We start from the raw sequence: 51,605 nt of genomic DNA on the forward strand, positions 1-51,605 counted from the left end.
GCGAACGACAGGACCACGCCCAGCCCCATCAGCATGAGAAAGGCCGCGAGAAACCAACGGTCGATGGTCCACCACCAGTTTGCCACCGGGCTGCGATCGGTGCGGCTCACCATGTCACTTGCTCCCCATCATTTCGGTACCGGCGAGCGAACGCACCGCCTCGCGGAAGGCATCGCCGCGCACCTCAAAATTTCTGAACTGGTCGAAACTCGCACAGGCTGGCGAAAACAGAACCACAGCCTCCGGCGCGGGATCGCCCGCCGCATCGCGCGCCGCGTGGTCTACGGCTTTGTCTATCGTACCCGAAATCTCGAACGCCGTCGCCTCCCCGATGGTGGCTGCGAAAGCCGGTGCCGCCTCGCCAATGAGGTAGGCCTTGGCGATCCGCGGGAAGAAACTCTTCAGCGTCTCGATCCCGCCCTCCTTGGGCAGGCCGCCGGCGATCCAGTAGATGCGCTCAAAACTCGCCAATGCTCGTTCTGCTGCGTCGGAATTGGTGGCTTTCGAGTCATTGACGAAGAGGACCCGCCCCCGGCGCGCCACCTGCTCCATCCGGTGGGCGAGCCCCGGGAAACTGTTGAAACCGGCCTGGATATCGTCCGCCGTCAGGCCGCACTCGATACAGGTCGCGAGGGCCGCCAGCGCGTTCTGAGCGTTGTGTGCGCCACGCAGAGAACCGATGCCTTCAAGCGTCGCCAGTTTCTCCGCAACGCCATCGACAGCCCGCATGAGATCGAAACCCTTCAGATAAAACCCATCGGAAAGCGATGATGTCGCCGAGATGCGCTGAAGCTTCCGCCCATTTTTTTCAAGCCGGTTGGCGATGTGCCGGCAGTCGGGATCGTCGACACCGATAATCGCCAGCCTGCTCTTGGCCACCAGGCGTTCCTTGATACCAGCGTAATTCTCGAAGGAGCCGTGCCGGTCCAGATGGTCGGGCGAAAGATTGAGCAGAATGCCGACCGAAGGATCAAGCGTGGGAGCAAGATCGATCTGATAGGAAGAACATTCCACCACATGGTATCGATCAGCAGCAGGAGGTTCGAGCGTCATCACGGCCCGGCCGATATTGCCACCCATCTGCGTGTCGCGTCCCGCACTTTTGAGAATGTGGGCGATCAGAGCCGTTGTCGTGCTCTTGCCGTTGGTGCCAGTGATGGCAACAAACGGTGCCTCAGATGCATGGGCCCGGCGCTCGCGTGCGAAAAGCTCCACGTCGCCGATGATTTCCACTCCCGCTGCCCGCGCGAGATCCACGCTCCAGTGCGGACGCGGATGGGTCAGAGGTACGCCCGGCGATAGAACCAGGGCCTCCTGTCCGCTCCAGTCGATGTTCCGCAGGTCTTCTGTCGGCACGCCTTCGCCCGCCGCGCGCGCCACGCTGCCGGGGTTGTCGTCAAAAGCCGTCACCCGCGCCCCGCCGGCCATCAGCGCGTGGGCGGTGGCGATACCCGAACCGCCGAGCCCGAAAAGGGCGATGGTTTTGTCCTTGAAAACCGTGGCCGGAATCATTGGCGACCCCTAACGCAGCTTGAGAGTGGAAAGCCCGATCAGGGCGAGCAGCACCGCGATGATCCAGAACCGGATCACCACCTGGCTTTCCGTCCAGCCGAGCTTTTCGAAATGGTGATGGATCGGTGCCATCAGGAACACGCGTTTGCCGGTCATCTTGAAGACCGCCACCTGGATGATCACAGACAGGATTTCAACCACGAACAGCCCGCCGATAATGGCGAGCACGATCTCGTGCTTGGTCGCCACCGCCACCGAGCCGATCAGGCCACCCAGTGCCAGTGATCCGGTGTCTCCCATGAAGATCGCCGCCGGCGGCGCGTTGAACCACAGGAAGCCGAGCCCCGCGCCGATCACAGCACCCAGGATCACCGCCAGCTCACCGGTGCCCGGCACGAAATGGATCTGCAGATAGTTGGCGAAAATGGCGTTACCGGAGAGGTAGGCGATCACGCCGAACGAAGCCGCCGCCACCATCACCGGCACGGTGGCAAGCCCGTCGAGCCCGTCCGTCAGGTTCACCGCATTGCCCGCTCCCACGATCACAAAGGCCGCGAACGGGATGAAGAAAATGCCCAGATTGAGCAGAAAATCCTTGAAGAACGGAAAGGTCAGCGAGGAGGAAAATGGCGCCTGCCCCGCCTGCATGATGGTCCATGCGGCAAGCCCCGCGATCAGGAACTCCGCCGAAAGCCGTGCCTTTCCCGAAAAACCCCGGTGAGACTGCTTCGTCACCTTGAGGTAATCGTCATAGAAACCGATCGCGCCAAAACCCACCGTCACCATCAGCACCACCCAGACATAGACGCTGGAAAGGTTTGCCCACAGCGCGCACGAACCCAGAATGCCCGACAGCATCATGAGCCCGCCCATGGTGGGCGTGCCAGCCTTCTTGAAATGGGTCTGCGGTCCGTCGGCACGGATCGGCTGTCCCTTGCCCTGCCGCACTCTTAGCGAGGCGATGATCATTGGCCCGAACAGAAACACGATCAGCGCCGAGGTGATCAGCGCTCCGCCGGTGCGGAAAGTGATGTAACGGAATACGTTGAAGACCGAAACTTCATCGGCCAGTTCAACGAGCATCATGAGCATGGATCAGTCCCCCGTCGCCGCGCCCGGATAGGTGTTGATAAAGGCGTCGACCAGTTTGTTGAAGCCGATGCTCTTCGAAGATTTGATCATCACGGCGTCGCCCGGCTTCACCGCGTTGATCACAAGATCGCGCAATTCGTCTGTCGTCTCGCGGTATTCGACCGGCAGCCCGTCCGGCAGCGCCTCTGCCAGCGCCTTCATCTCGCGGCCGGCAAGAAACACGCAGTCCGTTCCCGCCCCGGTGACAAGGTCGGCCAGCCCGGCATGCAGTTTTGGCGCATGCGCGCCAAGCTCAGCCATGTCGCCGAGAATGGCGATGCGCCGCCCTCCCTCGCCCACTTCCGCGCGCTGCAGCAGATCGAACGCGGCACCCATCGAGGCAGGATTGGCGTTGAAGCTCTCGTCAATCAGCGTGAATGTTCCGCCGGGAAGCGTCAGCCGCCGCCGCGCGCCGCGCCCGGCTTCCGATCCGAAGGAGCCGAGCGCCATCGCCGCCTTCTGCACATCCGCGCGCGCCAGGTGCACGGCGCCCAGCGTCGCAAGCGCATTTTGAACCATATGCCGCCCCGGTGCACCGAGACGCACTTCCGTTTCCTCGCCTTCGATCTTGATGGCAAAGGTGGAGGAGTGCGCGCCGCATTCGGCATGCATCAACCGTATATCGGAGCGCGCATTCTCGCCAAAGCCGGCGATGGTTTTCACCCCTGCTTCCTCCGCAATCGCCGAAAGCAGCTTCCAGCGTTTGTCGTCGCGATTGATCAGCGCAGCACCGCCCTTCACGACACCTTCGAAAATCTCGCCCTTGGCGCGCGCGATCTCGTCGACGCTCTTGAAGAAACCCAGATGCGCCGCCGCTACCAGCGTGACAACGGCGATATGCGGACGAACCATCTTCACCAGAGGGCGAATTTCGTCCGGGTGGTTCATGCCGATCTCGAAGATCGCAAAATCGCAATCGGCCGGCATTCTGGCGAGCGTCAGGGGCACACCCCAATGGTTGTTGAAAGAGCGGTCCGCCGCATGAACGCTCCCGCAGGCCGAAAAGGCCTGCCGCATCATGTTCTTGGTAGACGTCTTGCCGACCGAACCGGTCACCGCCACGATCTTGGCGCGGCTGCGCAGGCGCGCGGCACGGCCCAGATCTTCCATGGCCGTCTGCACGTCCGGCACCACGAGCTTCGGCACGGCCAACCGCCCGAGCGCAGGCAGCTTCGCCTCGGAGACCACCAGCACCGAAGCCCCTGCCGCCATGGCGGCGGTGGCAAAATCATGCCCATCGAACCTCTCCCCCTGAATGGCGAAGAACGCGTCGCCCGGCTGCAGCGTCCGCGTGTCGATGGAAATTCCGGTTATTGCCGTTGCCGGCTGGCCGAGCGGCCTGCCACCCGTTGCCTGCACCAGCGCATCATGTGTCCACAACACGCTCATCCGGCCCGCTCCGCGAGTGCGGCCCGCACTTCCTCATGATCCGAGAAATGATGCTTTTGGCCGGCGATCTCCTGACCGGTTTCGTGACCCTTGCCGGCGACAATCAGCGTATCGCCCTCTTCAAGCATCGAAACCGCGGACCGGATCGCTTCATGTCGGTCCCCGATCTCACGTGCACCCGGCGCCGCAGCCATTATGGCCGACCGGATCGTAGCCGGGTCTTCCGAACGCGGATTGTCGTCGGTAACGATCGCCACATCCGCCAGTCGCGCCGCGATCTCGCCCATGATCGGTCGTTTTCCCGTGTCGCGGTCACCGCCGCAGCCGAAAACGACGATAACCCGCCCTGTCGTGAACGGACGCACCGATTTCAGCACGTTCTCCAGCCCATCCGGCTTGTGCGCATAATCCACATAGACCTGAGCGCCGTTTTCTGCCGTCCCCACGAGTTCGAGGCGGCCCGAGGCCCCCTTGAGCTTTTCCAGAGCCGCAAACGCCGTCTCGACCGCCGTACCGGTGCTGATTGCCAACCCGGCCGCAACCAGTGCATTGGCCACCTGGAAATCGCCGGCAAGCGGCAGGTCGACTTCGTAAATGACGCCCTCGACATCCACCTCCGCCCGCTGACGGTGGCGCTCGTGCTCCACTCGCTTCAGCGTCAGGAATGCCCCCTGCCGGCCCACCGTACGTACGTCAAGACCGGCCGACCGCGCGGCAGCCACCGTTGGCTCGGTCCATGGATCGTCGGCAAAGACCACCGCAGGCGTTCCCCTCGGCATGAGTGTATCGAACAGCCGGAGCTTGGCCCTGTGATACTCCTCAACCGTTGGATGATAATCCATGTGATCGCGGCCCAGATTGGTAAAACCACCAGCCGAGAGCCGCACCCCATCGAGACGGCGCTGATCGAGGCCATGGCTTGAAGCCTCCATGGAGGCATGGCTCACACCTTCACCCGCCAGTTCATCGAGTAGCCGATGCAGGGCGATTGGATCGGGTGTCGTCAGTTCGCCATATTCGTCCCGTCCCGGCGCCACCACGCCCGTCGTGCCGATGCTCGCGGCCGGCAGTCCTGAGTGTTCCCATATCTGACGCGTGAAAGAGGCAACAGAGGTTTTGCCACTGGTTCCGGTCACCGCAACCATCGTAGCGGGCTGGCGCGGAAAAAGCTGCGCCGCACACAGGGCAAGCGCGCGCCGGGGATCGTCTGTTTCAATGACCGGCACTCCGGGCTCGGAAGAAAGCGCTCCGGGAGCGGCAATGACGGCAATTGCACCCTTGCGGGCAGCTTCCTCGGCAAAGACTGCCCCATTGGCCTTTGTTCCTGCCAGGGCGAAAAAAAGGTTCCCCGCCTCGACTTTTCGCGAATCCGCCGAAATCCCCGAGATTTCCGCTTCCGCAGACAACAATCCCTGTAGAGGAAGAATTTCCGCCAATTCACTGAACTTCATGAGGCCCCGGTACTTTCAATTGCGTTTGTTTTCTCGGCACATGGCCGTCTCACTGCGCCGACTCACTGCTGCGAAATCAGCAAGGCATCACTTTCTTGACCGAATTCAGGCTTGACGCCAAGCAGCGGCGCGGAACGGCGGATGATGTTGCGCACCATCGGCGCAGCGTTCAGACCGGCAGTCGCGCCAATCCCCTCCCGCTCAGGCTTGGGTTCATCCACAAAAACCAGCACGATATATTCGGGGTCATCGACCGGGAAACCGGCGATAAATGCATTGAAGCGGACATTCTTGGAGTAGCGGCCGTTGACGACCTTTTCCGCCGTACCTGTTTTGCCGCCCACATAATAGCCTTCGACCTCAGCCCGCCGGCCGGATCCCTTTTCGGAGTTGAGGCGGAAAAGATACCGCATCTGGGCGCTTGTCTTGGGCGAAATCACCTGCTCTGCGATTTCGTTTGCCTCCGCCTCCGAGCGCGGCAGAAACGTTGGCGGGATAAGCTTGCCACCGTTCAGCATGGCCGCGGCCGCCACCGCGGTTTGCAGCGGCGTCGTGGCGACACCATGACCATAGGAGATCGTGATCGAGTTGATCTTCTTCCACTCCTTCGGTTCTGTCGGCAAGGCAACTTCAGGCAGCTCCGTGGACATCCGCCCCAGAAGACCGATCTTCTCAAGAAACGCCCTGTGCCCCTCGATACCCACCACATCGGCCATCTTTGCTGTGCCGATATTGGAAGAGTAGATGAAGATTTCGGGCACGCTCAGGACGCGGCGTTTTCCATGAAAATCGTTGATCGTGAAACCACCGATACGGATGGGCCGTGTCGCATCGAAACTGTCGTTGATGCTCACCAGACCAGAATCCAGCCCCATCGCGGTGGTGAAGATCTTGAAGGTCGAGCCCATCTCGAACACGCCGGCCGACATGCGGTTCAACCTGTCTTTGTCGAGCGCGTTCACCGGGTTGTTGGGATCGTAATCGGGCACGGATGCCATCCCCACCACTTCACCGGTATTGGCGTTCAACACCACGGCACCGGCTGCAATCGCCTGATACCGGTCAAGTGCCTGAACCAGTTCATCGCGGATGATGTGCTGTACACGCAGGTCGATCGACAGCTTGACGGGCTCCAGATGCCCTTCCACCGCAAGCCCCGTGGCCTGCAGGTCTGCAAGGCCCTGATCATCGACGAATTTTTCGATACCCGCGATGCCTTTATTGTCGATGTTCACGAGCCCAAGGATATGCGATGCGGTCGGTCCGCCCGGATAGAAACGCCGCTTTTCCGTGCGAAAACCAAGCCCTGGCACTCCCAGGGCCAGAATATCCGCCTGCTGGCGCGGCGAGAGCTGACGGCGCAGCCACACGAAGCCCGCATCGCTGTCTAGTCTCCGGTAGGTCTGCTGATAGTTGAGGTCGGGAAGAACCGTGGACAGTTTTTCGATCGCCTCGTCGATGTCCACAATACGCCGCGGTTCGGCGAACAGCGAGGCTGTCTTGATGTCCGTCGCGAGCACTTCACCATTGCGATCCACCAGGTCTGGACGCGAGGCGGTCACGCGGGCTGCCGGAACGCTTGGCTCGGGCTCATCCTGCAGGGCGAGATGAACCAGCCGCCCGCCGAGCGCCGCATAGATACCGAACATGACGGCCATCGCCATCACCACCCGGTTCTGGGCCCGCCCCCCACGGGATTTGGCGGTTCCATCCATCACGATCGTTGCAGCCCCCCGGCGAACGGCCGAGGATGCCAGGTCGTCCGCATATCCGCTCGAGCTCATCATGGCTGCACCGCCCCGGTTGTCGTCTGGTCAGGTTCGCCTCCGGCCTCCGCCATGCCGCCGACGAGCCCTTCAATGGTCAGGGATTTTTCCGGAAGGTCGGAGAATTCGGCGATTTGCGGCGCCTCCACGGGCTGCAACCCAAGTTCGTCCTTGTATGTCTCGGCCAGTCGCTGCAGGCGAGCAGGCTGGGTCAGAAGGCTCCAGTCGGCCTTGAGGAGATCGATTGAATCCTCCTCCAGCTCTGCCTGACGCTCGATCTTGCGCAGTTCCTCATATTTGGCTTCAGCATCGTGCTTGGTCTTGTAGGTAAACGCCGCCGCCGCCATCATGACCGTGATCAGCACAATATCGCTCGTGCGAAACATCTTTGCCTCTACCTCTCACCAGCACGCGTCGGTCGCGGAAAGCGCGAAAGACCGACAATGTCGAAATCAACCTCTCCGGCTTGTGCCTCACTGCGCACTGCCAGTCTGAGGCGCGCCGAGCGAGCCCTCGGGTTTTGCTCAGTCTCTTCCCGCGTCGGCGCAACGGGCTTGGCCGGTTTGTGAAATGTGGGAGCGGCGTCATGCACCTCAGGCAGATGGCGGGAGCCGCCCTGCCCCCCGGCGCGCTCAACCATGAAGCGTTTCACGATCCGGTCTTCCAGAGAATGAAATGTCACCACGACCAGCCGCCCGCCGAGTTTCAGAACCCGCTCGGCCGCAAAAAGCGCCCGTGCCAGTTCACCGAGCTCGTCATTGACGTAGATACGCAACCCCTGAAAGACGCGCGTTGCAGGATGAATTTTCTCCTGCGGTCGACGGCCAACGATCTTTTCGACGGCACGCGCCAGATCCAGCGTTGTCTCGAAAGGCTTTTCGGCCCGGAGCCGCTCCAGGCCCCGTGCGATACGCCCCGCCTGACGCTCCTCGCCCAAAATTCCGAAGATGCGCGCCAGATCGCCCGCCTTCATCGTGTTGACCACATCGGCCGCGCTCAAACCCGAGCGCTCCATGCGCATGTCGAGTGGTCCATCCTTCTGGAAGGAGAATCCGCGCACCGCCTGATCGATCTGCATGGAGGAAACGCCGATATCGAGCACAACACCGTCGACCTGGCCATCGACAACCTCATCGAGCCTCGAAAACCGGTTCTCCACCAGTCTAAGACGTCCGTCCCATTTCTCCACAAGTGCCTGACCTGCTTGGATGGCTGTCGGGTCACGATCGATCGCCGTGACCGATGCACCGTCTTCAAGCAGCGCGGTTGTGTATCCGCCAGCACCGAAAGTCCCGTCGATGAAATGCTGGCCATCGAGAGGCTGAAGAGCTTCGAGAACTTCGCGCAAAAGAACCGGAATGTGGCGGACCGGTCCGCCACCGGCCGGGCTTTCGCCGCCGGGGCCCGCCATCATTCCGACTGTCCGGCAGCACGGGCCGATGTGGCCGCCTGCCGAAGCTTGAGAAGCCGTTCGCGCACCGCTTGCCCATGGGCCTTCAGCCGCTCCGGCTCCCAGATCTGAAAGAAATGCCCGCGCCCAACGAAGGCTACATCCTTCGTGATGCCGGTGTGCTCGCGAATGAAATCCGTCACGGTGATGCGTCCATCTTGATCGAGTTTCAGGAACGCGCCATCGCCATGCACGAAAAATGACATGTCGTCCGCGGTCTGCAGAAAAGGGTCTTCCTGCGCGATCCTCTCCTCGTAGCGATCGAGCAGATCGAGACCGCCCACATCCATCGCAGGAATGTCGAGCGCCCGAAGCCCGTAGAGTTCGGTAAAACCACGCTTTTGAACGACGGAGCGAAAATGCGCCGGCACCGAGACCCGACCCTTGGAGTCGATCTTGTTTACTGCATTCGACAGAAACCGGTCCATGACGCGTTGTGGCCAAAAGGCCCATGCCCCTCTGCATCTCTTCAGCCGCGCTCAGATGCGGCTCTCCGAACATTTGCCCGCCCCCCTGCAAGGGTGAATCCCAGCTGCCACGCCGCCCTGAAAAAGAGGTCGACATGGGAGGAACCCGTACTCCAACTGCAACGAAACGCTGATTTGTTATATGGGGTACCATGGGCCAGTATGGGCGTCAACGGGATTAAGCTTCACAAATGCCGCAATGACAGGCGTTTTGGACATGCATCGGGCCATCGTCATTTATCGTGCATTAAGGCTAACAAAAGGTTAGGAAGAGCTTCGCGCCGCCCGGCCCGCACCCACCCGTCATGACCGCGAGGAGCCCAATGTCCGACAGCCAGAACACGCGCGCTGCAAGCCTCTCACACCTTCATTCGGGCAGCCTTCTAAAAGGCGACCCGCTCTCCACGCCGATCGTCATGAGTTCGGTGTTTCATTTGCCCGGCGACCCGGCAGGCGCGCGTCAATATGGCCGGTTCGACAATCCCACCTGGGAAGCGGTGGAGGCTGCCTTCGCCCATCTGGAGGATGCCGAAGCAATCGCGTTCCCCTCCGGCATGGCCGCCATCTCGTCGGTTTTTTTGGCCCTGCTTTCAGCTGGAGACCGGGTGCTCCTGCCCTCGGATGGCTACTACACACCCCGCGTCCTGCTTGAGAAGCATCTGAACCGGCTTGGCATCCGGTACGACACCCGACCGACCGCATCGTTTCTCGAAGGCGGGTTTGCCGGATACCGGATGGTACTCGTCGAAACACCTTCCAACCCGGGGCTTGATGTCTGCGATATCAAGGCGGTGGCAGAGGCCGCCCATGCGGCAGGCGCAATCGTTGTCGCCGACAACACAACCATGACGCCCTATGGCCAGCGCCCGCTGGATCTCGGCGTCGATCTTGTGCTTGCCGCCGACACCAAGGCCCCCAACGGACATTCCGACGTGCTTTTCGGCCATGTCGCAAGCCGCGACGCGGCGATGATCGAAACGATCCGCGAGTGGCGCAAACTTGCCGGTGTCATCCCCGGCCCCTTCGAAGCATGGCTGGTCCTGCGCGGGCTTGAAACGCTCGAGGTGCGTTTTGACCGCATGTGCTCATCCGCCGAGACCATTGCAACGCGTCTAGCCGATCATCCGGCGGTCCGGTCGGTACGCTACCCTGGCCTGAAGAGTGACCCCTCGCACGCACTTGCCAAAACCCGGATGCTCCGTTTCGGTTCGCTCGTCGGACTGACGCTCGACTCGAAAGAGCAGGCAGAGCGCTTCATCAACACCTGTCCGCTCATCGAGGCGACCACCTCGTTCGGCGGCGTTCACACCTCGGCCGAACGGCGCGCGCGATGGGGTGATGATGTGGCCGAAGGGTTCGTTCGTCTGTCGGTCGGATGCGAGCCGACAGAAGCTCTCTGGAAGGCGATCGACGCTGCATTGAAAACGGCGTGAAACTGTTCGGAATTTTCTGAAAAGGAGCCGAAATCCGTCGAATTCCGGAAAAATCGGCAAATTCCGGAAAACGGTGCCAGCCGGTCTGTAAGCCGGGTTCTGTATGGCTGCAACGCCCGAAAACGATGCAACGTGACGGCCATTCCTCTGGGTCCGATGTTGCCATCGGCCTCAAGCAACCTACCCGAACGGCTGGGCCGGAAACGCCCTGAGGGTCGCCCCTCGCGCCATTCCTATTCGGTCTTGCTCCCGGTGGGGTTTACCATGCCGTCTTCGTTACCGTCGACGCGGTGGGCTCTTACCCCACCCTTTCACCCTGACCCCGCCAGTTTTTCGGTTCTCGGCAAATAGCTGAAAAACAACCGAAAAACAGGCGGGGCGGTCTGCTTTCTGTGGCACTTTCCCTGGGGTTGCCCCCGCCGGATGTTATCCGGCACCGTTTTTCCGTGGAGCCCGGACTTTCCTCGCAAACAGCCTTTCGGCTCTCGTTCGCGCGGCCGTCCGACCGGCTGGCAGGACGTATAAAGGGTTTCGTGCGACAAAACGCAACTCAAAACAGACACCTGCGCGCACGAAACCCCGTATTCCCGGAACTAATGCCCGAGAATCCGCTTCACCTTCGAGCAATACCGCGAAGAAATCGGGTTCATGCGCTTTGCGCCATGGCCCGCATTGTATTTGAGAATCGTACCGCAGGTCGTTCCGCCACCAAGCTTGTGGGCCTTGGCGAGATACTTCATGCCGTACTTGATGTTGGTGTCGGGATTGTAGAGCCCCTTGGCCGAGCCGCGATAGCCCATCATGCGAGCCGTGGCCGGTTTGATCTGCATAAGGCCGATTTCGCCGGCCGCACCACGTGCATTGGCACGGAAGTTACTCTCGACCCGAACCACCGCATTGGCCAGTGAAACCGGTACACCGTACGCCGAAGCGTATTGTGCGATAATCGTCTGATAGGAACCGCCCTTACCGCTCGAACGGACGGTCGATTTCACGGAGGTCTTCTTCCTGGCGGACTTTGTAGCCGCTTTCTTGGTGGCCTTTGCTGGCTTGACGGACGCGGTGGTGGTCATATCGACCTTGCTCGCCTGGGAACCTTTTCCACCACGAATGATTGTCCGAAGCAGATTGGGAGCATCTTCGCCTTTGGCTGCTTTCTCCGTACTCTTTTTGGCAGATTGCTGAGCAATCACCTGTGCGTAATTCGCCTTCTCACCAGCATGAGACAAAGAAGTTGCAGCGCCGACAGCGATCGCTGCCGCGAGTAAGGTTGTGATTTTCATTTCGACCCGTAACTCTGAGCCGCGGCATTTTGCGCGGCAGGTTTTCCTTTTCACGAGGCCGGGACCAGGTCCCACGACCTCAACACGGGTCGGTGTGTTGCAGGCGAAGGGGAAACAAAAAAGGCGCTTCAATTCAAAAAATATGAATCGATGAAATTTTGCGCCAGTCTTGGGAGTGAGTGATCGTCAGGGAGAAGAATCAATCACAGTTGAATTATACAACAATTTCCGCAGAATTATGCATGTTGTCGCATCGGCCAGGCCACTAACTTCTAAAGGCCTGAAATGTCTTTGAAATTCTCGGACGACCGTTTGTGTCTGCCCATCGTAAACACCGTTGACCTCGATGTTGTACCCATAACGCTTCAGCAATCTCTGGAGCGCCTGAACAGCTGGCCCGTCATCCTCCGGGCCAAGGACGCGTCCACCTGAAACCGGTGATATTGCGACAAATTGGCCAAGTCCCGCCCGAGCCAGACGCTCCCAGGGGAACCGTTCTCCCGGATCCACCTTGCGGCCTGGGGCGATGTCGGAGTGGGCAAGCACTCGATTTTGCGAGATGCCGTGACGCCTGCAGATATCCCGCCCGAGTTTCAGAACGGCATCGACCTGAATCTCCGGGAATTCAGGCAATCCCTTGGGGTGCCCGGCGTTGGCAATCTCTATGCCGATGGACCAGGAATTCACGTCATCGCGCCCCTGCCAGGTGCCGCGACCCGCATGCCATGCACGGTCAGCCTCGCGGACCATCTGCACGATGCGTCCATCCTCATGAACGAGATAATGACACGAAACCTCGCTCTCCGGAGCGCAAAGCCAGTCCTGCGCGCTCTGGCCCGTCTCCATTCCGGTGTAATGAAGGATGAGAGCATCGGGAGTGTAGCCATTCCGCCGCTCGCCAAAATTAGGGGACGGGCAAATCTCCGCCCCTTTGAAATCCGGCTCAAATGAGGCTTCTTTCAGGACGTCCACACTCAAGCGCGCACCTGCGCTTTCTCAATACTCTCATAGGCCGCATTGATCGCGGCAAGACGGGTGTTCGCGATGGCCAGAAATTCTTCGGGAACGCCACGGGCGATAAGCCTGTCCGGGTGGTTCTCCGCGACCAGTTTCCGATAATGGCGCTTGATCTCATTGAACGGCGCGCCCTGCTCGACCCCCAGCACAAGATAGGGATTGCCGTCTCCCTTGATCGCATGCCGTGAAAGGATCTGTTCGAAATGGTCTTCGCCAATTTCGAAGATCTCTGCGACGCGTTGCAGAAACGCCGCCTCCCGTTCGTGTATCACACCATCGGCCTTTGCAATGTGGAACAGCGCATCGAGAATGTCCTCAAGAACCATGCAGTTGGGTCCGCCATAGCCGCACAGATTCGCCATCTGATGAGCGTAAGCCTCAAAGCCTGCCACATCCTGCTGGGCAAGGCTGTAAAGACGCGCAACATTGGCCTGCTCATTGCGCGGAACAGAAAATATCTCGTGAAACGCCTGCACCTCGTCCTGCGTGACGATACCATCTGCCTTGGCCATTTTGGCTGAAAGAGCAATGATCGCGACTGAAAAGGCGACGCGCCGGCGCAATTGCGGATCGCCTTCGAACACCGTTCGGATTGCCTCGACCATCGCCGACAGCGCATTGCCCGGCGCGCGTGTGATAAAATCTGTTATACGGTCCCAAAACGTCATGTCGGTTTTGTAACCGCAAACGCTCGGGATTTCGAGGCGCAGTTTGGCGCAAGCAAAACCGGATGGTACCTTCGCACCATCCGGTCTCTGGTTCAGGCACTCAATACGCAGCCTGACGGGTCATGTTCCTTTTGGCTGACCCTTGTTGGCTGGCCTTGGAGGCTGGCCTTTATTGGCTCGTCGTATCCTGATCCTGCATCGGCTCAGCTTCCGGAGCAGCAGCCGGCGGATCCATCGGGGTCGCATCCTGCTGCTCGGGCTCGATGCTCTGGGTGGTCGTGTTGTCGCCTTCGCTGCAGGCAGCAAGTCCAAGAAGGGCGAGGCCCGAAACGGTGGCGGCTAGGAACTTTTTCATATCCACTCTCCATACAAAGCGCATCTCAAAAGCGCGTCGCCGCGCTCACAACAGGGAAATGCGCACGCCGGCATGGAGTTTCGTCACGTTGAGTGACCATCCGTAACGATGTGAGATTGTGGCCATATCGACAGGGCCTGCCTCTAAAGGCTGGTCGCACTGCGAGCGGCCTGATCGTATTGCCCGGAGAGCGCATGCATCACGGCCGCGATGCCAGACAGCGCCTCCTCATCGAGTTTGAGCCGCTTGGTGCTGGCAACAAGCAGAGCCTCGCGAACCTCATGGTAGCGCTCACAGGCCGCCGCTCCTTCCGCAGTAGCCTTGACGGTCTTTTCCTTGCCCCTGCGCCCGGTCTTGACCAGGCCGAGCGCCGCTAGTTTCTTGATGGCATAGGAAGCGACGTGCACATCTTCGATGTTGAACATCATGCACAGTTCCGAAAGCGTCTTTTCCCGATTTCGATGATTGACGGCGTGCAGGATCTGTACGGCAGTGGGCTGAAGCCCGGGAACGCCCGCAGCCGCCATGCACCGCACCATCCAGCGCTCGAAAGAATGGCTCATCACGGTCATCGCAAATTCGATCTCCGACAGCGCCGGCATGGCACCGGCGGCCAGATGGGCCGCAGAGACAACCGGTCCGACTTTCCTATCCGCGTTCGACATTATCACCTCGCGAGCATGGTTTGCGGCAGCCATAGCGCCAGTTGCGGGAACAGGACGATCAACACCACGGCGACGATCATCATGAGGAAGAACGGCAGTGTCATGCCGGCGACCCTGAGAATGTTGTGACCGGTCAGCCCCTGAATGACGAACAGGTTGAACCCCACCGGCGGTGTGATCTGGCTCATCTCGACCACGATCACGAGATAGATGCCGAACCAGATGATGTCGAGCCCCGCAGCCTCGACCATCGGCAGAATCACCGAAGCTGTCAGCACAACAATGGAAATGCCATCCAGAAAACAGCCCAGAACGATAAAGAATAGCGTTAGCGCAGCAAGCAATGCATAGGGCGAATAGCCCTGCCCGGCGATGAACTGAGCCAGCGCCCGTGGAATGCCCGTGTAGCCCATGGCCACCGTCAAAACCGATGCGCCAGCCAGAATGAGCACGATCATGCAGGAGGTGCGTGAGGCGTTCCGCAGGGCATCGGAAAAGGTCGCGCGATTGAGCGTACCGGTGAACCACGAGAGTGCGAGCGAGAGGACCACCCCTACGACTGCCGCCTCCGTGGGAGAAGCGAAGCCGCCATATATGGAACCGATAACGCCGATAATCAGCGCGAGGATCGGAAACAGACGACGAGTCTGCCAGATGCGCTGGAGATAGGGAACGCGCGGATCGGCTTCAGGCATACGCCTGCGATTGATCAGCGACCAGGCCGCCGTATAGCCCATGAAGAGCGCTGCCAGCATCAGGCCGGGAATGACCCCGGCAATAAAAAGCCGCGCAATGGACTGCTCGGTCGCCGCCCCATAGACGATCAGGATGATTGACGGCGGGATGAGCAGGCCGAGCGTGCCGGAACCGGCAAGAGAGCCGATGGCCATGCGTTCGTCATAGCCACGCTTCTTGAGTTCGGGCAGTGACATGCGCCCGATGGTGGCCGTGGTGGCGGCAGACGAACCGGACACGGCGGCGAAGATGGCGCAGCCAAGAATGTTGACATGCAGAAGCCGCCCGGGCAGGCGCCGCATCCATGGCGCTAGTCCCGCGAACATGTCTTCTGCAAGCCGCGTGCGGAAAAGGATTTCTCCCATCCAGATAAACATGGGAAGAGCGGCAAGGTCCCAGGAATTGATGGAGCCCCAGACTGTGGTGGCCATCACCGCCCCTGGTGGCACGGGGACCATGAGAAAGATTGCCGCAAGACCGGCAATCATGAGCGCCAGGGCTACCCATAGGCCTGCCGCTAGCAGAACGAGAAGCAGGCCGCCAAGCGTCAGGGAAATGGTGAGAAGATCCATCACACTTCCTCCGCCGCGCCATCTTCATTTCCCAGATAGGAGGGGGACTTGCCGGTAAGAGCAGCGAAGAGGTCGTCGAGCAAGGCAATGGCAAAAATGCCAACTCCAAGGGCCATCATCGCCTGCGGGATCCAAAGCGGAATGGCGATGATACCGTAGGACAGCTCATTGAAGCGGTAGCTGTCAAAGGCGAGTCTTGATGCATAGTAGAAGAAGAATCCCGAGAGCGCAGCGCCAATGACAAGTACGAACACCTCGGCCAGCCGCCGCACTCGATCGGGCATGGCCGTCAATCCCAGTGTCACGCGGATCTGCGCACCGCCGCGCAGTGAGCCGGCAAGCGCCATGAATGATGCGCCCACAAGCAGAAAGCCCGCGATCTCTGCCAGCGACGGCACGAGAAATCCGAAGGGCGGCAGGCCGAAAAGGCCTATCACGGCGTCGATCACACGCCCGAACACCTGCGCGAACACCAAAAGAGCGATCACGCCGAGAGCAGCCATGGCCAGCCATTCGGCCGCACCATAGAGCCCGTTTATTGTCTTTCTCATTGTTGTCGTCTCCGCTTCGACGGTCAGATTGCGGTTGCACGCGGCAACGCGTCTACAGGCAGCGGGGTGCTCCGCCGCCTGCAGCGCCTGTCAAAGCGTTCAGTTCTTGTAGGCTTCGAGTATGGCCTTGCCTTCATCGCCGGCATTATCGGCCCACTCAGCAGACATTTCAGCGCCGATGGCGGCCAGCCCTTCCTTGAGCTCGGCACTGGGCGCAGTCACGGTGATGCCGTTGTCTTTCAGGACCTGGGTCTTTTCCATGGTCTCCTTGACGGAAGCCTCCCAGCCCCGGGTCTCCGCAGTGGCGGCCGCCTCAAGCACGGCTGCCTGCTGTTCCTCCGGCAAAGCGTCGAATGCGGCCTTGTTTACGAAAACCATGTTACGCGGCAGCCAAGCCTGCGCGTCGGAATAATGTGAGAGAAAATCCCAGACCTTGGAGTTGGCGCCGGTAGATGGCGACGTGATCATGGCCTCGACACGTCCGGTGGCGAAGGCCGTTGGCAGGTCCGGCACCTCGACCTGGGTCGGCAACGCGCCGGCAAGCTGCGCCAGACGCTCAGTGGCGGCATTGTATGCGCGCATCTTCAGGCCCTTGAGGTCATCGACAGATGAAATCTCCTTCTTGGTGTAGATTCCTTGCGGCGGCCACGGCACCGAGAAGAGCAATTGCAATCCCTGCTCCTCAAGCTTGGCCGCAAGCTGATCTTTCGATGCGTCATAAAGCTTCTTCGCGTCATCATAGCTGGTTGCCAGGAAGGGAATGGAGTCCACTTCATAAACCGGGTCTTCGTTGGAAAGACGCGAGCCAAGGATCTCACCAATCTGGACGAGCCCTTGACGCACCGCGTTCTTGATGTCCGGATGCTTGAAGAGTGACCCGTTTGAATGCACGGTTATCTCGAGCCCTCCGTCGGTGGCGGCTTTCACATCTTCAGCGAACTGAGTGATATTCTGGGTGTGGAAGTTGGTGTCGCCATAGGGCACCGGCATATCCCACTTTGTCTGCGCCGACGCAGATGTGGCAAAGCCGAGCGCGGCTGCGGCCAGAACGAACTTGACGGAATGATGCATGTTGATCTCCCATTTCTATAATGCAACGGAGGCGTTCCCTCACCTTCTTCGCTGCGACTTAAGAAGCGTGGCACATTCAGATAATATGTCAATAAATTATTGACGTTTTATCCGAGACATGGTTCTCCTTCCGGCAAGGATAATGCGAAGGAACCGATGATGACAGCAGGCAAATGGGATTTTTGGATCGACCGCGGCGGCACGTTCACCGACGTTATCGGCCGCGCCCCTGATGGCGGCCTGTTCGCCCGCAAGCTGCTTTCTGAAAACCCGGAAGCCTATGCCGATGCCGGCATACAGGGCATTCGCGATCATCTCGGCATAAAAAAGGGCGAGGCCATGCCCTCGCATCTGATCGGCGATGTGAAAATGGGCACGACCGTCGCCACCAACGCTCTTCTGGAACGCAAGGGCGATCGAGTGGCGCTTCTCATCACCAAGGGCTTCCGGGATGCGTTGAAGATCGCCTATCAGGCGCGGCCCGACATCTTCGCCAAGGAAATCATCCTTCCCGAGCAGCTCTATGAACGCGTGATCGAGGTGCCGGAACGCCGCCGGGTCGACGGCACGGTGGAAACGGAGCTCGACCTAGACGCCGTGAAAGACGAGATTGAGGCGGCGAAGGACGATGGCATCGACGCGGTGGCCATCGTCTTCATGCATGCCTGGAAATATCCGGAGCATGAAAAAGCCGCTGCAAGCCTTTGCCGCGACTCCGGTTTCTCGCAGGTCTCCGTCAGCCACGAGACATCACCCCTGATCAAGCTTGTGGGGCGCGGCGATACCACGGTCGTGGATGCCTATCTCTCGCCGATCCTGTCGCGCTATGTGAGCCGCGTGGCGGCTGAACTTGGCGTTGACGAGAACGGCAATGGTCCCAGCCTCAAATTCATGATGTCGTCGGGTGGCCTGACGGCAGCCGACAAATTTCAGGGCAAGGACGCGATCCTGTCCGGCCCCGCCGGCGGCGTGGTCGGCATGGTGGAGACGGCGCGGCTTGCCGGCTTCGACAAGGTGATCGGCTTCGATATGGGCGGCACCTCGACGGACGTAGCCCATTATGACGGCGAATATGAACGTGCCTTCGACACGGAAGTCGCCGGCGTGCGCATTCGCGCGCCGATGATGCGCATTCACACCGTGGCCGCCGGTGGCGGTTCGGTACTGCATTTCGAGGACAATCGGCTCAAGGTCGGCCCGGACTCGGCAGGCGCCAACCCCGGTCCTGCCTGCTATCGCCGTGGCGGGCCGCTGGCAGTGACCGATGCCAACGTGATGCTGGGCAAACTACAGCCCGACTTCTTCCCGGCCATTTTCGGCCCCGAGCAGAACCAACCGCTCGACGTGGACGCCGTGCGTGCGCGTTTTACCGAGCTTGCCGAAAAGCTCGGCGATGGCCGCCCCGCGGAAGCCGTGGCCGAAGGGTTTGTCACCATTGCCGTCGAAAACATGGCCAATGCGGTGAAGAAGATCTCCGTGCAGCGCGGCTATGATGTCACCGGCTATCTCCTCAACTGCTTCGGCGGCGCTGGCGGCCAGCATGCCTGCCTCGTGGCCGACGCACTCGGCATGGAAGCGGTGCTGATCCACCCGATGTCGGGCCTGCTTTCAGCTTATGGTATCGGGCTTGCGACGGTCTTCGCCTCGCGCCAGCAGGCCCTGATGAAGCCTTTTTCGGAAAGTTCTCTCGACGCCATCGACGCGCTTTCGGCGTCGCTGCGTGAAGAGGTGCGCGCAGAGCTCGCCGATCAGGGCATTACCGGCGACAAGATCGCCTGGGCCATCAGGCTTGAAATCCGCTACGAAGGCACCGATACAACGTTGCCTGTCGCCTTCGACGGGACGCTGGAAAACGCCAGGGCTGCATTCGAAGCCGCACACAAGGCGCAATTCGGCTTCGTCTATGACGACAAGCCAATGGTGGTGGAAGCCGTCAGTGTCGAGGGGCTGGACGCCGGCGACGGCCGTCCTGTCGAGCAGAAAAAGGCGACCACCGAGGCAATGCCGCAGCCCGGCGAGACGCGAGCCATCTTCTGCGACGGCGCATGGCACGATGCCGGCATCTACCGCCGCGAGACGCTGTCGCGCGGCGCGAAGGTCAACGGCCCTGCCCTCATCATCGAGGCCAATCAGACGGTTGTCGTGGAGCCCGGCTGGCAGGCCGAAATCACTGCGCTCGATCATATCCTCATGCGCCGCGTGGAGAAAAAGGCCCGCATGGCGGCACTCGGCACCGAAGCCGATCCAGTGATGCTGGAGGTCTTCAACAACCTCTTCATGTCGATTGCCGAACAGATGGGCGTGACGCTGCAGAACACCGCCTATTCGGTGAACATCAAGGAGCGGCTCGACTTCTCCTGCGCGGTCTTCGACCAGAACGGCGCGCTGGTGGCCAACGCCCCGCATATGCCGGTGCATCTGGGCTCCATGGACCGCTCGGTGGAAACCGTCATCCGGCTGAACAAGGGCAATATCCGCCCCGGCGACGTGTTCGCTCTGAACGCGCCTTACAATGGCGGCACGCATCTGCCCGATATCACGGTGGTCACGCCCGTGTTCGACGACAAGGGCAAGAACATCCTGTTCTACACTGCCTCGCGCGGCCACCATGCCGATGTCGGCGGCACCGCCCCTGGCTCCATGACGCCGCTGGCGACCACCGTGGACGAGGAAGGCGTGCTGTTCGACAATTTCAGGCTGGTCGACGGTGGCAGGTTCCGGGAACAGGAGCTGCATACGCTTCTGACCGACCACCCCTACCCGGCGCGCAATCCGCACCAGAACATTGCCGATCTGAAAGCGCAGATCGCCGCCAACGAAAAGGGCGTGGCGGAACTGCGCAAGATGATCGACCAGTTCGGCCTTGACGTGGTGCAGGCCTATATGGGTCACGTGCAGGACAATGCGGCAGAAGCCGTGCGCCGCGTGCTCGAACGCCTGCCGGATGCTTCGGAATATGAATATCCGACCGACACCGGCCAGGTGATCAGGGTGAAGATAACCGTCGACCGCGAAAAGCGTGAGGCAACGGTGGATTTTACCGGCACGTCGGCTGTCCAGAAAAACAATTTCAACGCGCCCGAACCGGTCACCCGTGCAGCCGTGCTGTATGCCTTCCGCGTGATGGTGGAAGGTCAGATCCCGATGAATGCGGGCTGCCTCAGACCCATCAACATCATGATCCCGGAAGGTTGCATGCTGCGACCCTCCTACCCGGCGGCGGTTGTGGCAGGCAATGTGGAGACGTCCCAGCACGTCACCAATGCGCTATTCGGCGCGATGAAGGCCATCGCCAACAGCCAGGGCACGATGAACAATCTGACCTTCGGCAACGAAGAATATCAGTATTACGAGACCATCTGCTCCGGCGCGCCGGCAGGCCGCATGAATGACGGGCGCGGCTTCGATGGTGCGTCGGGCGTTCATGTCCACATGACCAATTCGCGTCTGACGGATCCGGAAATCCTCGAACTGCGCTTCCCGGTTCTGCTTGAGGACTTCCACATCCGCGAAGGCTCGGGCGGCAAGGGCAAGTGGAGCGCCGGCGACGGCACGCGCCGCACGATCCGCTTCCTGGAAACCATGGAGTGCGCCATCCTCTCCTCCCACCGCAGCCGACCGCCGCGCGGTGTGGAAGGCGGCGGCGACGGCGAGATGGGCAAGACCGAGGTGCGCCGCAAGAATGGTCACGTCGAAACGCTCAAGGGCTGCGACCAGACGGTGATCGAGGCCGGTGAAGCGGTGATCGTCACCACGCCAACCGCCGGCGGGTTCGGCAAGGCGTAAAGCACTCGGAACTGCGGGCGGGGAGCACACTTCTCCGCCCGTATCGTCACAAGAGTCCCGGTTCACGGCAGTCCGCCTTTGGACAGGCTGTGCGCAGATCCTACATCCCGCCTTTAACAGCACCGTCACACTCGGTCATTCAGCGTTCACGCGCCTGTCATGGAAGCGCAGTAGCCCCTCAGAGAAAGATTGAGGGGAGAGACCCATGACAGATCTTTCAGCCGGCACCGGCCTTTCCACACGCCGCCATCTCGGCAAGGCGGTTTATCAGAACCGGGCCACGACACGCGAAGGACTTTCCGAGCGGCTGTTCGCCCTTCTCTTCTCCGGCCTGGTTTACCCGCAAATCTGGGAAGACCCGGAAGTGGACATGGCGGCGATGGAACTCGACGAAAGCCACCGGATCGTCACCATCGCATCGGGCGGCTGCAATGTTTTGGCCTATCTTACGCGTCAGCCCGCAAGGATTGACGCTGTGGATCTGAACGCCGCTCACGTGGCGCTGAACCGGCTGAAGCTCACCGCCTTCAAGACATTGCCGGGTCACAGCGATCTGCTGCGCTTTTTCGGCACCACCAACCAGCGCTCAAACAGGCAGGCCTATGAGCGCTTCATCGCACCCGCACTCGATACCCGGTCGCGCCGACACTGGGAGAAACGCGGACCGCTCGGTCGCCGTCGCATCGACGCCTTTTCCAAGAACTTTTACCGCAAGGGCCTGCTCGGCTTTTTCATAGCCACCGGTCACACGGTTGCAAGGCTCTATGGCGTAAACCCCGCTGACATCATGAAATCGCACTCGATCCGCGAGCAGAGGATCTTTTTCGACGAGCAATTGCGCCCGCTTTTCGATCGCAGACTTGTGCGCTGGGCGACATCACGCAAAGCCTCCCTATTCGGCCTGGGCATTCCGCCTGCACAGTATGATTCACTCATTACCGCCGGCAACGGCACCATGGCAGACGTGCTCTCGAGCCGCCTTGAAAAACTCGCCTGCCATTTTCCGCTCAAGGAAAACTATTTCGCATGGCAGGCTTTTGCACGCCACTACCCCGCACAGGACGAGGCCGCCCTGCCCGCCTATCTGGAACGCCGCAACTTTGAGACAATCCGCGCAGCAGCAGGCAATGTGACCGTGCATCACGCCAACCTGATGGATGTGCTGGGTAAAAAGCCGGCACAGAGCGTGGACCGCTATGTGTTGCTCGACGCCCAGGACTGGATGAACGATGATCAGCTCAACGCACTCTGGAGCGAAATCACGCGGACCGCGGCACCGGGCGCACGCGTCATCTTCCGCACGGCCGCAGCGCCGAGCCTGCTGCCCGGGCGCGTGCACGACAATATCCTGAACCAGTGGCACTACGAGAAAATCCGCTCACGCGAACTTTCAGCCAATGACCGTTCGGCGATCTATGGTGGCTTCCACCTTTATGTGAAAGCGGCCTGAACATGGCCATGCCGGAGACCGCTGGCCACGCGAGCCTGATGGACGGCGTTTACCGCCGCCAGCGTCACATCTACGACCTGACGCGCAAATATTATCTGCTTGGGCGTGATGGACTGATCACCGGGCTAAACGTGCCGGAGGGCGGCGCAGTGCTGGAGCTCGGTTGCGGCACCGGACGCAATCTGGCGCTCGTTTCGGACCATTATCCGAAGGCGCGGCTCTTCGGCCTCGACATCTCGCAGGAGATGCTGGTCACCGCAAGGCGTCGCATGGAGCGCGATGGGATCGATGCCCGGCTGGCTCAGGCCGACGCATCGTCTTTCGATGCCGAAGCGCTGTTCGGGCAAACCCGGTTCGACCGGGTTTTCATTTCCTATTCGCTGTCGATGATCCCGCCATGGCGCGAGACCATTGCAGCCGGCCTCGACTGCGTCGCGCCGGGTGGCTCGCTGCACATCGTGGATTTCGGCCGGCAGGAGCGGCTGCCCGGCTGGTTCCGCGCAGGACTGCGGCGCTGGCTTTCAGCATTCCACGTGACGCCGCGTGATTCACTGCGTGAAGCACTGGAATCGGAATGCGAGAAACGGGGCGCAAGCCTGCGTTTCGATTCGTCTTTTCGCGGTTACGCCGCGCAGGCGATTGTGGAAATGCCTGCGGTGCATGACACCCCGTTGCGTTGACGTGGTGCGTGGTTCGACAAGCTCACCATGAAGGAAGTGAGTTTCGCAAAACTGTTCACCAATTGATCGTAGGTTCGATCCCTACCGCCAGAGCCAAAATCACAAAACAAATCAAAGACTTACGAGACACATCAGCGAGGTGGCTCAGGGGGTGCTTGGCTTTAGTAAGCACATAGTAAGCAGACACCTAGCTCCTACCATTCTATTCGCTTACCTTTGTCGGCAAGAAATTCAGTGATTTTGAGGCTGCGATGACAAGTGACGGCAGCGATAAGCCGAAAACCTCAATAGATGTAAGCGTCGGCAAAGAGATTGATGCCGCACTTGGAGACGTGATCCGAGGTTTGCTACAGAAGCCGTCCGAGGCCGTTGGCGACCTTGTTGCCGATGGGATCGGTATCCTTGGGGACCGGGTAAGAAGAAAGCGCGAGCTTAACGCAAAGCTTGGGATGGAAGAAGTTCGCAAGCGTTTGGACGCGGATGGGGTGGATATGAAGGACATCACCCCGCCGAAAGAGGAAGAGCTTCACCTTCTCATGAACGGCATGTCATTGGCCGATGACGAAAGCATTCGGGAATTGTGGTCGGGCCTTTTCGCGAAAGCACTTGAACCCAATTCAGAGACCGAGGCGGAACGCCCTTTTATCAGTGTCTTGGACAGCCTTTCTCCACTAGATGCAAAAATTATTGATCTTCTATCCTTCATTCAAAGAACCGAAAACGAGTTGCAAGCCAAGTCAATCAAGTTTTCTCCGCGTGACTTTAGGAAGGTTACGGATGAGGAGAAAGCGCAGGCCGAACGCGCTCAAAAGGAAAACGCAGCTTTGCAGAAAGCGGCAGTATCGTCAATTCGTCAGAAGGCAGAGGAATACAGCCTATCCGAGCCAAGTGCGCCCGGCTGGTCCGATAACCTTATGCGGCAAGGCGTAATTGAAAGAACACCCATCCATCGGTTCGGGCACCTTTCAGCGTTTGGGCCGACCATTCGCGATGAACGAGATTTGGCTAACGCTTTAGGTGAGTTTCACAAGACGTTGCGCGAAATGGAGGAAGTATCGAAGCGGCAAGCATCGCCGCCAGAACGCCTTTTTTCACAACATGCTTTCGGCCCTCGGCTAAACCTAGAGGTCCAATTGACCGCTTTTGGCAAACGATTTGCATCGGCATGTGGCCTCATTTGACGATCTTAACCGCGCCCAACTTGGGCGCAAGATCATGGATCTGATTTGCCTTTATTTTCATGGCAATGGGAGGCTTTTTGAGGGAATGGGCGGGAAGCGGATAAACCCTAAAATCATAACTGTTAATCAAATGCACGACAGGCCTGTAGCCAGTTCCATCCCTCATGGTGAGCTTGTCGAACCACGCACAACGCTGCCACCTTCAAACAGAACATCGCCAAAATTGGCGTTCCCCCTATTCCATCTCGCCCGGAAGTTTCGCCAGAGCCTCGATCAGCGCCTGTGGCTTGTAGCCGAGGCGTGAGGGCGTGAGGCCCATGCGCACAACCACCATGCGCAGCGAGGGGATGACCGTGATGGTCTGGCCATCATGGCCGAGCATCCAGAATGCATCAGAAGGCAGGTCGAAACCCTCGTCTTCCGGTACGCCGCGCGGTGTGTTGGCGCGCGGGCCGTGCAGCCAGACATGACGGCCATATTCACCGCCCGAAGCCTCGGTGGGGGTGCGCATCCACCGCACCCAGCCTTCGGGCAGAATGCGTTCGCCCTTCCACACGCCATCCTGAAGGAGAAGCTGGCCGAACTTCGCCCAGTCACGCGCAGATGCATAAAGGTTTGAGGACCCGACATAAGTGCCACGCGTATCGGTCTCGAAGACGGCGCTGTCCATGCCGAGCGGACCGAACAGGGCCTCATAGGGCCAGGCCAGCGCATCCTGGGGCGCGCTGAACGTGTCCTGCCACACACGCGACAGGAGAACGCTCGTGCCACTCGAATAGTTGAAAACCTCGCCGACCGGGCTTTCAAGCTTCTGGTCAGCCGCGAAGGCCGGCATGTCCGAGGCGAGATAGAGCATGCGCGTGACATCGCTCACATCGCCATAATCCTCGTTGAAGTAGAGACCGCTCTCCATGGCGAGAAGATCGGCAACGGTGATCTGCGATCGTTCGTCATCCGCCCATTCGGGGAACAGATTGCTGTCCTCGACAGACAGGCGGCCAGCCTTGACGCGGGTGCCGATGAGGACGGCGGTAACGGTTTTGGTCATGGACCAGCCGATCAGGGGCTGCGTGTAATGGGCGACGTCCTCGCCAAAGCGCTCACCAATGATGCGGCCATCCTGCACGACGACCACGGCGCGCATGCCGGGGCCGGTGAGCGCGGGATCACCAAGCAGTTTGGCCACCAGCTCATGCCCCTTTACGTCGATGCGCGGGCCATCCGGCCACAGATCCCTCCCCTGAGGCGAAGGCTCCTGCCTGTCGAAACGGGCGCCCAGTGCCGCATCCACATCACCATCGGGCACGGCGGCGCAGCCGGTCGCACCGCGATAGACGGCAAGCCCCCCGCCAAAAACACCGAAGAGGCCAGTGTGAACCGTGGCATCGGACGGCTCGACACGCACGCGCATGAGCTTCAGGAGCGGGTGACCCGGCGCCTGAACATCCTGCTCAAGCACGGTCTGCGGGTCGCGCCCCGCTACAAAGACATTCGAGCAGATAATTTTGGCCGCGTAATTGGAACCAACGCGGATAAGAGCGGGGGGAGCAAGATACAGCCACAAAGCCCCCCCGATGAGCACGATCAAAATGAGGCTGAGAAGCCACTTGAAAAGCCTGAAAATCAGCCGCATTCCCACATCCAATCCTGCATTTCGTATCGCTGCCCGGCTTGCCGTGGTGACTGGGCCACCATCTTCGCCTATTTCTGTCAGCAACGTTCAATTTCGCTGATTCGCACCCGGGGGAGCCTCTGCTCATCATGCGTCGATTGATGATCGCCAGTCTATCCGCCTTGCTCGTTGGCTGCTCCACGGTCGACTATGATTTTTCCGACGTGACTCCCAAGGTCCAGGCACCCGCTTCAACCAGCCATGGCCTGCGGTTTGCCGACACCGACCCGCACGAATGGAAAGGCCGGGCACCCTGGCACTATGCGATCCATGGTACGGACGTGGCCAAGTATCAGGCTGAAATTGACTGGAAGAAGGTGGCGCGTAACAACATCTCTTTCGCTTTCATCAAGGCGACAGAAGGCGGCGACCGGGTGGACGACTTTTTCGCGCGCAACTGGCGCGAAGCCAAGGCCGCGGGTGTTCCACGCGGAGCTTATCACTTCTTCTATTTCTGCCGACCGGCCATCGAGCAAGCGCAGTGGTTCATCCGCAATGTACCGCGCGACGCCTCGGCACTGCCGCCAGTGCTCGACATGGAATGGAACCCCTTTTCACCTACCTGCACGATCCGCCCACCGGCTGAGAAGGTGCGCGCGGAGATGCGCGTTTTCCTCAATGCGGTAGAACGGCACTACGGCAAACGCCCCATCATCTACACATCGATCGATTTCTTTGACGACAACGGCCTGAGCAGTTTCAAGGGCTATCCCTTCTGGTTACGCTCGGTGGCCGGTCATCCGGATGACAAATATTCGAACCATCCTTGGGTCTTCTGGCAGTATACGGGCACCGGCGTGATCCCGGGCATTGAGGGGAAGGCCGATATCAACGTGTTCAACGGCAATGCCAGAGCCTGGAAGAACTGGCTCAAGGCCAATGCCGACTGACAACGCGAAACGCCATCGTTGGGCGTTTTCAAGGAGAGTAGACATGCGCAGAAAATCCATTTTGCTCGGAGTGCTCTTTGCCTTCGGCATCGCCGGCAGCGCCCTGGCGCAGCAGTGCGGCGGCGATTTCAACGCCTGGCGAGAAGCCGTACGTGAAGACGCGGCCGCGGACGGTGTGGGCGAGCGTGGCCTCTCCGCGCTGAACGGTGCGAGCATCGACCAGAAAGTTCTGGAGCGCGACCGGGCACAGGGCGTGTTCAACCAGACCTTTGCCGAATTCGCCGGCCGCATGATCAATGATTACCGGCTGAAGAACGGCGCGGCCAATCTGCAGAAATATGCAGACATCTTTGCACGGGCAGAGAACGAGTTCGGCGTCCCGGGGCCGGTGATCGCCTCCTTCTGGGCGCTGGAGACGGATTTCGGCGCCGTTCAGGGCGATTTCTCGACCCTCAACGCGCTCGCCACGCTGGCGCATGACTGCCGCCGTCCGGAAATCTTCCGCCCGCAGCTGATCGCGCTGCTGCACCTGATCGATCAGGGATGGGTGCAGGCCAACGTGACCGGCGCGTGGGCCGGCGAGATCGGCCAGATGCAGATGCTGCCATCCGACTATTACACAAAGGGCGTCGATGGCGACGGCGATGGCAAGGTTGACCTCAAGGGCAGCTCTCCCGACGCAATCCTGACGGCAGCGAAAAACCTTCAGTCGCTCGGCTGGAAACCCGGCGAGCCGTGGATGGAAGAGGTGCGCGTGCCCGATCAGATGCCCTGGGAGCAGACTGGCCGCGTGACCAAGCTACCGCGCTCGGAATGGGCGGCGATGGGCGTGACCTATCGCGATGGCAGCCCGCTGCCCTCTGACGGGATGCCGACGGCCGTGGTGCTTCCGATGGGGCACAGGGGACCAGCCTTCCTGGTCTATGACAATTACGACATTTACCTGGAATGGAACCAGTCGCTCATCTACACGCTGACGGCGGCGCATCTGGCCACACGGCTTGCCGGAGCACCGCGCTTCGATGTGCGCTCACCCGAGCAGGGGCTCGCGCCCGAGACGATGAAGCAGTTGCAGACCAAGCTTGCCGCACGCGGTCACGATGTGGGCAAGATTGACGGCATTCTGGGGGCCGGTACGCGCGAAGCCGTGCGCCAGGAACAGCTGCGCCTCGGCCTGCCCGCCGATGGCTGGCCGACGCCGACACTTTTTTCGAACCTCTAGATTTTTGCCTTCGACGCCCCGGTAGCCTGCCCTCCATCCGGTTGCCGGGGCGTGGTGTTCTCTTCATCAGCTTCGGCCGCCACCACCATGGGCTCCTTCTCCCCCTCTTCCCGCTCCCTCATTGCAGCCTTGGCAGCCTTTTCAAGCGCGCGGCGCGCACGCCATTTGCGCAGGGTCATGCGGCCTGCCCGATAGCGGGCGCGCACCCACCAGAGCCCCTCACCCACATTCTCGATCTCATCGGCATAGGCTTCCGAAAGTGCTTCGCGATAGGAAGAAAAGCCCTTGGCCGCAACGTCTTCGATGCGGCGCATGACCGACATCCAGGCCGGCGAGAACAGAAGCGAAATCGCGGTGACGGCGATGGCGAGACGATAACTGTCCTGCGCCAGCGCGCCGGCTGATAGCCCGGCTGCCGCGAGCACGAAGGAAAACTCGCCGATCTGGGCCATGGAAAGACCGCCGATCAGCGCCGTGTTGCGGTCATGCCCGGTGGCGCGCAACAGGAAGACGTTAAGCAGCGTCTTGGCGGCGATGACAAGGAGCGCGGCTCCCAGCACCATCCAGAGATTGTTCCAGATATAGGTCAGGTCGAACAAAAGGCCTATGGACAGGAAGAAGATCACGACGAGGACACTCTGGATCGGCTCGATCACGGGAATGATGCGCGCGCGCAGATTCGAGTTGCCGACCAGAATGCCGGCGACGAACGCGCCATAGGCCGGCGAAAGGCCGAGGAAACCCGAGAGGGCCGCCACGCCGAAGCAGACACCCAGGGCACCAAGAGCGAGAATTTCCACATTGTCGGCAATCGCATCGGCAAAGGGCATGCGCAGCTTGCCCCGCCGCCCGAGCCACCAGAGAAGCCAGCCGAGAAAGCCGACCGCCAGAGCCACTTTTGCAGCGATGGCAACAAGGCTGGTTTCAGCTCCGCCCAGCGCGGAAACGATGATAAGCATCGGCACAACGGCAATGTCCTGCGCGATCAGAACGGCGATGGCGATGCGGCCCGCATCGCGGCGCAATTCGTCCATGTCGTCGAGCATCTTCATGGCGACGACCGTGCTGGAAATGCCGATGATGAATCCGAAGATGATGCCCTCGGCAAACCCCGTTCCGCTCATCCACGCGATGGACAGACCGATGGCCAGCGCCACGGACAATTGCCCGACGGCCACAAGCACGGCGGGCCTGAGGCTCATGATAAAAGCTCTGAGCGACAACTCCATGCCGATGAAGAAGAGCAGCATGAGGACGCCCATCTCGGCAAGCGCGATCACGTTTTCGGAATTGCCGATGAGGCCGAATCCGGTTGGCCCCATGACCACGCCGGCCAGAATGAACCCCACCAGCGGCGGCTGCTTAAGGCGCATCAGGCCAAGCCCGAGCGCAATGGCCACGAGGAGGACGAAGGCGACCTCCGTCAAGGGAAAGGCATGTGCTTCCGCTTCCAAAAACTGGTCCCCTTTTCCGTATGCGCCCGATCAGTCCGCCATGGTTTCGAGGCTGGCAAACCCTTCCGGCGCCGAGCCAGCATCGAAAGGTGTTTTCACCTCGACGAACGTGTCGGGATAAAACCCGTTGAAACGGGTTCTTAGCGACAGGGAATAGGCACCAATATGGCCGATCTCGATCCAGTCGCCCGTATCCACTGTTTCCGGCAGCCAGAATGGCCGCGAGAGGATGTCCACGGAATCGCAGGTCGCGCCGCAAACCTTGAACGGAACGAGTTTTTCGGGATCGCCATTGCGGTTGCGGATCGCGGGATCGGGAATGAAGCGGGCTGGCAGCGTGATCTTGCCGGTCCAGGAATCCGAGAGTGACGCCCAGATGCCGTCATTGATATAGAGCCGGCGACCCTTGCGCAGTAGAACGCGTACGATGAGCGAAAAGGCGCGCGCAACGATGACGCGGCCGGGCTCCGCCACAAGCGGCATGTCGTCAAAGCCCCATTCCACGATGTCGGCCCGCAGCCGCGCCATGATCTCCTCAAGACTCGGCATTTCCGGCTTTTTGCGGTTGGGGTCATGACCATATTCAGCCGGAAAGCCGCCGCCGACATCGAGGACCGCAAGCTCCACGCCGGCCCTGCCCCGCACCCAGTCGGCTGAGGCGAGCGCACGCTCATAGGTATCCGGATCCTGGATCTGGGAACCCACGTGAAAGCAAAGGCCGAGCTTGTAACCATGCCGGTCGAGCCGTCGCAGAAGCTCGACCGCCTGCGCCGGCCCCGCACCGAATTTCTTCGAGAGTTCATAAGCCGCATGGCCTTTGGTCTGAATGCGCACGAAAACGGTGAGCGAACCGGGGTCGATGTCGAGGGCACGGACCACCCGGATGAGTTTCGTCACCTCGTCCTCATGGTCGACCACGATGACGCGAATACCGTACTCCTCCAGGGCGAGACGAATGTCCGACTGCGCCTTGACCGGATGCATGTAGAGCATCTCGGCATTGGGCGCGACAGCGCGAACGGCGGCGAACTCTGCCGGGGACGCCACATCGAAGGCTTCAACACCGGCCTCCGCCAGGGTTTTCAGTACGAGTTTCTCGCCATTGGTTTTTACCGCATAGGCTGTCTTGCCGGGAAACTGCCCCATGAAATCGCGTGCATCGGCTTTAAGCACTTCTGGCCGGAAGCAGTAGACCGGGTCATCGGGACGAAGCTTGAGGGCAGCGTCTCGGGCGGTCTCAAAAATCTGCATTGGCAGCTCCTGGTTCGAATGAACGCAAAGGGCGGGAGGAAAGCGTAGTGGATTTGCGTTGCATGTAAACGCTCCACCGCAGCGTTTCCGGTTGAAAAACGCGACCGCCTCGGCACTGGCAGGTTTCGGGTGGCTGCTCCTCTCCCCGCAATTTAACGCATGAAGCGCGCGAATGATCCAAAACCGAGAGACAGGCCATGACAGCTCAAGCGCCCGACCAGACGACCGCCCCTCGAATGTCGGCGCAAGACTGGGGTCTTCTCATCCTGCTCGGGGCCGTATGGGGCGGGTCGTACTTCTTCGCCCGCATCGCTGTCAGCCAGATGCAGCCATTAGTGCTTGTCATGTTTCGCGTTTCGATCGCAGCCCTTGCACTCCATCTTTTTCTGACCATCCGCGGGCCGTCCTTTCGCGCCGCTTTGCCGCTCGCCGGTAGCTTTGTCGTTTTGGCACTCCTCAACAACGTCATTCCCTTTTCGCTTATCTTTATGGGGCAGACGCAACTGGGAGCCGGGCTCGCATCCGTGCTGAATGCCACGACACCATTCTGGACCGCGCTTCTTGCCAACATCCTCACTGCCGATGAGAGGCTCACTCCGGCGAAGCTGACCGGCATCGCGTTCGGCATCGCCGGCACGGGGGTGATGATCGGTCCGGGGGTCCTTTCCGGGTTTGGTGGTCCCTTATGGGCCAAGGTCGCGCTGATCGGCGGCGCAATCTCCTATGGTCTCGCCTTCATCCATGGGCGTCGATTTCGCGGCGTGCCCCCAACGATTGTCGCCACGGGCCAGCTTACCGCCTCGAGCGTGATCATGATCCCTCTGGTGCTCGCACTTTACGGGCCGGAAGACCTATCGGGCTTTTCCGGCGACATCTGGTCCGCAGTCATCGGCCTCGCCGTGCTTTCCACGGCTTTTGCCTATCTGATCTATTTCCGTATCCTGGCAAGCGCCGGCGCCACCAACGCATCACTGGTGACCTTCCTGAACCCCGTTAGCGCCATTTTGCTTGGAAGCCTGTTCTTGGGTGAACGGCTGGCCTCGTTTGAAATCATCGGGATGGTGCTTATCGCCACCGGATTGATCATCATCGACGGAAGGCTTCCGGCTCGCATCCGTTAACACAAAGTGAATCAAACCAATTGCCCAATGATTTCAAATGAGCGCGATGAGAACTGGTTGGTTTTTTCACAAACCTACCGCAGCGCAGCATAAAAACCGCTTGCCGGATGGCTGTCCATCCATAGAATCCGGCTTGCAAATAAGCAGAGGAGGCTTTGGCATGGGACTGACACGGCCTGTGAATGCACTGATGATTTGCGCGGCATTCGTGTTTATCGGCGCCCTGGTAATGGGCGTGTTGCCGTAAATCCATGATCGGAGCAGCCACCGCGAAGGCAGCGCTTCCGAATTTGTTGATATGATACGAAAAGGGCCGGTTCATCCGGCCCTTTATTTCATGCAGCGTAAGGAATTCACGCGGCCGCAGGTTGCTCCACCTTCGTGCCCGACTGCGGACGAATGCCGATCATGTGACAGACCGCATAGACAAGATCGGCCCGGTTCATCGTGTAGAAGTGGAAATCGTCAATCCCGCGCTCCATAAGGTCGAGCACCTGTTCGGCCGCGACTGCCGAGGCGACGAGCGCATGAATCTGCGGCTCGTCTTCAAGCCCCGCGAACCGTTCGGCAAGCCAACCGGGAATGCTGGCGCCACAGCGCCCCGCGAAATTGGCGACCTGTGTGAAATTGTGTATCGGCAGGATGCCCGGAACGATGGGAATGTAAATGCCGGCACGACGTGCGCGCTCGACATAGCGCTCATAAAGATCATTGTCGAAGAAGAACTGGGTGATTGCGCGCGTGGCCCCATTATCGACCTTGCGCTTGAGCATGTCGATATCGGTTGCAAAGTCCGGGCTCTCCGGATGTTTCTCGGGATAAGCCGAAACCGAAATGTCGAAATCGCCCTGACGCTTCATCGCACCGACCAGTTCGGCGCCGTTGGCGTAGCCATCTGGATGCGGGCGGTATGCTGCTCCAACACCCGCGCTCGGATCGCCGCGCAGGGCCACAAAGCGCTTAACGCCCATATCCACGAACTCGCCCACCACCTGGTCGACATCTTCGCGCGATGCATCCACGCAGGTCATGTGCGCAGCCGGCGTGAGGCGCGTTTCCTCAAGGATGCGCTTGACCGTGCGCGCAGTGCGCTCACGCGTGGAGCCACCGGCACCATAGGTCACGGAGACGAAAGACGGGGCGAGCGGCTCAAGCCTCTTCACCGTCTCCCACAGACGCGCCTCCATGGCATCCGTCTTCGGAGGGAAGAACTCGAACGATACACGGAGCTTGCCAGCGACATCGGGCTGGCGGGAAAAACGCTGTTGCGGCATCAAGCCGTCTCCTTTTGAGCAAATGACGGCACTGCGCCGTCAGCAATCTGCATGCGCCGGTCGCGGGCAAGCCAGAGCTTGACCGTGAGGCCTTTTCCAGCCTCGCCCTGCGGCGCAAATTCAAGTGTTTCGGCGAGGTCAAGTTCGGCCTCATCGAGCCATTCGGCAATCTGGCCATCGGCCAGGCCAAGACGCATATGGGCGTGCTCCTCACGCAGGAACTCATGCTCATGCGGCGCGAAATCGACGATCACCAGCCGCCCGCCCGGCCTTAACAGCCTAGCAGCTTCACGAATGGCAATGCCTGGCCGGTCGATATAGTGCAAGACCTGATGGATAGTCACCAGATCATGGGCGTCACGCTCGAGCTGCGGGGCGGAAATGTCACCGAGCCGCACCTGCGCATGGCCAATGCCGGCGCGGTCGAGATTGGAGCGGGCGACGGCAAGCATCTCCCGCGAAAGATCGATACCGACAGCACGCTGATAGAGCGGCGCAAAAAGCTCCAGCATACGGCCCGTACCGGTGCCAAGATCGACCATGGACTGGAACGGTCGCGCGCCAATGAGCTTCAACAGCTCTTCTTCTACCGATTTGTCGGGAACATGGAGCGAGCGAATCTGGTCCCAGCTCGCCGCATTCTGCGAAAAATACTCCGCTGCCCGTTCTTCGCGGCGACGTTTGATGGCACCCAGGCGCTCCAGATCGCGCTCTATGACAGCATCTGCCTGATCGAGCCGACCAACAACACCTCCGACAAACTCGCGCGCTGCGTCAGCATCGGACAGACGGAAGTAGGCCCAGGATCCTTCCTGATACCGAACTATGAGCTGGGCTTCGAGCAGAAGCTTGAGATGGCGGGAAACACGCGGCTGCGACTGACCGAGGATTTCGGTCAGGTCGGTCACCGTCAGGTCACCCTGCGACAAAAGCACAAGGATGCGCAGGCGGCTGGTTTCTGCCGCCGCCTTCAACGTGTCGACCATCTGGTCGAGTTGAATTGCCGGACGCATAAGCATGCGCTTCTCCCAATAGATATAAAGATATGTTTATATCGTTTCGGCTTGCTTGGCAAGATGACACGGTCCAGTGTGCACAAGCACCAAAACGCGCAACTTCCACACAAAACAAGGGTTTCAGGAATGAAGCGGGCCTCCACCGGACGGCGCAAATCGGTCGACAAGGCGTTGACGCTGCTGATTCCCTGGGCGCCCATGGCCGATGCCGAGGCAATCCGCGACAAGGCCAATGACCGCAAGCTGCGCACTTTGCCGCCAGCCATTGCGGTGTGGCTCGCCACGATCACCCATATACGCCATGAGCATACGGATTATGATCAGATGCTCGAAGACGGCTACGACCGGGACGCGGCGCGGCATTTCATCGTCGACGACATCAACACGGTTCTGACGCGCTGGCGCGCCACGCGTCTGCTCGATCCGGAAGAAGAAGACGGGCTGGAAGCCCGGCAGGATTGAAGCGGCAGAGCGCTACATCATCCTGAGCAGCGCACCGCCGATGGAATAGCCCGCACCGAAAGCGCAAAGCAGTCCGTGTTCGCCAGGTTGCAGGTCGCGGTGTGTCTCTTCCAGCGCGACGATGGCACCGGCGGCAGCCGTGTTGCCCAGCCGGTCGAGCACGGTGGGGGCGCGGTCCTGGCCCACCTCCCCACCGAAGGCGAGCTTGAGGATCATGGCGTTCATGCGCGCATTGGCCTGATGCAGCCAAAAGCGGCGCATGGTCTGTGGCGTGTGGCCATGCTCCGCCAGAAAATCGACAATGAATTTGTGGCCGGCAATGGTCACATCCTTAAAGACCTTGTTGCCGTTCTGCTTGATGAGGTTGCCTTCCATGGCCAGATAGGACGGATCGTCCTGCGCCAGCCGGCTCATGAAACCGAAATTCGTGCGGATATTGTTGGAGAACTGTGTCCAGCTGCGTGTGTCAACAATCTCGAAGCGGCCGGGCCGCTCCTCGCTAGCCCCAAGCGCCTCGATGAGGACGGCAACGGAAGCATCTCCGAAAATGAAATGGGTCTGCCGATCGCGGAAATTCAGATGCGCGGTGATAAGCTCCGGCGTGACCACCAGCACACGGCGATGCGCGCCCGCACGCACAAGGTTGGTGGCCACATGCAGACCCGCGAGCGCGGAGGAGCAGCCAAGCCCCATATCAAAGCCCGCACCGCTGGTGCCGAGCGCTTTCTGAATTTCGATGGCGATGGCCGGATAGGGGCGCTGGTGATGAGCGGAGGCGCAGATGACGAGATCGACATCACGCGCCTGGACGCCCGCCTGATCGAGCGCCTTGCGGGCCGCGGCCGCACCGAATTCGGCCATAACGGAGAGCTCGTCATCGCCACGCGCAGGAATATTGGGGGCCATCCGCCTTGGATCCAGAATGCCGTCGCGCTCATAGACATGGCGGCGCTTGATGCCCGAGGCATGCTCGATGAAGTCCGCGTCGGATTTTGCCAGGGGTGGCAGCCCCCTCGCCTCCCGCTTCGGGTTTTCCATGTCGACCCAGGCGTTGAAGCTGTCGACCAGCTCTTCGTTTGAGATTGATGCTTCAGGAATTTCCACACCGATGCCCCCGACGCAAACCCGCGTCATGGCGTTGGAATGGTACGGTGCGAAAACTGAAGCCTCTGGCTCGCCGGTGCGCAACATGGTCCGTGCCTGTGTTTGCCTTCTTGGGCGGATTTACGCTGAAACGCCATAGTGTCAAGGAAACACGACTGCGGACGTTCACGATCCGATACTGATTGAAACACTCAAACAGAGTGTAAATGTCAAAAAGATGAAGGGGCCGAAGCCCCCTCACATATATTCTACCGACCAGGTTCCATCTGTCTACCGCGTCAGTCGCTTGTAGGTCACCCGCTTCGGATTGACGCTGTCAGGGCCGAGGCGGCGGATCTTGTCCTGCTCGTAATCCTCGAAGTTGCCCTCGAACCATTCCACATGGCTGTCGCCCTCGAAGGCGAGGATGTGGGTGGCCAGACGGTCGAGAAACATGCGGTCATGCGAGATGATAACGGCGCAGCCGGCAAAGTTTTCCAGCGCATCTTCGAGAGCGGCCAGCGTCTCGGTGTCGAGATCGTTGGTCGGTTCGTCGAGCAGGAGTACATTGCCGCCTTCCTTGAGCAGCTTGGCCATGTGAACGCGGTTGCGCTGACCGCCTGAAAGCGTGCCTACCTTCTGTTGCTGATCGCCGCCCTTGAAATTGAAGGATGAGCAATAGGCGCGGCTGTTCACTTCGTGCGCGCCCAGCCTTATGATGTCGCTGCCGCCGGAAATCTCCTCCCAGACCGTCTTGTTGGGGTCGAGCGCGTCGCGACTCTGGTCGACATAGCCGAGCTTGACCGTATCGCCGATGCGGATCTCGCCACCGTCGGGCTTCTCCTGACCGGTGATCATACGGAAGAGCGTGGTCTTGCCCGCGCCGTTGGCGCCGATCACGCCGACAATGCCGCCGGGCGGCAGTTTGAACTCGAGATTGTCGATCAGCAGGCGGTCGCCATAGCCCTTGGTGAGCCCTTCGGCCTCGATCACCACATTGCCAAGCCGCTCACCGGCCGGAATGATGATCTGTGCGTCGCCGGGTCGCCGGTCGGCGGCCGACTGCACCAGCTCGTCATAGGCGCGGATACGGGCTTTCGACTTGGCCTGGCGGGCCTTGGGGCTGGCCGCCATCCATTCGCGCTCGCGCGCAAGTGCCTTCTGGCGTGAAGCCTCTTCGCGACCTTCCTGCGACATGCGCTTGGCCTTGGCTTCCAGATAGGCGGTGTAGTTGCCCTCATAGGGAATGCCCCGACCACGGTCGAGTTCGAGAATCCAGCCGGTGACGTTGTCGAGGAAGTAGCGATCATGGGTAATGATCAGCACGGCACCGGGATATTCGCGCAGGTGCTTTTCAAGCCATGCCGTCGTTTCGGCGTCAAGATGGTTGGTCGGTTCATCGAGCAGAAGCAGGTCAGGCTGGCGGAGCAGGAGCTGACAGAGTGCGACGCGGCGCTTCTCACCGCCGGAAAGATTGTCGATGGACGCATCGCCCGGCGGGCAGCGCAGAGCCTCCATGGCCATTTCCACCTGGCTTTCCAGGTCCCAGAGGTTCTGGCTGTCGATCTGGTCCTGAAGCCGAGATGCTTCCTCCGCCGTCTCGTCAGAATAGTTCATCATCAGTTCGTTGTAGCGATCGAGGATCGCCTTCTTGGCGGCGACACCTTCCATCACATTGCCCAGAACGTTGAGGGCCGGATCGAGCTGCGGCTCCTGCGGCAGGTAACCGCAGGTGGCACCTTCGGCGAGCCACGCCTCGCCGGTAAACTCCTTGTCGAGGCCGGCCATGATCCTGAGCACGGTCGATTTACCCGCCCCGTTGGGGCCTAGAATGCCGATCTTTGCATCCGGGTAGAAGGACAGGTGAACGTTCTCCAGAACCTTCTTGGAGCCATAGGCCTTGCTGAGGCCGGACATGTGGTAGATGAATTGGCGTGCCATGTGGCTCGTCGCGCTCCGTCTCACTCGAATTGGGGGAACCTGTTGCGCAGCGTATGTAGGCCAAACGAAGCGGCGGGGCAATCCGCTGCAAGGAGGGAAGATGGGGTTCGATGCTGAAACCCGCCTGGCATCGCCAACCGGGTCTGATCTGCACCTTCTGACGCGCCGGACAAACAGAAAGGCGCGGGCTGCCGTGCAGATCAACCACGGGGTTGCAGAGCATGCGGCCCGGTATGCCGGTTTTGCAGATTTTCTGTCCGATAGCGGGTTCCACGTATATGCGCATGACCATCGCGGTCACGGCAAGACCAGGGCACCGGGCGCGCCGCTCGGCCAGATTGGCCCGAAGGCGACCGCCGGAACCCTCCTCAAGGATGTAGAGGCCGTGCACAGGCACATCGCCAAAGAGCATGCCGGTCTTCCGATTATCATTTTCGGCCACTCCATGGGCGGAATGATCGCGATCAACTATGCGCTGCGCAATGGCCACCGCCTCGCTGGCGCGGCGATCTGGAACGCGCCACTTGCAACGCGGGCCGAGGCGCTTGCCGGGAAGGCAGTGCTGGCATGGGAACGTTTCCGGCTGGGTTCCGATGTACCCTCGCGACTCCTGCCGAAACTCACCTTCGCCACCTGGGCGCGCGCCTTTCCCGACCGGCGCACGGATGCCGACTGGCTTTCGCGGGATGAACGCGAAGTGGACAGATACCTCGCCGATCCCCTTTCAGGCTGGGATGTGTCTATCGGCATCTGGCGCGCATTGTTCGATTTGAGCCTGAAAGCTTCCGATGGCGCAACACTGGAGGCGGCCCGCAAGACATTGCCTTTGATGCTGGTCGGCGGCAGCGAAGATCCATCCACCAAAGGGGGAAAGATCGTACGCAAGCTTGAAAACCGGTTGCGAGAAAACGGCTTTTCGAATCTGGAAACAACGATCTACGACGATTTCCGGCACGAATCTCTCAACGAGATCGACCGAGAGAAAGCGATGGAGGGTTTCGTTCGCTGGGCCGGAAAATTCATCAATTAATGCCAAAATAATGCGTTCTGCGCATCTGGAAGGAGGCTCCGCCGTTTGCTACCTCAAAACGGCATGAGTTTTGGAGGGCTGCGGGCGATCATGAACAAGCCACCCCTGAAGGGCGTTCGCGTCATCGAACTGGCGCGCATTCTGGCCGGTCCCTGGGCGGGCCAGGTGCTGGCCGATCTGGGCGCCGATGTCATCAAGGTCGAAAACCCCAATGGCGGCGACGACACCCGCAAATGGGGACCGCCCTTCGTAGAAGGTGCGGACGGCGAGAACCTCTCGGCTGCCTATTACCATTCATGCAACCGGGGCAAGCGCTCCATCGCGCTCGACTTCTCGAAACCGGAAGAGGCCGAGAAGCTGAAAAAGCTGATCGCCACCGCCGACGTTCTGATCGAGAATTTCAAGCTGGGCGGGCTAAAAAAATACGGGCTCGACTATGAGAGCCTGACAGCCATCAACCCGCGCCTCGTCTATTGCTCCATCACCGGCTTTGGCCAGACCGGCCCCTATGCGCCGCGAGCCGGCTACGACTTCATCATTCAGGGCATGTCGGGCCTGATGTCCATCACCGGCGCACCGGGCGGCGAGCCGCAGAAAGTGGGCGTTGCGGTGAGCGACATCTTCACCGGGCTCTACTCGGTGATCGCCATCCAGGCAGCGCTGCGCCATGCGGAAGCGACCGGCGAAGGCCAGCACATCGACATGGCGCTGCTTGACAGCCAGGTGGCGGTGCTCGCCAACCAGAACATGAACTACCTGATCTCCGGCAACAGCCCGGTTCAGATGGGCAATGCCCATATGAACATCGCGCCCTATGAGGTGCTGCCGGTGAAGGACGGGCACATCATCCTCGCCGTGGGCAATGACGGCCAGTTCCAGCGCTTCTGCAGGATCGTCGGCCTTGACGATCTGCCGGCAGACGAACGTTTTGCCACCAACCCGGCGCGCGTGGCGAACCGCGTGGCATTGCGCGAACGCATCGTCGCCACACTGGCGAGTAGGGAAAAGGCGGAGCTTCTGGGCAAGTTCGACGCCAATGCGGTGCCGGCAAGCCCGATCAACACGATTGAGGAAATGTTCGACGATCCGCAGGTGAAGGCACGCGGCATGCAGCTTACCCTCGACGACGGACACGGCGCGGCCCTGCCCTCGGTGCGCTCCCCCATAAACCTTTCACAGACACCGCTCGCCTATGAGCGGCCAAGCCCGAGGCTTGGCGAACACACGGCAGAGATCCTACGCGAAATCGGAGAAGACAGCGAATGAAGACCGGCGGCCAGCTTATTGTCGACAGCCTCGAAGCCAACGGCGTCGATCGCATTTACAGCGTGCCGGGCGAAAGTTATCTGGCGGTGCTCGACGCGCTTCACGATTCAAAGATCCGCAACATCGTCTGCCGTCAGGAAGGTGGCGCGGCGATGATGGCGGACTGCCACGGACGGCTGACCGGCCAGCCCGGCATATGCTTCGTCACGCGCGGGCCCGGTGCGACCAACGCCTCGCCCGGCATACACATCGCCATGCAGGATTCCACGCCGATGATCCTGTTCATCGGTCAAGTGGCGAGCCACGCGCGTGAACGCGAGGCGTTTCAGGAGGTGGATTACCGCGCCTTCTTCGGGCCTATCGCCAAATGGGCCACCGAAATAGACGATGCAGCGCGCATTCCCGAAATCCTGTCGCGCGCCTTTTCGGTCGCAACCTCCGGCCGCCCCGGCCCGGTGGTAATCTCGCTTCCCGAAGACATGCTGACCAGCGTGGTGGATGCGCCGGCGGCCTTGCCCTACACACCAGTGGAGACGCGACCGGGCAACGCCGAGATGGAAGAGCTTGCCGCTCTCCTGAAAGACGCCAGGCGCCCCTTCGTCATTCTCGGCGGTTCGCGCTGGAACGAGAAGGCGGTTGCCGATTTCGAGAAGGCAGCAGAAGCTTGGTCCCTGCCCGTTGGCTGCTCGTTCCGCCGCCAGATGCTGTTCGATCATCTGCATCCCTCCTATGCCGGCGATGTGGGTATCGGCCCCAATCCGAAGCTCGCAGCCGCAATCAAGGATGCCGATCTGGTGCTGCTCGTCGGTGGCCGGTTCAGCGAGATGCCGTCCTCCGACTACACGCTCATGAAGAGCCCCTATCCCGACCAGAAGCTGGTGCATGTGCACGCCGACGCCAATGAACTTGGCCGCGTCTATCGCCCCACGCTTGCCATCAACGCATCGTCGGCAGCCTTCGCCAAGGCGTTTGCCGGGCTCACGCCCGGTGATGCGCCATGGGCGGGAGAGACCGAGCGTCTGCATCAGGCCTATCTCGACTGGTCGACCCCACCGAAAACCGGCCCCGGCGCGGTGCAGATGGGTCCGATCATGGAGTATCTGGAAAGCGTTCTGCCGGAGGATGCGATCTTCACCAATGGCGCTGGCAACTACGCCACCTGGGTGCATCGTTTCCACCGTTTCCGCCGTTTCGCCACGCAAGGCGCGCCCACTTCGGGCTCGATGGGCTATGGCACGCCGGCAGCCGTGGCCGCCAAGGCGCTCTTTCCCGAACGTCCGGTGCTCGCCTTCGCCGGCGATGGCTGCTTCATGATGAACGGCCAGGAATTCGCCACCGCCGTGCAGGAAAACCTGCCGATCATCGTGGTGGTGGTGAACAACGGCATTTACGGGACGATCCGCATGCATCAGGAGCGCGAATATCCCGGCCGCGTTTCCGGCACCTCGATCAACAACCCGGATTTCGCAGCCCTTGCCCGCGCCTATGGCGGGCATGGCGAAACGGTGGAAAAGACGGAAGAATTTGCGGGAGCCTTCGAGCGCGCGCAGGCGAGCGGCAAACCGGCGCTGATCGAGATCAAGCTCGACCCGGAAGCCATCACGCCGGCAAAGACGCTGACGGATATTCGCGAGAAGCGCTGAGGTCTATTGAATGCCAGGCGTGAGCCTGCGGCACTGACAGCGCGTGCCTTCTCCCCCGCCCTTCGCCTTTCGACAAGCTCAAGATGCTCAGGATGAGGGAGAAGGCAGATCAGCCGTTGTGGCTCCGAATGGGCGAGACTGTAAGCAGGTTTCTGCATAGAGTGCGAAACGGGCTGGAAGATTGCTCAGCCTGTTTGAAACCATTCGAAATCTAAGAGCTGCTCTCAGCAAAGCTCATCCACCAACACAGCCCTCATCCTGAGCCTGTCGAAGGGCGGGGGCGGCATGGAGGGCGCAGCGTGAAATCAATAAGAGCAGGCGCTTGCCCCTCATCCCCTGCCGGGACCTTCTCCCCGCTTGCGGGGAGAAGGAACGCGTCATCAGGCCGCGTCGAAATCGAGAACCAGTTTCTTAGCCGTGGGGCGAGTCTGGCAGGCGAGCGTGAAGCCGGCTTCCACTTCCCAGGGCTCAAGCGAAAAGTTCACGGCCATCTCCGACTGTCCTTCCACCACGCGGCAGCGGCAGGTGCAGCACATGCCGCCGGCGCAGGAATAAGGCAGCTCGATGCCGGCCTTGTGCGCGGCGTCGAGCACCGTGCCATCGGCATCCTGCATGGAAAAGCTGCGGCGCACGCCATCGACCACGACTTCGACCGCAACACCCTCCTGAACCGCTTCGCGCGCGGCCTTCGACGCCTTGCGCGGTGCGGGCGCCTCGCCAGAAGGCGTGAAGCGCTCGAAGCGGATGCGGTCACGCTCGACACCCATGGCATGAAGCGCGCCGGAAACCGCATCGATCATCTCCCCCGGACCGCAAAGGAATACCCCATCCATGGCGGCGGGCTGGATGAGACCGCCAGTGGCCAGCTCGCCAACACGCTCAGCATCGATACGACCGTTCAGAAGCTCAACATCCTGCGTTTCGCGCGACAGGAGATGGATCAGCGTGAAGCGGCCCATAAAGCGGTCCTTGAGGTCGTTCAGCTCCTCAAGGAACATGATCGTCTCGGTGGAGCGGTTGCCATAGACCAGCGTGATGGTGCTCTCGGGCTCGTGGGCGAGAACCGTGCGGGCGATGGAGAGCATCGGTGTGATGCCGGAGCCGGCGGCAAACAGAAGGTAATCGTGGCGCTCGCCCTTGAGCGCGGTAAAACGCCCCTGCGGCGGCATCACGCGGATCGTGTCGCCGACCGAAAGCACATCGTTGACGAAGGTGGAGAAGCGGCCATCGGCCACTTTCTTCACGCCGACGCGGAGATACGGATCGCCGGGCGCGGAACAGATGGAGTAGGACCGGCGCGCCTCCGTGCCGTCAATATCGGTGGCGAGCGTCAGATACTGGCCGGGCGTGAAGGCAAAAGCCTCGGCCTGATCGGCCGGGATCTCAAAGGCGATCGCCACGGCATCGGGGGTCTGGCGCTCGATGGAGGCCACTTTCAGATCGTGAAAACGCGGGGCCATGGTCACCTCGGTCTGGGGTCGGTCAGATACATTTGAAATAGTCGAAAGGCTCGTGGCAGCTCTGGCACCGGTAGAGCGCCTTGCAGGCCGTGGAGCCGAATTCGGAAATGCGCGCGGTCTCAAGCGAGCCGCAGCGTGGGCACGCCACTTCCGTCTCGCCAAACAGGGCGCGAATGGAATTGGAGGCTTTTACCGGTGGTGCGATGCCATAAGCGCGCAGCTTTTCCCGCCCCACTGCCGTGATCCAGTCCGTCGTCCAGGCGGGCGAGATCACGCGCTCGACACGCGGCTCGAATCCCGCCTCACGCAGCGCCGTCTCCACCGCCAGCTCGATGGCAAGCACCGCCGGGCAACCCGTATAGGTGGGCGTGACGCGGGCGACGGCGACATCCCCATCCATCTCGACGCCGCGCAGGATGCCGAGATCGGCAATGGTGACGGCGGGGATTTCCGGATCAACCACGGCGGCAGCGGCGCGATAGGCGCGCTCGGCCTGAGAAAGGTGGCTCTGCCCCTCACCGGCCTGCCGGGCGCTCTGCCCCGCAGACTGAGGAAAAGAGGCCGTCACCACCGTGTTGCCCATCACCAGGTCATCCCCGGATAGGTGCGCTGCATGTATTGCAGCTCCGCGAGCAGGAAGCCCAGCGCCTCGCCATGGCGCCCCTGACGGCCACCGGTCTGGCCATAGGGCGTTTCCACCCATTCAAGGCCAGCCTCGGCAAAGACCGGGCCGACAATGGCATCAAAAGCCGACCGCAGGGTGGTCGGATCAGGTGCAATGCCGGCCTCGGCCATGGCGCGGGTGACTTCGTCGCTCTCGAACAGTTCGTCCACATAGGGCGCGAGCGCCTCGACCGCCGCCTTCATGCGGCGGGTGCTTTCTTCCGTGCCATCGCCAAGGCGCACCACCCATTCGCCGGCATGGCGGATGTGATAGGCGACTTCCTTCTCGGCCTTGGCGGCGATGCCGGCGAGATGCTCGTCGGTTGAAGTCATCATGGCCTGCCACAGCGGCTGCATGAAAGCCGCAAAATAGAACTGGCGCAGCATGGTGTGCGCAAAATCGCCGTTCTGGCGCTCGGCCATCAGGCAATTCACATACTCACGCTCGCGGCGCATATAGGCCAGCTGATCCTCATCGCGGCCCTTGCCCTCGACCGCGCCGGCATACTGGTAGAGCGAACGCGCCTGCCCTATGAGATCGAGCGCCATGTTGGGCATGGCGAGATCTTCTTCCAGCATGGGCGCATGACCGCACCACTCAGAAAGACGGTGGCCGAGAACCAGATGATCGTCGGCAAGCCGCAGCAGGAACGCCGTCAACGTTTCACGAGAGAGGGAAGACGCGGCAGCCATCACATGTGCCCCACATCTTCGGGAATGTCGTAGAACGTCGGGTGACGGTAGACCTTGGAAAGCGCGGGCTCGAAATTCTCATCCTTGTTTTCCGGGTCCGACGCCGTGATCGCCGAGGACGGCACGACCCAGATGGATGTGCCCTCGCCCCGGCGCGTATAGACATCGCGCGCGGCCTGAAGCGCCATCACCTCATCGGCGGCATGCACCGAGCCGCAATGCTTGTGCGCCAGCCCGTTGCGCGGGCGGATGAAAACTTCCCAAAGGGGGATCTGGTTTTTCGTCATGTCACTCACTCCGCCGCCATTCTTGCCGCCTCGCGGCGGGCTTTGCGTTTCTCCGCATGGGCAAGGGCCGCCTCGCGCACCCATGCGCCCTCATCCCAGGCCTTCTGCCGCGACGCGATGCGGTCGCGGTTCATGGGGCCATGCCCCTTCACCACCCGCCAGAACTCATCCCAGTCGATAGCGCCGAAATCGTAACCGCCCTTCTCCTCGTTCCATTTCAGGTCCGGATCAGGGAAGGTCAGGCCGATGAACTCACCCTGCGGCACCGTCGCATCGACGAATTTCTGCCTGAGTTCGTCATTGGTGAAGCGCTTGATCTTCCATTTCATCGACTGGTCGCTGTGCTGGCTATCGCTGTCGGAAGGGCCGAACATCATGAGCGAGGGCCACCACCAGCGGTTCAGCGCATCCTGCGCCATCTCCTTCTGCTCTGGCGTGCCGCGCGCGAGCGTCATCATGATCTCGTAGCCCTGACGCTGGTGAAAGCTTTCTTCCTTGCACACCCGGATCATGGCGCGCGCATAGGGACCGTAAGAGCAGCGGCAGAGCGGGATCTGGTTCATGATGGCCGCGCCATCCACCAGCCAGCCGATCGCGCCAATGTCGGCCCAGGTCTGCGTCGGGTAGTTGAAGATGGAGGAATACTTGGCCTTGCCGCTAAGAAGCTCCTCGGTCATCTCCTCGCGCGAGACGCCCAGCGTCTCGGCGGCGGAATAGAGGTAGAGCCCGTGGCCGCCCTCGTCCTGCACTTTAGCAAGCAAAGCCGCCTTGCGGCGCAGCGACGGCGCACGCGTGATCCAGTTGCCCTCCGGCAGCATGCCGACAATCTCGGAATGCGCGTGCTGGCCGATCTGTCGCACAAGCGTCTTGCGATAGCCCTCCGGCATCGGATCGTTGGGCTCGATCTTTTCCTCGGCATCGATCCGCGCCTGGAAGGCGGCAAGAAAGGCCTCGTCTTCCGTTGTATCGGTTTTCGCACCGATAAGCCCTTGGCTATACATCGCTTGTCCTCCATGCTCACGCGCGGCTCGGGACGGGGTGTCAGCCCGCCTTTAATGTGTAACAAAAAATGCTTATGATGGCAATATTTCGTAACATGTTTTTGAGGATCGGAGTGACATGAACGCTCAGTTTGAAGCCGAACAGGCACTCGGCGCAGCAAGGGAAACGCTTCAATCGGTCTTCGCTCCGTGGATCAAAGCACTGGCGATCGAAGCGCTATCGGCAGACGAGACGGGGGTCGATTTCCGCCTTCCGGAAAATGCCGATCTGGTGCATGTGGGCGGGGTGATCTGCGGACAGGCGACGGCTTCCGCAGCCGACACATGCGCCGTGGCAGCGCTTTCCGCCGCCAATGGCCACTTTCGCACCTGCACCACCGTTGACATGACCACGCATTTCATCCGGCCCCTGAAACCCGGGCCGGTCACGGTCCGCGTCGAGGTACTTTCGAATGGCAGACGCATGGCCTATGTGCGGGTGGAAATGCGCGCGGAGAACGACCCCCGCCTCGCCTTCACCGCGACCGGCGCCTATGCCTATCTGGAGTAAGTCCGCGACCATCAGTTGATGGCGGCTGGAAGCGAATCAAGGGCCGGTCGCACTTGCGCGACGGAAACACAATAAATCCACAACCAGCTTCCGCGCCCGAAAAATATGGCTTAGCATGCATAGAGGGAGGCACCCCACCACCGACAGCAGGCAATCTCTTCTGTGGCTGGCCAGCGGCGGCAGGTCCACCCTGATAACAATGGGTCAGTTCTGAATGTCGATCATCAAGCGCAATAACGTAAAAATCAGCGGTGACGGCCAAACACCGATGATCTTTGCCCACGGTTTTGGGTGCGATCAGAACATGTGGCGTTTCATTGCTCCGGAATTCGAGCGTGATCACAGGGTGATTCTGTTCGATCACGTCGGAGCGGGCCGCTCGGACCTTGGTGCTTATGATCAGGAAAGATATGCCACGCTGGAAGGCTACGCGGATGACGTGGTGGAGATCTGCGAAGCATTAAATGTCGAGAACGGTATTTTTGTCGGACACTCGGTGAGCGCCATGATCGGCGCACTGGCATCGATCAAGTCGCCCAAGCATTTCGAGAAGCTTGTGCTGGTCTGCCCCTCCCCCTGCTATCTCAATGACGGAGACTATCAGGGCGGGTTTTCGCACCAGCAACTGGAAGAGCTCCTGGAGTTTCTCGACGAAAATCACATGGGCTGGTCGGCGCAGATGGCGCCCCTGATCATGGGCAATGCGGATCGCCCCGAGCTTTCAGAAGAGCTTGAGAACAGCTTCTGCCGGACCGATCCGGATATTGCCCGCGCATTCGCACGTGCAACCTTCCTGTCCGATAACCGTGCCGATCTGGCCTCGGTTCGGACATCCAGTCTCGTGCTGCAATGCAAGGAAGACGTGATCGCGGGTCAGCAGGTGGGGAAATACGTGGAAGAGCACCTTCCAGATGCGCGACTGGCTCTTATCGACGCCTACGGACATTGTCCAAATCTCGGCGCACCCGACGAGGTGATCAAGGCCATGAGAGAATTTCTGTGAACGTGGCCTACAAGAACACGATGGATGACCCGGAGGAGCTGTTTGAAAACGCTCCCTGCGCCTATGTTTCACTGCATCCCAGTGGCCGTATCCTGCGCGCCAATCAAACCCTCGTGGACTGGCTCGGCTACTCCAAAGAGGAACTCGCAGGCAAGTCATTCCATGACATTCTGAGTGCGCCTGGTCGCATCTTCTATGAAACCCATTTCGCCCCGCTGCTGCGCATGCAGGGTTTTTTCGACGAGGTCGCGCTCGATCTCTCCGACGCTTCGGGCACGACGTTGCCAGTGCTAGCAAACGCACGGGAAGTGCGTGACACGGCGGGCGACACCCACTCTGTCCGCGTCGCCCTGTTTCGCGCCAGGCAACGCCGGCAGTACGAACGGGAGCTCCTGGAAGCGCGCCGCGCAGCCGAGAAGGCACGTGAGGAACTCGCCGCGCTCAACGCATCGCTGGAGGAACGAGTCGAGAATGCGGTGCAAAAACGGATCAAGCTCGAACGGGGCCTCTGGTACGAACGGCAAACGGCAAAACTGCGCGAGCAGTTTGTCGCCGTGCTGGGTCATGATCTGCGCAACCCCCTGGCGTCGATACGCAGTGGCGCAGAGATTCTGGCTCGTGACCCCGATCCGGAAAAACGCGAGAAAGTGGTGACCCTCATGCGCTCCAGCATTGCGCGCATGAGCAGCCTGATCGATGACATGCTCGACCTGGCGGCCAGCCGCCTTGGCAAGGGCATGGCGGTGGAGATGAAGGCGGTCGAGCTCGGCCCCGTCATTCAGCAGGTGGTGGACGAGGTCGTTGCCGGCCGCGAAGCGGCGCGGGTTGAAACTCAGATCGATCTTCCTGACCCGATCGAATGTGACGAGGGGCGGATCGGCCAGCTCGTTTCCAACCTCGTGGGCAATGCCATCGACCACGGTACAGAGGGCGAAGCTGTTCGTGTCGTCTCCGGGTGCAGCAACGGCGTTCTCACGATCCGCGTCACCAATGCCGGCGGGCCGATTCCTCCTGACGTGCGTGTCAGGCTCTTCCAGCCCTTCTCACGCGCCGAAGTGCGCGCGCATCAGAAAGGGCTTGGTCTCGGGCTGTTCATCGCTTCCGAAATCGCCCGCGCCCACAAGGGCAAGCTGGAAGTGGAAAGCGACGAGAAGGAAACGTCTTTCCTGTTCAAAATGCCCCAAAAGGCATCCCAAACTGCAACCCAGACGACCAAGGCCACCTGACAGGACCGGCCCCTTCCCTCCTACTCCTCCTTCACCCATCGCGCCTCGGTGCCATAGAGCGGCACGGTCGAGATCGCCATCTTGGCCGAACCATCCTGCACCTGGCGGGCGTGGGAGAGATAAATCAGCGTGTCGTTCTTCTCGTCGTAGATACGCTTGACCACAACCGACTTCCAGATCAGCGACTGACGCTGTTTGAACACCTCCTCGCCATCCTCGCCAAGATCGATGTCACCAATGACAATGGGCCCCGTCTGACGACAGGAAATGGAGGAGTTGGAGGGGTCTTCGAACCAGTTTCCCTTCTGCAGCCGGTCGATCATACCGCGATCGAAATAGGTGACGTGGCAAGTGACACCCTCCACCTTGGGATCCCTCACCGCCTCTATCACGATATCGTTTCCGAGCCAGTCCACGCCCACCTCGCCCACTTGTTCGGCAGAGACCGGGCTTGCGGCAAAAGTTGCCAAGACGAGCGACGCGGCAATGAAGGAAGGGCGCATGGACTGGTCCTTTCGTAACGAAGATGCGTTCTGCGCATATGGGGCAATTTGCGCGATATTGAAGTCCTGTCGCTGAAATCCGCGATCCAACGACACGGGCGCAGCCAAAGCGCATGTCGGAAAACTGCGCTGCCCTGCGTCCTCGGAATATGAAGGGCAGTGACAAGGGAGAAACAGGATGCGTCCGCTTCTAACTGTTTTTGAGAATTCACCCGACCGTGGGCAGGGTCATGCCCGCGACATGCGTGTGCGCTGGGCGCTTGAGGAGGTCGGGCAGGACTATGATATCCGCACCGTTTCGTTCCAGCAAATGAAGGAGCCCAGTCATCGCAGGCTCCAGCCGTTCGGCCAGATCCCCACCCTTGAAACGGGCACGGTGAGCCTGTTTGAAACGGGCGCCATCCTTCTTCACATTGCCAGCGAACATGCCGGTCTTCTGCCGGAAGATGATCGGGGGCGCGCGAAGGCACTCTCCTGGTTCTTTGCCGCCCTAAACACCATAGAGCCCCCCATCGTCGAACGGGAGGCTGCAGGCTATACGATGCGGGACCGCCCCTGGTTCGGTGAACTCCTTGCCCTCCTCGACGAAAAGGTCGATCTCCGGCTCAGGGATCTTTCGGATGCGCTTGCAGACCGGGACTGGCTTTGCGGCCATTTCAGCCTGGCCGACATCATGATGGTGACCGTGCTGCGCCGGCTGGAGGGCAGTTCACTCATTGAGAAACACGCCAGTCTCTGCGCCTATATGGAGCGCGGCAAAAGCCGTCCCGCCTATCAGCGCGCATTCGACGCGCAGCATGCGCTCTATCGCGGGCGATGAGTTTGCGGGTTCTGTCGGCTGGTGAAATGACGCCGCGTGGCTGCGTTCACCGGTTTCACCGGATTTCAGTCTGGAACGAAGATCCCTTCATCCAGAAACCAGAGGCACATCCCGGCATCGCCAGCCTGCGGATTATGCTTCGATGCCGCGATCCACTCCAGAAGCGCCCGCGCCTCCTCCGGCGCGACGGCGAGGGTCGCCTTGGCGGAATTCAGACGCACCTGCATGTTTTGATGTTCATAGAGTTTCATGAACAGCCGCCGCCGATCTCCTGGCCGCCCACGCAGTTCTTCTTCGATTCCCATCAACTCATCGAAAAGTCTGTTGTAGCGGGCAATTTCATTTCCCAGCAGCGCATGGTCCTGTTCCGCACCAATTTCAGCGGCACGCGCGATGAGACTGTCGTCTGACTGGTTTGCAAGACGAGCGGCTTTGGACTTCATTTCAGCACTCCAAACTTTCTCAGTGCATATCGCCCCATCAATTCGCGTTCCTCCCGGCGGCTTTCTACCTTCGCCCAAACCGTGGTCCATACATCAGAAATGAAAGTACATCCTTGGCATATACTTCCTGCGGAAGCGCCCTGGCATCAATGATGGATTGAACAATCTGAATGGCCTTATCCGGATAAAGAGGGTGGGCATGTTTGGCGGCGTTCAGCCGCACTTGAGGATTGTCGTGATCAAACAGTTCGATCAGCGCTTGACGCTGATCACCGGGGCGCGCTTCCAGTTCTTCAACCAGCTTTTTGATTTTCATATAAGCGCGATTGTAAGGCCCGGTCTCAAGATATAGCAGCGCCTCATTCTGCGTCAGGTTCAGTTCGATAAAGCGTTGCAGCATCTCGTCGACGGGAGCGTTATTCTTTCGTCTCGTCATCATTTGAAAGTTCCAAGCCGTTGCAACGCAAAAGGCCGGCCTCTACCCGCCCGCGCCCTGAAGCCCTCGAAGAAGTTGCTGAAACAAGAATCCTCCCAAATCATTGGATTTGGCAGCAGACCTACCCAAGCGTCCAACCCATCCAGCATGTTCAATGAACGGGCTTGGGTTTCGGTATGATGTCGAGATGTCATCTTCGCAACAACTCCATCATTCCGGCTCAAGAGGTCCATTGATCAAGTAGTCCAGCACGGTTCTGGCATCCGCTTCCTGTGGATGTCTTTTGGCATCGATGATGGATTGAACGACCTTAATGGCCGGATCTGGGAAAAGGGGATGGGCATATGTGGCTGCGTTCAAACGCACTTGCGGGTTTGGATGGTCGAAAAGATCGACCAGAACATGCCGCTGATCACCGGGGCGTGCTTCCAGTTCTTCCGCCAAACCTTTAATCTCAAGATAAGCGCGATTATAGGGCCGTGTTTCGAGATATAGCACAGCCTCATGCTGCGTCAGGCTCAGTTCGATAAAGCGTTGCAGCATCTTGTCGACGGAAACATTTTCTCCCTTCTTCGCCACGCT

At 60.4% G+C, this 51,605-nt stretch carries 49 protein-coding genes and 1 other RNA gene (1 of these 50 only partly in view); 16 read left to right on the forward strand and 34 right to left on the reverse strand.

Annotated features, from left to right (window positions below):
• From ftsW to mraZ, 9 genes are all read right to left on the reverse strand, one after another.
• On the reverse strand, positions 1-113 hold the 5' portion of the coding sequence (gene ftsW, locus HF949_RS14600) for a putative lipid II flippase FtsW (protein ID WP_292896439.1). Its footprint begins 1,042 nt before the window's first position; the window shows 113 of its 1,155 coding nt (coding positions 1-113); the start codon lies at positions 111-113; the stop codon falls past the left edge of the window.
• 1 nt (position 114) lies between these two features.
• Positions 115-1,512, reverse strand: a complete 1,398-nt coding sequence (gene murD / locus HF949_RS14605) for a UDP-N-acetylmuramoyl-L-alanine--D-glutamate ligase (protein ID WP_292896441.1) — start codon at positions 1,510-1,512, stop codon at positions 115-117.
• Between the two features lie 9 nt (positions 1,513-1,521).
• Complete coding sequence (mraY, locus tag HF949_RS14610) at positions 1,522-2,604, reverse strand: phospho-N-acetylmuramoyl-pentapeptide-transferase (protein ID WP_292896443.1); 1,083 nt, start codon at positions 2,602-2,604, stop codon at positions 1,522-1,524.
• A 3-nt stretch (positions 2,605-2,607) separates the two neighbouring features.
• The gene (locus tag HF949_RS14615) at positions 2,608-4,032 is read right to left on the reverse strand and encodes a UDP-N-acetylmuramoylalanyl-D-glutamyl-2,6-diaminopimelate--D-alanyl-D-alanine ligase (protein ID WP_292896445.1); all 1,425 of its coding nucleotides are present in this window, start codon (positions 4,030-4,032) and stop codon (positions 2,608-2,610) included.
• Positions 4,029-5,483 (reverse strand): UDP-N-acetylmuramoyl-L-alanyl-D-glutamate--2,6-diaminopimelate ligase, encoded by a 1,455-nt coding sequence (locus HF949_RS14620; RefSeq protein WP_292896447.1) that lies wholly within the window; start codon positions 5,481-5,483, stop codon positions 4,029-4,031. The genes HF949_RS14615 and HF949_RS14620 overlap by 4 nt, the downstream gene beginning before the upstream one ends.
• A gap of 62 nt (positions 5,484-5,545) precedes the next feature.
• Positions 5,546-7,267, reverse strand: a complete 1,722-nt coding sequence (locus HF949_RS14625) for a peptidoglycan D,D-transpeptidase FtsI family protein (RefSeq protein ID WP_292900220.1) — start codon at positions 7,265-7,267, stop codon at positions 5,546-5,548.
• Positions 7,267-7,635 (reverse strand): cell division protein FtsL, encoded by a 369-nt coding sequence (ftsL, locus tag HF949_RS14630; RefSeq protein ID WP_292896449.1) that lies wholly within the window; start codon positions 7,633-7,635, stop codon positions 7,267-7,269. The genes HF949_RS14625 and ftsL overlap by 1 nt, the downstream gene beginning before the upstream one ends.
• 8 nt (positions 7,636-7,643) lie before the next feature.
• Positions 7,644-8,663, reverse strand: a complete 1,020-nt coding sequence (rsmH, locus tag HF949_RS14635; protein ID WP_292896451.1) for a 16S rRNA (cytosine(1402)-N(4))-methyltransferase RsmH — start codon at positions 8,661-8,663, stop codon at positions 7,644-7,646.
• On the reverse strand, positions 8,660-9,127 hold the full coding sequence (mraZ, locus tag HF949_RS14640) for a division/cell wall cluster transcriptional repressor MraZ (protein WP_292896453.1): 468 nt from the start codon (positions 9,125-9,127) through the stop codon (positions 8,660-8,662). The genes rsmH and mraZ overlap by 4 nt, the downstream gene beginning before the upstream one ends.
• A gap of 362 nt (positions 9,128-9,489) precedes the next feature.
• Between mraZ and HF949_RS14645 the strand changes: the two genes are divergently transcribed.
• Complete coding sequence (locus tag HF949_RS14645; RefSeq protein WP_292896455.1) at positions 9,490-10,599, forward strand: cystathionine gamma-lyase; 1,110 nt, start codon at positions 9,490-9,492, stop codon at positions 10,597-10,599.
• Between the two features lie 72 nt (positions 10,600-10,671).
• Here the strand turns inward: HF949_RS14645 and rnpB are convergent.
• The 9 genes from rnpB to HF949_RS14690 form a co-directional block, all read right to left on the reverse strand.
• An RNA gene (rnpB, locus tag HF949_RS14650) (RNase P RNA component class A) lies at positions 10,672-11,112 on the reverse strand.
• Between the two features lie 80 nt (positions 11,113-11,192).
• Positions 11,193-11,882 carry a lytic transglycosylase domain-containing protein gene (locus HF949_RS14655; protein ID WP_292896457.1) on the reverse strand — a complete coding sequence of 230 codons (690 nt, stop codon included), beginning with the start codon at positions 11,880-11,882 and terminating at the stop codon, positions 11,193-11,195.
• Between the two features lie 186 nt (positions 11,883-12,068).
• Positions 12,069-12,860, reverse strand: a complete 792-nt coding sequence (locus HF949_RS14660; RefSeq protein WP_292896459.1) for an N-acetylmuramoyl-L-alanine amidase — start codon at positions 12,858-12,860, stop codon at positions 12,069-12,071.
• Entirely contained in the window at positions 12,857-13,567 is a 711-nt protein-coding gene (locus HF949_RS14665) for a molecular chaperone DjiA (protein ID WP_292896461.1), read from the reverse strand. The genes HF949_RS14660 and HF949_RS14665 overlap by 4 nt, the downstream gene beginning before the upstream one ends.
• A 169-nt stretch (positions 13,568-13,736) precedes the next feature.
• A complete protein-coding gene (locus HF949_RS14670; RefSeq protein WP_229448873.1) occupies positions 13,737-13,922 on the reverse strand; it encodes a hypothetical protein in 186 nt (61 codons plus the stop codon).
• 143 nt (positions 13,923-14,065) lie between these two features.
• Complete coding sequence (locus tag HF949_RS14675; protein ID WP_292896465.1) at positions 14,066-14,587, reverse strand: winged helix DNA-binding protein; 522 nt, start codon at positions 14,585-14,587, stop codon at positions 14,066-14,068.
• A gap of 2 nt (positions 14,588-14,589) precedes the next feature.
• Entirely contained in the window at positions 14,590-15,894 is a 1,305-nt protein-coding gene (locus HF949_RS14680; RefSeq protein WP_292896467.1) for a TRAP transporter large permease, read from the reverse strand.
• Positions 15,894-16,445: a TRAP transporter small permease gene (locus HF949_RS14685; protein ID WP_292896469.1), complete on the reverse strand. Its 552-nt coding sequence runs from the start codon at positions 16,443-16,445 to the stop codon at positions 15,894-15,896. Before HF949_RS14685 ends, HF949_RS14680 begins: the two co-directional genes overlap by 1 nt.
• 99 nt (positions 16,446-16,544) lie before the next feature.
• On the reverse strand, positions 16,545-17,516 hold the full coding sequence (locus HF949_RS14690; RefSeq protein ID WP_292896471.1) for a TRAP transporter substrate-binding protein: 972 nt from the start codon (positions 17,514-17,516) through the stop codon (positions 16,545-16,547).
• Between the two features lie 159 nt (positions 17,517-17,675).
• Between HF949_RS14690 and HF949_RS14695 the strand changes: the two genes are divergently transcribed.
• The 4 genes from HF949_RS14695 to HF949_RS14710 all read left to right on the forward strand — a co-directional run bounded on the left by HF949_RS14695 (position 17,676) and on the right by HF949_RS14710 (position 24,613).
• Entirely contained in the window at positions 17,676-21,302 is a 3,627-nt protein-coding gene (locus tag HF949_RS14695) for a hydantoinase B/oxoprolinase family protein (RefSeq protein WP_292900222.1), read from the forward strand.
• Positions 21,303-21,507: 205 nt separating this feature from the next.
• Positions 21,508-22,752 carry a DUF3419 family protein gene (locus tag HF949_RS14700; RefSeq protein WP_292896473.1) on the forward strand — a complete coding sequence of 415 codons (1,245 nt, stop codon included), beginning with the start codon at positions 21,508-21,510 and terminating at the stop codon, positions 22,750-22,752.
• A gap of 2 nt (positions 22,753-22,754) precedes the next feature.
• Complete coding sequence (locus HF949_RS14705) at positions 22,755-23,432, forward strand: class I SAM-dependent methyltransferase (RefSeq protein WP_292896475.1); 678 nt, start codon at positions 22,755-22,757, stop codon at positions 23,430-23,432.
• 251 nt (positions 23,433-23,683) lie between these two features.
• On the forward strand, positions 23,684-24,613 hold the full coding sequence (locus HF949_RS14710) for an Abi-alpha family protein (protein ID WP_292896476.1): 930 nt from the start codon (positions 23,684-23,686) through the stop codon (positions 24,611-24,613).
• Between the two features lie 235 nt (positions 24,614-24,848).
• Here HF949_RS14710 and HF949_RS14715 read toward each other — a convergent pair whose 3' ends face one another.
• The gene (locus HF949_RS14715) at positions 24,849-26,246 is read right to left on the reverse strand and encodes a serine hydrolase domain-containing protein (RefSeq protein ID WP_292896478.1); all 1,398 of its coding nucleotides are present in this window, start codon (positions 26,244-26,246) and stop codon (positions 24,849-24,851) included.
• Between the two features lie 128 nt (positions 26,247-26,374).
• On the opposite strand from HF949_RS14715, the gene HF949_RS14720 reads away from it, so the two are divergent.
• Both HF949_RS14720 and HF949_RS14725 read left to right on the forward strand, forming a co-directional pair.
• Positions 26,375-27,175 (forward strand): glycoside hydrolase family 25 protein, encoded by an 801-nt coding sequence (locus tag HF949_RS14720; RefSeq protein ID WP_292896480.1) that lies wholly within the window; start codon positions 26,375-26,377, stop codon positions 27,173-27,175.
• 43 nt (positions 27,176-27,218) lie between these two features.
• Positions 27,219-28,397: a lytic murein transglycosylase gene (locus HF949_RS14725; protein WP_292896482.1), complete on the forward strand. Its 1,179-nt coding sequence runs from the start codon at positions 27,219-27,221 to the stop codon at positions 28,395-28,397.
• Here HF949_RS14725 and HF949_RS14730 read toward each other — a convergent pair.
• Positions 28,394-29,851 carry a cation:proton antiporter gene (locus HF949_RS14730; RefSeq protein ID WP_292896484.1) on the reverse strand — a complete coding sequence of 486 codons (1,458 nt, stop codon included), beginning with the start codon at positions 29,849-29,851 and terminating at the stop codon, positions 28,394-28,396. The two genes, HF949_RS14725 and HF949_RS14730, sit on opposite strands and share 4 nt — an antisense overlap.
• Positions 29,852-29,881: 30 nt before the next feature.
• Complete coding sequence (locus HF949_RS14735) at positions 29,882-31,102, reverse strand: alanine racemase (protein ID WP_292896486.1); 1,221 nt, start codon at positions 31,100-31,102, stop codon at positions 29,882-29,884.
• A gap of 197 nt (positions 31,103-31,299) precedes the next feature.
• On the opposite strand from HF949_RS14735, the gene HF949_RS14740 reads away from it, so the two are divergent.
• Positions 31,300-32,223 carry a DMT family transporter gene (locus tag HF949_RS14740; protein WP_292896488.1) on the forward strand — a complete coding sequence of 308 codons (924 nt, stop codon included), beginning with the start codon at positions 31,300-31,302 and terminating at the stop codon, positions 32,221-32,223.
• A 353-nt stretch (positions 32,224-32,576) separates the two neighbouring features.
• On the opposite strand, the gene metF is transcribed toward HF949_RS14740, so the two are convergent.
• Both metF and HF949_RS14750 read right to left on the reverse strand, forming a co-directional pair.
• Positions 32,577-33,497, reverse strand: a complete 921-nt coding sequence (metF, locus tag HF949_RS14745) for a methylenetetrahydrofolate reductase [NAD(P)H] (protein ID WP_292896490.1) — start codon at positions 33,495-33,497, stop codon at positions 32,577-32,579.
• Complete coding sequence (locus HF949_RS14750) at positions 33,497-34,516, reverse strand: ArsR/SmtB family transcription factor (protein WP_292896492.1); 1,020 nt, start codon at positions 34,514-34,516, stop codon at positions 33,497-33,499. The genes metF and HF949_RS14750 overlap by 1 nt, the downstream gene beginning before the upstream one ends.
• Positions 34,517-34,639: 123 nt before the next feature.
• On the opposite strand from HF949_RS14750, the gene HF949_RS14755 reads away from it, so the two are divergent.
• Positions 34,640-34,975, forward strand: a complete 336-nt coding sequence (locus tag HF949_RS14755; RefSeq protein ID WP_292896494.1) for a DUF2293 domain-containing protein — start codon at positions 34,640-34,642, stop codon at positions 34,973-34,975.
• Positions 34,976-34,987: 12 nt separating this feature from the next.
• On the opposite strand, the gene HF949_RS14760 is transcribed toward HF949_RS14755, so the two are convergent.
• Together HF949_RS14760 and ettA are read right to left on the reverse strand one after the other, a co-directional pair.
• Positions 34,988-36,109: a beta-ketoacyl-ACP synthase III gene (locus HF949_RS14760; RefSeq protein WP_292900224.1), complete on the reverse strand. Its 1,122-nt coding sequence runs from the start codon at positions 36,107-36,109 to the stop codon at positions 34,988-34,990.
• A 240-nt stretch (positions 36,110-36,349) separates the two neighbouring features.
• The gene (gene ettA / locus HF949_RS14765) at positions 36,350-37,999 is read right to left on the reverse strand and encodes an energy-dependent translational throttle protein EttA (protein WP_292896496.1); all 1,650 of its coding nucleotides are present in this window, start codon (positions 37,997-37,999) and stop codon (positions 36,350-36,352) included.
• A gap of 100 nt (positions 38,000-38,099) precedes the next feature.
• Between ettA and HF949_RS14770 the strand changes: the two genes are divergently transcribed.
• The 3 genes from HF949_RS14770 to HF949_RS14780 all read left to right on the forward strand — a co-directional run bounded on the left by HF949_RS14770 (position 38,100) and on the right by HF949_RS14780 (position 41,938).
• Complete coding sequence (locus tag HF949_RS14770; protein WP_292896498.1) at positions 38,100-39,029, forward strand: alpha/beta fold hydrolase; 930 nt, start codon at positions 38,100-38,102, stop codon at positions 39,027-39,029.
• A gap of 90 nt (positions 39,030-39,119) precedes the next feature.
• Positions 39,120-40,295: a CaiB/BaiF CoA transferase family protein gene (locus HF949_RS14775; protein WP_292896500.1), complete on the forward strand. Its 1,176-nt coding sequence runs from the start codon at positions 39,120-39,122 to the stop codon at positions 40,293-40,295.
• Positions 40,292-41,938, forward strand: coding sequence for a thiamine pyrophosphate-binding protein (locus HF949_RS14780; RefSeq protein ID WP_292896502.1), 1,647 nt, complete (start codon positions 40,292-40,294; stop codon positions 41,936-41,938). The genes HF949_RS14775 and HF949_RS14780 overlap by 4 nt, the downstream gene beginning before the upstream one ends.
• Before the next feature lie 380 nt (positions 41,939-42,318).
• On the opposite strand, the gene paaE is transcribed toward HF949_RS14780, so the two are convergent.
• From paaE to paaA, 5 genes are read right to left on the reverse strand one after another with little or no spacing between them, the layout of a single operon-like run.
• Positions 42,319-43,398, reverse strand: a complete 1,080-nt coding sequence (gene paaE / locus HF949_RS14785) for a 1,2-phenylacetyl-CoA epoxidase subunit PaaE (RefSeq protein WP_292896504.1) — start codon at positions 43,396-43,398, stop codon at positions 42,319-42,321.
• 22 nt (positions 43,399-43,420) lie between these two features.
• Positions 43,421-43,984 (reverse strand): 1,2-phenylacetyl-CoA epoxidase subunit PaaD, encoded by a 564-nt coding sequence (paaD, locus tag HF949_RS14790; RefSeq protein ID WP_292896506.1) that lies wholly within the window; start codon positions 43,982-43,984, stop codon positions 43,421-43,423.
• A complete protein-coding gene (gene paaC, locus HF949_RS14795; RefSeq protein WP_292896508.1) occupies positions 43,981-44,754 on the reverse strand; it encodes a 1,2-phenylacetyl-CoA epoxidase subunit PaaC in 774 nt (257 codons plus the stop codon). Before paaC ends, paaD begins: the two co-directional genes overlap by 4 nt.
• Positions 44,754-45,041: a 1,2-phenylacetyl-CoA epoxidase subunit PaaB gene (gene paaB / locus HF949_RS14800; protein ID WP_292896510.1), complete on the reverse strand. Its 288-nt coding sequence runs from the start codon at positions 45,039-45,041 to the stop codon at positions 44,754-44,756. Before paaB ends, paaC begins: the two co-directional genes overlap by 1 nt.
• Before the next feature lie 5 nt (positions 45,042-45,046).
• The gene (gene paaA / locus HF949_RS14805; protein WP_292896512.1) at positions 45,047-46,042 is read right to left on the reverse strand and encodes a 1,2-phenylacetyl-CoA epoxidase subunit PaaA; all 996 of its coding nucleotides are present in this window, start codon (positions 46,040-46,042) and stop codon (positions 45,047-45,049) included.
• Between the two features lie 118 nt (positions 46,043-46,160).
• Here paaA and HF949_RS14810 point away from each other — a divergent pair, with 118 nt between their 5' ends.
• The 3 genes from HF949_RS14810 (at position 46,161) to HF949_RS14820 (ending at position 48,821) form a co-directional block, all read left to right on the forward strand.
• Complete coding sequence (locus HF949_RS14810) at positions 46,161-46,592, forward strand: PaaI family thioesterase (RefSeq protein ID WP_292896514.1); 432 nt, start codon at positions 46,161-46,163, stop codon at positions 46,590-46,592.
• 214 nt (positions 46,593-46,806) lie between these two features.
• On the forward strand, positions 46,807-47,595 hold the full coding sequence (locus tag HF949_RS14815) for an alpha/beta fold hydrolase (protein ID WP_292896516.1): 789 nt from the start codon (positions 46,807-46,809) through the stop codon (positions 47,593-47,595).
• A gap of 20 nt (positions 47,596-47,615) precedes the next feature.
• Positions 47,616-48,821: a PAS domain-containing sensor histidine kinase gene (locus HF949_RS14820; RefSeq protein ID WP_292900226.1), complete on the forward strand. Its 1,206-nt coding sequence runs from the start codon at positions 47,616-47,618 to the stop codon at positions 48,819-48,821.
• Positions 48,822-48,841: 20 nt separating this feature from the next.
• Here HF949_RS14820 and HF949_RS14825 read toward each other — a convergent pair whose 3' ends face one another.
• The gene (locus HF949_RS14825) at positions 48,842-49,324 is read right to left on the reverse strand and encodes a CreA family protein (protein WP_292896518.1); all 483 of its coding nucleotides are present in this window, start codon (positions 49,322-49,324) and stop codon (positions 48,842-48,844) included.
• A 178-nt stretch (positions 49,325-49,502) separates the two neighbouring features.
• Here HF949_RS14825 and HF949_RS14830 point away from each other — a divergent pair, with 178 nt between their 5' ends.
• Entirely contained in the window at positions 49,503-50,144 is a 642-nt protein-coding gene (locus HF949_RS14830) for a glutathione S-transferase family protein (RefSeq protein WP_292896520.1), read from the forward strand.
• Positions 50,145-50,209: 65 nt separating this feature from the next.
• Here the strand turns inward: HF949_RS14830 and HF949_RS14835 are convergent, their stop codons facing one another.
• The 3 genes from HF949_RS14835 to HF949_RS14845 form a co-directional block, all read right to left on the reverse strand.
• Positions 50,210-50,587 (reverse strand): DUF2019 domain-containing protein, encoded by a 378-nt coding sequence (locus HF949_RS14835; protein ID WP_292896522.1) that lies wholly within the window; start codon positions 50,585-50,587, stop codon positions 50,210-50,212.
• Positions 50,588-50,651: 64 nt separating this feature from the next.
• Positions 50,652-51,026, reverse strand: a complete 375-nt coding sequence (locus HF949_RS14840) for a DUF2019 domain-containing protein (RefSeq protein ID WP_292896524.1) — start codon at positions 51,024-51,026, stop codon at positions 50,652-50,654.
• Positions 51,027-51,233: 207 nt separating this feature from the next.
• On the reverse strand, positions 51,234-51,605 hold a 372-nt coding region (locus HF949_RS14845; protein WP_292896526.1), incomplete at its 5' end, for a DUF2019 domain-containing protein.

Source organism: Nitratireductor sp., assembly GCF_017794765.1.
Taxonomy (GTDB): Bacteria; Pseudomonadota; Alphaproteobacteria; order Rhizobiales; family Rhizobiaceae; genus Nitratireductor.

What these genes read in the sequence shown, in the direction of transcription:
- murD (WP_292896441.1), bottom strand. Translation starts at nt 1,512, where the DNA reads ATGATTCCGGCCACGGTTTTCAAGGACAAAACCATCGCCCTTTTCGGG.
- mraY (WP_292896443.1), bottom strand. Translation starts at nt 2,604, where the DNA reads ATGCTCATGATGCTCGTTGAACTGGCCGATGAAGTTTCGGTCTTCAAC.
- HF949_RS14615 (WP_292896445.1), bottom strand. Translation starts at nt 4,032, where the DNA reads ATGAGCGTGTTGTGGACACATGATGCGCTGGTGCAGGCAACGGGTGGC.
- HF949_RS14620 (WP_292896447.1), bottom strand. Translation starts at nt 5,483, where the DNA reads ATGAAGTTCAGTGAATTGGCGGAAATTCTTCCTCTACAGGGATTGTTG.
- HF949_RS14625 (WP_292900220.1), bottom strand. Translation starts at nt 7,267, where the DNA reads ATGAGCTCGAGCGGATATGCGGACGACCTGGCATCCTCGGCCGTTCGC.
- ftsL (WP_292896449.1), bottom strand. Translation starts at nt 7,635, where the DNA reads ATGTTTCGCACGAGCGATATTGTGCTGATCACGGTCATGATGGCGGCG.
- rsmH (WP_292896451.1), bottom strand. Translation starts at nt 8,663, where the DNA reads ATGATGGCGGGCCCCGGCGGCGAAAGCCCGGCCGGTGGCGGACCGGTC.
- mraZ (WP_292896453.1), bottom strand. Translation starts at nt 9,127, where the DNA reads ATGGACCGGTTTCTGTCGAATGCAGTAAACAAGATCGACTCCAAGGGT.
- HF949_RS14645 (WP_292896455.1), top strand. Translation starts at nt 9,490, where the DNA reads ATGTCCGACAGCCAGAACACGCGCGCTGCAAGCCTCTCACACCTTCAT.
- HF949_RS14655 (WP_292896457.1), bottom strand. Translation starts at nt 11,882, where the DNA reads ATGAAAATCACAACCTTACTCGCGGCAGCGATCGCTGTCGGCGCTGCA.
- HF949_RS14665 (WP_292896461.1), bottom strand. Translation starts at nt 13,567, where the DNA reads ATGACGTTTTGGGACCGTATAACAGATTTTATCACACGCGCGCCGGGC.
- HF949_RS14670 (WP_229448873.1), bottom strand. Translation starts at nt 13,922, where the DNA reads ATGAAAAAGTTCCTAGCCGCCACCGTTTCGGGCCTCGCCCTTCTTGGA.
- HF949_RS14675 (WP_292896465.1), bottom strand. Translation starts at nt 14,587, where the DNA reads ATGTCGAACGCGGATAGGAAAGTCGGACCGGTTGTCTCTGCGGCCCAT.
- HF949_RS14680 (WP_292896467.1), bottom strand. Translation starts at nt 15,894, where the DNA reads ATGGATCTTCTCACCATTTCCCTGACGCTTGGCGGCCTGCTTCTCGTT.
- HF949_RS14685 (WP_292896469.1), bottom strand. Translation starts at nt 16,445, where the DNA reads ATGAGAAAGACAATAAACGGGCTCTATGGTGCGGCCGAATGGCTGGCC.
- HF949_RS14690 (WP_292896471.1), bottom strand. Translation starts at nt 17,516, where the DNA reads ATGCATCATTCCGTCAAGTTCGTTCTGGCCGCAGCCGCGCTCGGCTTT.
- HF949_RS14695 (WP_292900222.1), top strand. Translation starts at nt 17,676, where the DNA reads ATGACAGCAGGCAAATGGGATTTTTGGATCGACCGCGGCGGCACGTTC.
- HF949_RS14700 (WP_292896473.1), top strand. Translation starts at nt 21,508, where the DNA reads ATGACAGATCTTTCAGCCGGCACCGGCCTTTCCACACGCCGCCATCTC.
- HF949_RS14705 (WP_292896475.1), top strand. Translation starts at nt 22,755, where the DNA reads ATGGCCATGCCGGAGACCGCTGGCCACGCGAGCCTGATGGACGGCGTT.
- HF949_RS14710 (WP_292896476.1), top strand. Translation starts at nt 23,684, where the DNA reads ATGACAAGTGACGGCAGCGATAAGCCGAAAACCTCAATAGATGTAAGC.
- HF949_RS14715 (WP_292896478.1), bottom strand. Translation starts at nt 26,246, where the DNA reads ATGCGGCTGATTTTCAGGCTTTTCAAGTGGCTTCTCAGCCTCATTTTG.
- HF949_RS14720 (WP_292896480.1), top strand. Translation starts at nt 26,375, where the DNA reads ATGCGTCGATTGATGATCGCCAGTCTATCCGCCTTGCTCGTTGGCTGC.
- HF949_RS14725 (WP_292896482.1), top strand. Translation starts at nt 27,219, where the DNA reads ATGCGCAGAAAATCCATTTTGCTCGGAGTGCTCTTTGCCTTCGGCATC.
- HF949_RS14735 (WP_292896486.1), bottom strand. Translation starts at nt 31,102, where the DNA reads ATGCAGATTTTTGAGACCGCCCGAGACGCTGCCCTCAAGCTTCGTCCC.
- HF949_RS14740 (WP_292896488.1), top strand. Translation starts at nt 31,300, where the DNA reads ATGACAGCTCAAGCGCCCGACCAGACGACCGCCCCTCGAATGTCGGCG.
- metF (WP_292896490.1), bottom strand. Translation starts at nt 33,497, where the DNA reads ATGCCGCAACAGCGTTTTTCCCGCCAGCCCGATGTCGCTGGCAAGCTC.
- HF949_RS14750 (WP_292896492.1), bottom strand. Translation starts at nt 34,516, where the DNA reads ATGCTTATGCGTCCGGCAATTCAACTCGACCAGATGGTCGACACGTTG.
- HF949_RS14755 (WP_292896494.1), top strand. Translation starts at nt 34,640, where the DNA reads ATGAAGCGGGCCTCCACCGGACGGCGCAAATCGGTCGACAAGGCGTTG.
- HF949_RS14760 (WP_292900224.1), bottom strand. Translation starts at nt 36,109, where the DNA reads ATGACGCGGGTTTGCGTCGGGGGCATCGGTGTGGAAATTCCTGAAGCA.
- ettA (WP_292896496.1), bottom strand. Translation starts at nt 37,999, where the DNA reads ATGGCACGCCAATTCATCTACCACATGTCCGGCCTCAGCAAGGCCTAT.
- HF949_RS14770 (WP_292896498.1), top strand. Translation starts at nt 38,100, where the DNA reads ATGGGGTTCGATGCTGAAACCCGCCTGGCATCGCCAACCGGGTCTGAT.
- HF949_RS14775 (WP_292896500.1), top strand. Translation starts at nt 39,120, where the DNA reads ATGAACAAGCCACCCCTGAAGGGCGTTCGCGTCATCGAACTGGCGCGC.
- HF949_RS14780 (WP_292896502.1), top strand. Translation starts at nt 40,292, where the DNA reads ATGAAGACCGGCGGCCAGCTTATTGTCGACAGCCTCGAAGCCAACGGC.
- paaE (WP_292896504.1), bottom strand. Translation starts at nt 43,398, where the DNA reads ATGGCCCCGCGTTTTCACGATCTGAAAGTGGCCTCCATCGAGCGCCAG.
- paaC (WP_292896508.1), bottom strand. Translation starts at nt 44,754, where the DNA reads ATGGCTGCCGCGTCTTCCCTCTCTCGTGAAACGTTGACGGCGTTCCTG.
- paaB (WP_292896510.1), bottom strand. Translation starts at nt 45,041, where the DNA reads ATGACGAAAAACCAGATCCCCCTTTGGGAAGTTTTCATCCGCCCGCGC.
- paaA (WP_292896512.1), bottom strand. Translation starts at nt 46,042, where the DNA reads ATGTATAGCCAAGGGCTTATCGGTGCGAAAACCGATACAACGGAAGAC.
- HF949_RS14810 (WP_292896514.1), top strand. Translation starts at nt 46,161, where the DNA reads ATGAACGCTCAGTTTGAAGCCGAACAGGCACTCGGCGCAGCAAGGGAA.
- HF949_RS14815 (WP_292896516.1), top strand. Translation starts at nt 46,807, where the DNA reads ATGTCGATCATCAAGCGCAATAACGTAAAAATCAGCGGTGACGGCCAA.
- HF949_RS14820 (WP_292900226.1), top strand. Translation starts at nt 47,616, where the DNA reads ATGGATGACCCGGAGGAGCTGTTTGAAAACGCTCCCTGCGCCTATGTT.
- HF949_RS14825 (WP_292896518.1), bottom strand. Translation starts at nt 49,324, where the DNA reads ATGCGCCCTTCCTTCATTGCCGCGTCGCTCGTCTTGGCAACTTTTGCC.
- HF949_RS14830 (WP_292896520.1), top strand. Translation starts at nt 49,503, where the DNA reads ATGCGTCCGCTTCTAACTGTTTTTGAGAATTCACCCGACCGTGGGCAG.
- HF949_RS14835 (WP_292896522.1), bottom strand. Translation starts at nt 50,587, where the DNA reads ATGAAGTCCAAAGCCGCTCGTCTTGCAAACCAGTCAGACGACAGTCTC.
- HF949_RS14840 (WP_292896524.1), bottom strand. Translation starts at nt 51,026, where the DNA reads ATGATGACGAGACGAAAGAATAACGCTCCCGTCGACGAGATGCTGCAA.